General features: G+C 32.5%; 46 protein-coding genes and 2 pseudogenes (2 of these 48 cut by a window edge). 14 read left to right on the top strand and 34 right to left on the bottom strand.

The features are described 5' to 3' along the window. The 5 genes from polA to EL082_RS05370 all read right to left on the bottom strand — a co-directional run. A protein-coding gene (gene polA, locus EL082_RS05390) for a DNA polymerase I (protein ID WP_049415047.1) crosses the window boundary here: on the bottom strand, positions 1–1,923 show its 5' portion. The gene continues 708 nt to the left of window position 1, outside the view; only the first 1,923 of its 2,631 coding nucleotides appear in the window; it begins with the start codon at positions 1,921–1,923; its stop codon lies off the left edge, out of view. Positions 1,924–2,076: 153 nt separating this feature from the next. Further along, positions 2,077–3,771, bottom strand: a complete 1,695-nt coding sequence (gene pnpS / locus EL082_RS05385) for a two-component system histidine kinase PnpS (protein ID WP_015364916.1) — start codon at positions 3,769–3,771, stop codon at positions 2,077–2,079. After that, positions 3,771–4,481, bottom strand: coding sequence for a response regulator transcription factor (locus EL082_RS05380; protein WP_002467392.1), 711 nt, complete (start codon positions 4,479–4,481; stop codon positions 3,771–3,773). Before EL082_RS05380 ends, pnpS begins: the two co-directional genes overlap by 1 nt. A gap of 261 nt (positions 4,482–4,742) precedes the next feature. Further along, the gene (gene icd / locus EL082_RS05375) at positions 4,743–6,011 is read right to left on the bottom strand and encodes an NADP-dependent isocitrate dehydrogenase (RefSeq protein ID WP_126474884.1); all 1,269 of its coding nucleotides are present in this window, start codon (positions 6,009–6,011) and stop codon (positions 4,743–4,745) included. A gap of 56 nt (positions 6,012–6,067) precedes the next feature. Next, positions 6,068–7,186 carry a citrate synthase gene (locus EL082_RS05370; RefSeq protein WP_002467394.1) on the bottom strand — a complete coding sequence of 373 codons (1,119 nt, stop codon included), beginning with the start codon at positions 7,184–7,186 and terminating at the stop codon, positions 6,068–6,070. Between the two features lie 348 nt (positions 7,187–7,534). Between EL082_RS05370 and EL082_RS05365 the strand changes: the two genes are divergently transcribed. Then, a complete protein-coding gene (locus EL082_RS05365; protein ID WP_015364915.1) occupies positions 7,535–8,893 on the top strand; it encodes an amino acid permease in 1,359 nt (452 codons plus the stop codon). Positions 8,894–9,165: 272 nt separating this feature from the next. Here EL082_RS05365 and pyk read toward each other — a convergent pair whose 3' ends face one another. The 8 genes and pseudogenes from pyk to EL082_RS05325 all read right to left on the bottom strand — a co-directional run bounded on the left by pyk (position 9,166) and on the right by EL082_RS05325 (position 21,113). Then, a complete protein-coding gene (gene pyk, locus EL082_RS05360; RefSeq protein WP_002465449.1) occupies positions 9,166–10,923 on the bottom strand; it encodes a pyruvate kinase in 1,758 nt (585 codons plus the stop codon). A gap of 19 nt (positions 10,924–10,942) precedes the next feature. After that, entirely contained in the window at positions 10,943–11,911 is a 969-nt protein-coding gene (gene pfkA, locus EL082_RS05355; protein WP_002465451.1) for a 6-phosphofructokinase, read from the bottom strand. Between the two features lie 177 nt (positions 11,912–12,088). After that, complete coding sequence (locus EL082_RS05350; RefSeq protein WP_002465450.1) at positions 12,089–13,033, bottom strand: acetyl-CoA carboxylase carboxyltransferase subunit alpha; 945 nt, start codon at positions 13,031–13,033, stop codon at positions 12,089–12,091. Further along, the gene (gene accD / locus EL082_RS05345) at positions 13,033–13,890 is read right to left on the bottom strand and encodes an acetyl-CoA carboxylase, carboxyltransferase subunit beta (RefSeq protein WP_002465452.1); all 858 of its coding nucleotides are present in this window, start codon (positions 13,888–13,890) and stop codon (positions 13,033–13,035) included. The genes EL082_RS05350 and accD overlap by 1 nt, the downstream gene beginning before the upstream one ends. Before the next feature lie 177 nt (positions 13,891–14,067). After that, a complete protein-coding gene (gene ystJ / locus EL082_RS05340) occupies positions 14,068–15,297 on the bottom strand; it encodes an NADP-dependent malic enzyme (RefSeq protein ID WP_015364914.1) in 1,230 nt (409 codons plus the stop codon). 326 nt (positions 15,298–15,623) lie between these two features. Beyond that, complete coding sequence (locus EL082_RS05335; protein WP_103286284.1) at positions 15,624–18,818, bottom strand: DNA polymerase III subunit alpha; 3,195 nt, start codon at positions 18,816–18,818, stop codon at positions 15,624–15,626. Between the two features lie 27 nt (positions 18,819–18,845). After that, positions 18,846–19,787 (bottom strand): DHH family phosphoesterase, encoded by a 942-nt coding sequence (locus EL082_RS05330; RefSeq protein ID WP_015364912.1) that lies wholly within the window; start codon positions 19,785–19,787, stop codon positions 18,846–18,848. Positions 19,788–19,815: 28 nt separating this feature from the next. Beyond that, a pseudogene (locus EL082_RS05325) lies at positions 19,816–21,113 on the bottom strand (DRTGG domain-containing protein). Positions 21,114–21,316: 203 nt separating this feature from the next. Between EL082_RS05325 and EL082_RS05320 the strand changes: the two are divergent. Beyond that, the gene (locus EL082_RS05320) at positions 21,317–21,730 is read left to right on the top strand and encodes a universal stress protein (RefSeq protein WP_002452208.1); all 414 of its coding nucleotides are present in this window, start codon (positions 21,317–21,319) and stop codon (positions 21,728–21,730) included. Positions 21,731–21,879: 149 nt separating this feature from the next. Here the strand turns inward: EL082_RS05320 and EL082_RS05315 are convergent, their stop codons facing one another. Continuing rightward, on the bottom strand, positions 21,880–22,569 hold the full coding sequence (locus EL082_RS05315) for a metal-dependent hydrolase (protein ID WP_002465955.1): 690 nt from the start codon (positions 22,567–22,569) through the stop codon (positions 21,880–21,882). 146 nt (positions 22,570–22,715) lie between these two features. On the opposite strand from EL082_RS05315, the gene EL082_RS05310 reads away from it, so the two are divergent. Further along, the gene (locus tag EL082_RS05310) at positions 22,716–23,771 is read left to right on the top strand and encodes a M24 family metallopeptidase (protein WP_015364911.1); all 1,056 of its coding nucleotides are present in this window, start codon (positions 22,716–22,718) and stop codon (positions 23,769–23,771) included. A 79-nt stretch (positions 23,772–23,850) separates the two neighbouring features. Here EL082_RS05310 and ald read toward each other — a convergent pair whose 3' ends face one another. Continuing rightward, positions 23,851–24,966: an alanine dehydrogenase gene (ald, locus tag EL082_RS05305; protein WP_103286283.1), complete on the bottom strand. Its 1,116-nt coding sequence runs from the start codon at positions 24,964–24,966 to the stop codon at positions 23,851–23,853. Between the two features lie 153 nt (positions 24,967–25,119). On the opposite strand from ald, the gene EL082_RS05300 reads away from it, so the two are divergent. Further along, positions 25,120–25,620, top strand: a complete 501-nt coding sequence (locus EL082_RS05300) for a universal stress protein (protein WP_002452204.1) — start codon at positions 25,120–25,122, stop codon at positions 25,618–25,620. 202 nt (positions 25,621–25,822) lie between these two features. On the opposite strand, the gene EL082_RS05295 is transcribed toward EL082_RS05300, so the two are convergent. From EL082_RS05295 to ezrA, 7 genes and pseudogenes are all read right to left on the bottom strand, one after another. Then, positions 25,823–27,061: an acetate kinase gene (locus EL082_RS05295; protein ID WP_002466572.1), complete on the bottom strand. Its 1,239-nt coding sequence runs from the start codon at positions 27,059–27,061 to the stop codon at positions 25,823–25,825. An 87-nt stretch (positions 27,062–27,148) separates the two neighbouring features. Then, positions 27,149–28,096, bottom strand: a complete 948-nt coding sequence (locus EL082_RS05290; RefSeq protein WP_015364910.1) for a class I SAM-dependent methyltransferase — start codon at positions 28,094–28,096, stop codon at positions 27,149–27,151. Positions 28,097–28,242: 146 nt separating this feature from the next. Further along, the gene (gene tpx / locus EL082_RS05285; protein ID WP_002466570.1) at positions 28,243–28,737 is read right to left on the bottom strand and encodes a thiol peroxidase; all 495 of its coding nucleotides are present in this window, start codon (positions 28,735–28,737) and stop codon (positions 28,243–28,245) included. Positions 28,738–28,968: 231 nt separating this feature from the next. After that, positions 28,969–29,745, bottom strand: coding sequence for a sulfite exporter TauE/SafE family protein (locus EL082_RS05280; RefSeq protein WP_002466568.1), 777 nt, complete (start codon positions 29,743–29,745; stop codon positions 28,969–28,971). A 25-nt stretch (positions 29,746–29,770) separates the two neighbouring features. Then, positions 29,771–30,993 (bottom strand): annotated as a pseudogene (gene thiI / locus EL082_RS05275) (tRNA uracil 4-sulfurtransferase ThiI). Next, a complete protein-coding gene (locus EL082_RS05270; RefSeq protein ID WP_019235951.1) occupies positions 30,993–32,132 on the bottom strand; it encodes a cysteine desulfurase family protein in 1,140 nt (379 codons plus the stop codon). The pseudogene thiI and the gene EL082_RS05270 overlap by 1 nt, the downstream one beginning before the upstream one ends. Before the next feature lie 258 nt (positions 32,133–32,390). Beyond that, positions 32,391–34,085: a septation ring formation regulator EzrA gene (ezrA, locus tag EL082_RS05265; protein ID WP_002467127.1), complete on the bottom strand. Its 1,695-nt coding sequence runs from the start codon at positions 34,083–34,085 to the stop codon at positions 32,391–32,393. A 135-nt stretch (positions 34,086–34,220) separates the two neighbouring features. Here ezrA and EL082_RS05260 point away from each other — a divergent pair, with 135 nt between their 5' ends. Together EL082_RS05260 and rpsD are read left to right on the top strand one after the other, a co-directional pair. Then, the gene (locus EL082_RS05260) at positions 34,221–34,685 is read left to right on the top strand and encodes a GAF domain-containing protein (RefSeq protein ID WP_002467125.1); all 465 of its coding nucleotides are present in this window, start codon (positions 34,221–34,223) and stop codon (positions 34,683–34,685) included. 228 nt (positions 34,686–34,913) lie between these two features. Further along, positions 34,914–35,516, top strand: coding sequence for a 30S ribosomal protein S4 (gene rpsD, locus EL082_RS05250; protein ID WP_002467124.1), 603 nt, complete (start codon positions 34,914–34,916; stop codon positions 35,514–35,516). 515 nt (positions 35,517–36,031) lie between these two features. Here rpsD and EL082_RS05245 read toward each other — a convergent pair. Next, positions 36,032–36,769 carry a glycerophosphodiester phosphodiesterase gene (locus tag EL082_RS05245; RefSeq protein WP_019235952.1) on the bottom strand — a complete coding sequence of 246 codons (738 nt, stop codon included), beginning with the start codon at positions 36,767–36,769 and terminating at the stop codon, positions 36,032–36,034. A gap of 77 nt (positions 36,770–36,846) precedes the next feature. Here EL082_RS05245 and EL082_RS05240 point away from each other — a divergent pair, with 77 nt between their 5' ends. The 3 genes from EL082_RS05240 to serA all read left to right on the top strand — a co-directional run bounded on the left by EL082_RS05240 (position 36,847) and on the right by serA (position 40,152). Next, complete coding sequence (locus tag EL082_RS05240) at positions 36,847–37,287, top strand: OsmC family protein (RefSeq protein WP_015364905.1); 441 nt, start codon at positions 36,847–36,849, stop codon at positions 37,285–37,287. 119 nt (positions 37,288–37,406) lie between these two features. Continuing rightward, positions 37,407–38,567: a pyridoxal-phosphate-dependent aminotransferase family protein gene (locus tag EL082_RS05235; RefSeq protein WP_002467166.1), complete on the top strand. Its 1,161-nt coding sequence runs from the start codon at positions 37,407–37,409 to the stop codon at positions 38,565–38,567. Next, entirely contained in the window at positions 38,557–40,152 is a 1,596-nt protein-coding gene (gene serA / locus EL082_RS05230) for a phosphoglycerate dehydrogenase (RefSeq protein WP_002467161.1), read from the top strand. Before EL082_RS05235 ends, serA begins: the two co-directional genes overlap by 11 nt. A 70-nt stretch (positions 40,153–40,222) precedes the next feature. Here the strand turns inward: serA and EL082_RS05225 are convergent, their stop codons facing one another. Both EL082_RS05225 and nagE read right to left on the bottom strand, forming a co-directional pair. Beyond that, a complete protein-coding gene (locus EL082_RS05225) occupies positions 40,223–41,347 on the bottom strand; it encodes an HAD family hydrolase (protein WP_002467167.1) in 1,125 nt (374 codons plus the stop codon). Positions 41,348–41,450: 103 nt separating this feature from the next. Continuing rightward, complete coding sequence (gene nagE, locus EL082_RS05220) at positions 41,451–42,929, bottom strand: N-acetylglucosamine-specific PTS transporter subunit IIBC (protein WP_002467165.1); 1,479 nt, start codon at positions 42,927–42,929, stop codon at positions 41,451–41,453. Between the two features lie 371 nt (positions 42,930–43,300). On the opposite strand from nagE, the gene EL082_RS05215 reads away from it, so the two are divergent. Then, a complete protein-coding gene (locus EL082_RS05215) occupies positions 43,301–43,627 on the top strand; it encodes a DUF2147 domain-containing protein (protein WP_103286282.1) in 327 nt (108 codons plus the stop codon). Positions 43,628–43,681: 54 nt separating this feature from the next. Here the strand turns inward: EL082_RS05215 and EL082_RS05210 are convergent, their stop codons facing one another. The 3 genes from EL082_RS05210 to EL082_RS05200 form a co-directional block, all read right to left on the bottom strand. Continuing rightward, on the bottom strand, positions 43,682–43,996 hold the full coding sequence (locus EL082_RS05210; RefSeq protein ID WP_015364903.1) for a hypothetical protein: 315 nt from the start codon (positions 43,994–43,996) through the stop codon (positions 43,682–43,684). 59 nt (positions 43,997–44,055) lie between these two features. Further along, a complete protein-coding gene (locus EL082_RS05205) occupies positions 44,056–44,397 on the bottom strand; it encodes a hypothetical protein (protein ID WP_015364902.1) in 342 nt (113 codons plus the stop codon). Between the two features lie 154 nt (positions 44,398–44,551). Further along, complete coding sequence (locus EL082_RS05200) at positions 44,552–45,169, bottom strand: lysophospholipid acyltransferase family protein (protein WP_049415777.1); 618 nt, start codon at positions 45,167–45,169, stop codon at positions 44,552–44,554. 188 nt (positions 45,170–45,357) lie between these two features. On the opposite strand from EL082_RS05200, the gene EL082_RS05195 reads away from it, so the two are divergent. Next, complete coding sequence (locus tag EL082_RS05195; RefSeq protein WP_373364740.1) at positions 45,358–46,584, top strand: S1C family serine protease; 1,227 nt, start codon at positions 45,358–45,360, stop codon at positions 46,582–46,584. Positions 46,585–46,607: 23 nt separating this feature from the next. Here the strand turns inward: EL082_RS05195 and EL082_RS05190 are convergent, their stop codons facing one another. The 3 genes from EL082_RS05190 to tyrS form a co-directional block, all read right to left on the bottom strand. Beyond that, positions 46,608–48,026, bottom strand: coding sequence for a DHA2 family efflux MFS transporter permease subunit (locus tag EL082_RS05190; protein ID WP_015364900.1), 1,419 nt, complete (start codon positions 48,024–48,026; stop codon positions 46,608–46,610). 128 nt (positions 48,027–48,154) lie between these two features. After that, positions 48,155–48,619: a MarR family winged helix-turn-helix transcriptional regulator gene (locus tag EL082_RS05185; RefSeq protein ID WP_002467411.1), complete on the bottom strand. Its 465-nt coding sequence runs from the start codon at positions 48,617–48,619 to the stop codon at positions 48,155–48,157. 33 nt (positions 48,620–48,652) lie between these two features. Then, entirely contained in the window at positions 48,653–49,915 is a 1,263-nt protein-coding gene (tyrS, locus tag EL082_RS05180; RefSeq protein ID WP_002467407.1) for a tyrosine--tRNA ligase, read from the bottom strand. 461 nt (positions 49,916–50,376) lie between these two features. Between tyrS and EL082_RS05175 the strand changes: the two genes are divergently transcribed. After that, positions 50,377–51,285, top strand: a complete 909-nt coding sequence (locus tag EL082_RS05175) for a transglycosylase domain-containing protein (RefSeq protein WP_002467399.1) — start codon at positions 50,377–50,379, stop codon at positions 51,283–51,285. Positions 51,286–51,330: 45 nt separating this feature from the next. On the opposite strand, the gene EL082_RS05170 is transcribed toward EL082_RS05175, so the two are convergent. Together EL082_RS05170 and acsA are read right to left on the bottom strand one after the other, a co-directional pair. Continuing rightward, positions 51,331–52,998 carry a formate--tetrahydrofolate ligase gene (locus EL082_RS05170; protein WP_015364899.1) on the bottom strand — a complete coding sequence of 556 codons (1,668 nt, stop codon included), beginning with the start codon at positions 52,996–52,998 and terminating at the stop codon, positions 51,331–51,333. Positions 52,999–53,257: 259 nt separating this feature from the next. Beyond that, complete coding sequence (acsA, locus tag EL082_RS05165; RefSeq protein WP_015364898.1) at positions 53,258–54,967, bottom strand: acetate--CoA ligase; 1,710 nt, start codon at positions 54,965–54,967, stop codon at positions 53,258–53,260. 172 nt (positions 54,968–55,139) lie between these two features. Between acsA and EL082_RS05160 the strand changes: the two genes are divergently transcribed. Further along, positions 55,140–55,772, top strand: a complete 633-nt coding sequence (locus EL082_RS05160; protein ID WP_002467408.1) for a GNAT family N-acetyltransferase — start codon at positions 55,140–55,142, stop codon at positions 55,770–55,772. A 21-nt stretch (positions 55,773–55,793) separates the two neighbouring features. Next, entirely contained in the window at positions 55,794–56,954 is a 1,161-nt protein-coding gene (locus tag EL082_RS05155; protein WP_049415768.1) for an acetoin utilization protein AcuC, read from the top strand. 35 nt (positions 56,955–56,989) lie between these two features. On the opposite strand, the gene ccpA is transcribed toward EL082_RS05155, so the two are convergent. Next, on the bottom strand, positions 56,990–57,671 hold the 3' portion of the coding sequence (ccpA, locus tag EL082_RS05150) for a catabolite control protein A (RefSeq protein WP_015364896.1). Its footprint extends 308 nt past the window's final position; the window shows 682 of its 990 coding nt (coding positions 309–990); its start codon lies beyond the right edge, outside the window; its stop codon occupies positions 56,990–56,992.

The raw sequence follows: 57,671 nt of genomic DNA, 5'->3' as shown, positions 1-57,671 counted from the left end.
CTTAAATGCTTTTCTAATTTTCCTACCTTCTTCTAGACGAATAGGTATATTTTGTAAATTTGGATCAACACTTGATAAGCGACCAGTTTGCGCTAATGTTTGGTTAAAACGTGTGTGAATACGATGATCATCACTAATCACTTTTTGTAATCCTTCTACATAAGTAGATTGTAATTTTGATAATTGGCGATATTCTAGAATATAATCAATAATTGGGTGTTGGCCTTGTAACTGTTCCAATACATCGACAGCAGTAGAATAGCCCGTTTTTGTTTTTTTAATCACAGGTAATTCTAGTGTTTCAAACAACACTACGCCAAGTTGTTTTGGAGAATTGATGTTAAATTCTTCACCGGCAGCTTCGTGAATATTTTTAATTAAAACATCTAGCTTTTCTTGTATCTCTTTCTCCATTTGTTGTAAATCTTTAACATCAGTAAAGATTCCAATCTCTTCCATCTCACTTAATATTTCAGCTAACGGTAGTTCTAAATCTGCTAATAATGATTCTTGGTTATATTCTTTCAACTGTTTTTGCATTTCAGCTTTTGATTCACTTACCGCTTCAATTATTGATGCAACATGCTTATTTAAGATCTCATCTTCTGGTACATGATGCTTTTTACCCTTACCATAAATAGTCACGTTATCTTGCACATAATGTTGTCCATATAAAGAAACAACTGAATTCACATCGTCAATCGTTCTTGATGGATCGATGATATAACTAGACAACATCACATCAAACTGGATGTTTTGAATATCGATATCTAGTCTATGTGAAACAACATAAGTTTTCTTAGCATCATAAACAGTTTTGGCTGTATTGGGGTTTTCTAACCAATTGACTAAATCTGAAAATTGCTTAATCTCATCTGCATTAATTACAACATGATGTTCCCCAGTATAAAGTCCAAATTTTAATATATTGTCTTTTAAATAATTACTATCTTCTAGTTCAAAATGAATGGTTGCCTCATCTAAATCTGAAAAATTAATGTGATCAAAATTCGACTCAACTTCAAAAGTTTTATCTTTTTGTTCTTGTGTTGCCTCTACTGAATCTATTTCTGCTAATATCTGATTAAACTCTAATTTTTTAAAGAGCTCAATTTTTTCAGTTTCATCTAAGTGCTCATCCATTTTAGTATCTTCTAATTTAACTTCGATTGGACTTTCAACATTAATAGTAGCTAAATCTTTACTCATTAAAGCATCATCTTTACTATTTTCAAGCTTTTCTTTAAGCTTTTTACCTGAAACACTTTCTATATTGTCATAGACACCTTCTACAGTATTGAATTGATTTAGTAATTTAATCGCTGTTTTTTCACCTACGCCAGCTACACCTGGTATATTATCAGAAGTATCACCCATTAACCCTTTCATATCAATAATTTGATTTGGTGTTAATCCATTATATTTTTCTGCGATAAATTCAGGTGTATAATGATCAACATCTGTTACACCTTTTTTAGTATAGTAAATTGTGACATGATCCGTAGCGAGTTGCGTTAAATCTCTATCACCTGTAATAATGATAGTTTCAAACCCAGCTTTGTCCGCTTCTCTACTCAAAGTACCAATTATATCATCTGCTTCATAATTCTCTAATTCATATCTTTTTATGTGATATGCATCTAATAATTGACGAATATATGGAAATTGTTCACTTAATTCAGGTGGTGTCTTTTGTCTGCCACCTTTATATTCACTATATTTAGAATGTCTGAAAGTTGTTTTACCTGCATCAAACGCCACTAAAAAGTGATTAGGTTGTTCTTCTTTAAGAATTTTTTCTAGTAACATCGCAAAGCCATATACTGCATTTGTATGTATGCCTGCCTTATTTGAAAGTAATGGCAAAGCATAGAATGCTCTAAAACTTAAACTATTACCATCAATTAATACTAATTTATTCACGTTATAAACCTCCAGCACATATTTAAATATATTTTAGCATAAACAATGTATGGTCATTAAACATAAAGTACCATTGCCTCACAATTCATATAACTAAAATAAGAACCACATACCTATATGAATTCAATCAATAGGGTGTGGTTCTTAATATTTTTAATCTTCATCAATAAACGTCACTTTAAAGGTCGAACCTTCATTTAAGCGACTAACTACACTAATTCTTCCATTATGTGCTTCAACAATGTGCTTAGTGATTGATAATCCTAACCCAGTACCTCCAGAATCTCTACTTCGTGCTTTATCAACTCGATAAAATCTTTCGAAAATATGTTTCTGTTCCTCAGCACTAATCCCTATACCGAAGTCTTGAATTTCTAAGTTTACTTTTTTACCTTCACGATACACACTTACTATGACTTTATTATCATTGGTTGAATAATTGATAGCATTTGACAATAAATTCGTAATAACTTGAGCAATTTTATTTTCATTTGCTTTGAAAATAACGTCCTGTTCAATATTAGATTCAATTGTTATATTTTTATTCTGAGCTTGATTTTGTAAATTATCTATCGTTGTATAAGCTAATTCTGATAAATTCATATAACTCGTTGTAATTTCATTTTGTTGTTCAATATGGGATAAATCTAGTAAATCCATCACAAGTGATTCAATTCTGTTTGATTCTTTCAAGATGATATTCAAGAACATATTAAGCGAATCTTCATCATTTTTCGCACCTTCAATTAACGTTTCAGCGAATCCTTTAATTGAAGTAATTGGTGTTTTAAGTTCATGAGATACATTTGCTACAAATTCTCGACGTAGATTTTCTAACTTTTGCAAATTAGTAATATCATGTAATACAACAACCATACCTTGTAGCTTTTTCTTTGATTTAGAAAGAATTGGTACACATGATACATCAAAATATTTTGTGTGAACATTATTAATATCTACTTCAATCTGTTCATAAATCACTTTCTCAGTTCTAAAACTTTCCATGATTAATTTTTCGATTTTATCATTTATAAAACCAATATAACTTTTATTTTCCACACTTTGATCCGGACTAAATACTTCATAGTATGCCGAGTTTGCCACGACAATTTCACCATGCTTATCAATCATTAGCACTGAACTAGGTATATTTTCCAATGTCGTTTTCAATCTATTAGATTGAATTTTTTGTCTGTTATTTAATTTTTGTAGACGTCTAGCAAGCTCATTGGTTGTTACAAACAAAGCCTTAGTCTCTTTGACATTACTTTCAGGTACACGAACATGATAATAACCATCTGCTAGTAATGACGTAGCATATGTCACTTCATTTATAGGTCGAATATATGTACGGTTGATACTTCTACTAGCTAGATAAACTGTGATTAATACAATCACACCTACAATTGATAGATACTTCCACATTTCTTTTTGCAGGTCTAATATTTCATCATTAATACCACTTATGTAAACAGTTTTATCATCAATTTGACTTTTGAAAGTATACTTCAAACCAAGTTTTGTATTTTTATGAATTAACTGTGAAGGATTAGCTTCGTTATCTATGCGTTTATCTATTTTTTCTTTTTTATTTGTCGTAAATATCACTTTATCATTTTTTTTGATAACGATGATATTTTCTTGATTATTTGCAATATTTTTAATTTCACTTTTTTTATTATCATTATATAAACTAACATAGTTACGTGCTTCTTTTTCGAGTTCTTTAGTTTGATTTTGAGTTAATGTTTGATAAATCATGTTGTGGACAATAGCACCTAAACCTATAAAACTAATAATCGTAATGGTACTAATTAATATTAAAAGACGATGGTGAAATTTCAACATTAACTTTTAGGACGCTCCAATTTATAGCCTAATCCTCTTACAGTTTTAATCAATTTAGGTTGTTTAGGGTTTTCTTCTAATTTGTCTCTCAAATGACTAATATGGACATCAACGATACGAGAATCACCAGCGAACTCATAATTCCATACAGAATTCAACATATGTTCTCTTGTAATGACACGACCTTGTCGTTCAATAAGATAAAGTAATAATTCAAATTCCTTTGGTGTGAGTTCTAATAACTCATCATCTTTATATACTTCGAAAAATTCAGGACGAATGCGAATTGAATCAATAATAATATCCTCATCATCCGTCTCATTATGCTCGACTTCATTTACAAATTGTGAACGTCTTAATATTGCTTTAACTCTTGCCACGACTTCTCTAGGTGAGAAAGGTTTAGTCATATAGTCATCAGCACCCAGTTCCAAACCTAATACTCTATCAAATTCATCATCTTTAGCAGTTAGCATAAGAATAGGTACTAAATTTTTATCAGATCTAATTGTTTTACAAACTTCAATACCATCTTTTTTCGGTAACATGACGTCTAATACAATTAAATCTGGTTGAGACGATTCAACCTTTTGTAGTGCTTCTTCACCGTCATAGGCTACTTCTACTATGTATCCAGCTGTTTCTAAATTATATTTAAGTAACGTAACGATCGATTGTTCATCGTCAACGACTAATACTTTTTGTGACATGATGTGCCTCCCCCATTTAAATTACATGTTTATTATAACTGATGTTTAAATACAAATAACATACCTACACATCAAATTTACATAAACTTAACAATCCATTTAATATGCTACTTATATTAAGGTAACATTGGATTAATATTGTCATTTCATTAATTAAACTATCATTTTTTTATAAAAAATGATATTAAAACACTAGGAATTTACAAAAACTTAATAAAAAAACGGATTGGTTTCCCAATCCGTTTACTTTAATAACATCTATTATTTTAAGTTTTTGATTAATTCGTCAGCAAACTCAGAAGTTGATACTTCAGTCGCACCATCCATTAGACGAGCGAAGTCATAAGTAACAATTTTAGAAGCAATTGTTGCTTCAATAGAGTCTGTAATTTTATCAGCAGCTTCTTGCCATCCTAAATGTTCTAACATTAATACTGAACTTAATAGTTCAGAAGATGGATTTACTTTGTTTAAACCAGCATATTTAGGCGCTGTTCCGTGAGTAGCTTCAAAGATAGCATGACCTGTTTCGTAGTTGATATTTGCACCTGGTGCAATACCAATTCCTCCAACTTGGGCAGCTAACGCATCTGAAATATAGTCACCATTTAAATTCATTGTAGCAACAATTTCATGTTCAGATGGACGAGTTAAGATTTGTTGTAAGAAGATATCAGCGATTGAGTCTTTAACAATAATTTTACCTTCTTGTTCAGCTTTTGATTGAGCTTCATTCGCAGCATCTTTACCTTCTTTTTCTACAATTTCATCATATTGTTGCCAAGTGAATACTTGATCAGCAAATTCATTATGAGCTAAATCGTAACCCCATTGTTTAAATGAACCTTCAGTAAATTTCATAATGTTACCTTTGTGAACTAAAGTTACTGCTTTACGATTGTTATCGATTGCGTATTGGATAGCAGCTCTAACCAATCTTTCAGTACCTTCTTTAGAAACTGGTTTAATACCAATACCTGAAGTTTCAGGGAATCGAATATTAGTTGCTCCCATTTCATCTTGTAAGAAATCTATCACTTTTTTAACTTCAGGCGTACCTTCTTTGAATTCAATACCTGCATAGATATCTTCAGTATTTTCACGGAAAATAACCATATCTACGTCTTGAGGACGTTTAACTGGTGACGGTACACCTTGGAACCAACGTACAGGACGTAAGCAAGTGAATAAATCTAATTCTTGTCTTAATGCTACATTTAATGAACGAATACCGCCACCAATTGGTGTAGTTAATGGCCCTTTAACAGCAATTAGATATTCTTTAATTGTGTCTAAAGTTTCTTGTGGTAACCATTCACCAGTATTGTCATATGCTTTTTGTCCAGCTAAAACTTCTTTCCATTCGATACGTTTTTCACCATTATAAGCTTTTTCAACTGCAGCATCGATAACACGACTTGCTGCTTTCCAAATATCTGGTCCAATTCCGTCACCGATAATGAAAGGAATGATTGGTTCGTTTGGTACATTTAATCCATCTTTAGTTTGAGTAATTTTTTCTGCTGTCATAAAATTTGACCTCCAAGTAATTTGTTTAAATTCACCTAATACTATAGATGATTTGATTATCTTTCTTCAATAGGAACATATTTACGATTCGTTTCACCAATGTAGTTTGCTCTTGGACGCATGATTCTATTATCTCTGTATTGTTCAAGAATGTGTGCAATCCAACCAGATGTACGACTTACTGCGAAGATTGGTGTAAATAAATCATGTGGAATATCCATACTGTGATAAACAGTCGCACTAAAGAAATCAACGTTAGGAATTAATCCTTTTTCTTCTTTCATACGTTTTTCAATAGCTAATGACATCTCATATAATTCACTTTGTCCAGTTTCTTCAGTAATTTTTCTACTCATCTCTCGTAAATATTTAGCACGAGGGTCGCCTTCTTTATATACACGGTGACCGAAGCCCATAATTTTCTCTTTATTTGCTATTTTTTCGTCTAAATAGTTATCTACATTATCTAATGAACCTACTTCAGATAACATAGCCATAACGCGTTCATTAGCACCACCATGTAAAGGCCCTTTTAATGAACCAACAGCAGCTACAATACCTGAATACATATCAGATAAAGAAGATACTGCACAACGAGCTGTGAATGCTGATGCATTTAATTCGTGATCAGCATGTAAGATTAATGCTTTGTTAAATGCTTCTTCTTCAATATCAGTAGGTAATTCACCTTTTAACATGTATAAGAAGTTTCCAGCATAGCTTAAATCTGAATTTGGTTTTAATGGTTCTTTACCTTCACGTACACGTGAAAATGCTGTTACTAATGATGCGATTTTTGCTTGAATACGAATTGCTCTTTCATATTTCTTTTCATCTGCTTCATCTTCAGCGTCTGGATCAAAATGAGCAATGTATGATACTGAAGTACGTAATGCAGTCATTGGATGTACTTTGTCAGTTACATACTCTTCAAAATGTTTATACACTCTAGGATTAAGTGTCATATACTCATATAATTTTGATTTAAGTTCTTGTAATTCGTCTTTAGTTGGCAATCTATAGTTCCATAATAAAAAGATGATTTCTTCAAATTGGGCATTTTCTGCAAGATCGTCAATATCATATCCTGCGTATGTTAATTGACTATCGATGATTGAGCTGATTTTAGTTTCAGCTGCAATTACCCCTTCCAAACCTCTTTGTAATTCTGCCATGATAAATTTCCCCTTTACTATTTCTTTATGAAATGGCTTTCAACTAGTATTATAGCTAATTATTAAGTTTTTGTGAAACAAAATAAATTACTATATATATGTAAGTTTGGTTTTGATTCATATATAACTTAAATGTTAAAAATGTTCTAAGTACCATGAAACCAACATTTTGGCCTTTTAAATTATTTTGAAAATTAAATTGAATACAAAGTTTTTATTTGGTTATCATGCTTGATTATAAATTGCTAATTATCTCGAAGTGTATTTTAACACTTTTTTAATAAATAAATTGTATAAAAAGCGATTTAAGTGCATAATATAATTATCTAAAAGTAAGGGAGAGGTCTTATGGCTGATAATCTACAAAGAGAATTGAGCAATCGCCATGTGCAATTAATTGCCATTGGAGGCGCTATTGGGACAGGATTATTCCTGGGCGCTGGACAAACGATTGCCATGACGGGTCCCTCAATACTACTCACGTACATTTTTATTGGATTCATGCTATTCATGTTTATGCGTGGATTAGGCGAAATTATTATTCAAAACACAAATTTCAAATCTTTTGCGGACGTAACTAATACATATATAGGTCCATTTGCAGGATTTGTTACTGGGTGGACATATTGGTTATGTTGGATAATAACTGGTATGGCAGAGGTTACCGCAGTAGCTAAATATGTTAGTTTCTGGTTCCCACATATACCTAACTGGATTAGCGCATTATTCTGTGTACTTATTTTAATGTCATTTAACTTGTTAAGTGCTAAGTTATTTGGAGAATTAGAGTTTTGGTTCTCGATTGTTAAAATTGTAACCATTATAGGGTTAATAATCGTTGGTGCTATTATGATTTTATTTGCATACAAAACACAATTTGGACATGCAAGTTTAACTAATCTATATAACCACGGTATATTCCCTAAAGGTGCATCAGGTTTCTTCATGTCATTCCAAATGGCAGTGTTCTCGTTCGTTGGTATCGAAATGATTGGTGTAACTGCCGGTGAAACAAAGGATCCTGAGTCAACTATTCCTAAGGCAATTAACAGCGTACCAATTCGAATTTTAATTTTTTACGTCGGTGCCCTAGCAGTGATCATGTCAATCATTCCTTGGGATAAAGTCGACCCAGATAATAGTCCATTTGTTAAATTATTTACACTTATTGGTATTCCATTTGCAGCTGGTTTAATCAACTTTGTTGTATTAACTGCTGCAGCATCATCATGTAATAGTGGTATTTTCTCAAACAGTAGAATGTTGTTCGGATTATCTGATAATAAACAGGCACCACCTGCATTTAGCAAGACAAACAAAAACGGTGTGCCACATGTAGCAATTATTGGATCTTCTGCATTACTATTAATTGCAGCATTATTGAATTACATTTTCCCAGATGCAACATTGGTGTTCACATATGTAACAACATTATCTACAGTATTGTTCCTAATCGTATGGGCGTTAATTATCATTGCTTATATTAATTACAGTAGTAAAAATCCAGAATTACACAAGGCGTCTACATATAAATTACCTGGTGGTAAATATATGGGCTACGTCATCTTATTATTCTTTATCTTAGTATTCGGTTTACTATTTGTTAATGAAACAACTAGACGCGCAATTTATTTAACACCTTTATGGTTTGTATTATTAGGATTAATGTATTGGAGATATAAAAAAGCAAGTACAGAATCTAAATAACGTTAAACTTTAAACAAGTAAATAATTAGCCAGTAAATGATTTATCATCAAATCATTTACTGGCTTTTTTTATTTAATATCACACACTTACATACAATCTAAATTTTTCTTCCATAGCCCCACCATACATATTTATCTCATTTAGATATTAGAAAAGTGAACTGATTTTATGACAAACTGGTTAAATAGCAAAATCACCACTTCCAAACAATTATATTTGGAAGTGGTGATTCTAATTTCATCATCAATCTATTTAATTAATGTGTTAATGATTAAAGTACGTTAGCATATCCTTCGAATACTTTACCATTTGCTGCATCTACAGTAACTAACATATCGTCTTTAATTTCTTTAGTAGCATTTTCAACACCCACTACTGTTGGTATACCTTTTTCTAAACCAACAATAGCACTTGGAGATGTAATACCATTTTCTTCAGTAATTAAACCAATAGCTTGATCTACGTATGGTACTAATGTTTCATCTACTGAGTTAGTAACGATAATTTTATCACTTAGATCAACGCCTTTTAAATCACTTGCAGAATCAGCGACAACAGCAGTACCTACTACTGAACCACGACCTACACCTTGACCTTTAGCAATTTCGTCTCCAACTAAGTGGATTTTCATCATATTTGTTGTACCTTTTTCACCTGTTGGTACACCTGCAGTAATGATGATTAAATCACCATTTTGAACTCTTTCAGTTTCAACAGCAGTTGCTACTGCATTATTTAATAATGCATCAGTATTTTTACGTCCTTCTTTAACTACTGGATAAACACCCCATACAATAGCACATTGACGTGCAGTTTTTTCACTTGGTGTTACAGCAATAATATCTGAATGTGGACGGTATTTAGAAATTGTACGCGCTGTTGAACCACTTTCTGTTGCTGCTACAATCGCTTTAACATTTAAGTTTAAAGCTGTATGTGCCACTGAGATACCAATTGCATTCACTAATGATGTTTCAACTAATTTAGTTCTGTCAGATAGTAATTTTTTATAATCTTGAGCAGCTTCAGCAGATACTGCAATGTTTCTCATTGTTTTAACTGCTTCTTCTGGATATAAACCAGCAGCTGTTTCACCAGATAACATTACTGCATCTGTACCATCATAGATTGCGTTAGCCACGTCACTCGCTTCTGCACGAGTTGCACGTGGATTACGTTGCATGGAATCAAGCATTTGTGTAGCTGTGATAACTGGTTTACCTAATTTATTACATTTTCTAATTAAGTCTTTTTGAACCATTGGTACTTTTTCAGGTGGAATTTCAACACCCATATCACCACGAGCTACCATTAAACCATCAGAAACTTCAAGAATTTCTTCGATATTATCGATACCTTCTTGGTTTTCAATTTTAGGGAAAATAGTAATATTTGCTTTTTCTTGTTCTAAGATTTCACGAATATCTAAAACGTCACTTGGACGACGAACGAAGCTTGCTGCGATGAAATCTACATCTTCTTTGATACCAAATCTAATGTCGTCTGCATCTTTGTCAGTAATACCTGGTAAGTTTACTTTTACACCTGGTAAGTTAACACCTTTTTTATTTTTTAATTCACCACTATTTAAGATGTCACATTTAACTTCACCTTTATCATGGTCAATGTCTTTAACTTGTAATTCAACTAAACCATCATCTAATAAAATATATGAACCTACTTGAACATCGTTAATTAAGTTGTCGTAAGTTACAGAGAATTTCTCTGGAGTACCTTCAACTTCTGTCATGCTTACAATAACTTCTTTACCTTTTTCTAATTCGATGATGCCATCTTTCATGTTATGTGTACGAATTTCTGGTCCTTTTGTATCTAAAAGGATAGCTACTGTTTTATTTAAACGTTTAGCAACTTTACGAATTGTATCAATTCTACCTTTATGTTCTTCATGGCTTCCGTGTGAAAAGTTCAAACGTGCCACGTTCATACCAGCATTCATTAATTTTTCAAGCATTTCTTCTGATTCTGAAGCTGGCCCAATAGTACATACAATTTTAGTCTTTCTCATTTTAAAATCCTCCTGAAATTTATATAGATAACTCTTTAGCTAGTTGATAAATTTGTTGATCAAACTTATGAGTTGAATGACCAAATATTTCATCGAATGGTGTCGCTGTTAATTGGTTATGTTTAATACCAACACCTTTGGCAGTTTCACCTTTCTTTAATAATTCAACGGCATGACCACCTAATCTAGATGCTAAAACACGGTCAGCTCCTGAAGGGCTACCTCCACGTTGAATGTGTCCTAATACTGATACTCTTGTATCAATATTAATATATTTACTTAATTCATCAGCACATTCTTGACCGCTCATACATCCTTCAGCAACCATAACGATTGAATGTTTTTTACCACGTTTGATACCTTGCTCAATTTTTTCAGCTACTTCTTTAATATCTGTATCAACTTCTGGTACGACAATCGTTTCAGCTCCTACAGATAAGCCTGCCCATAGTGCTAAGTCACCACAATCACGACCCATTACTTCAACGATAAATGTTCTAGCATGACTTGATGCTGTATCACGAATTTTATCGACTGAATCAATGATCGTATTAAGTGCTGTATCGAATCCAATCGTAAAATCAGTACCGTTAATATCATTATCAATTGTACCAGGAATACCAATGGTTTGTATTTCTTTACACTCTTCACTTATACGTTGAGCGCCACGGTAACTGCCATCCCCGCCAATGACTACTAAGCCTTCAATTTCTCTTTTACGTAGATTGTTAATAGCAACTTTACGTACTTCTTCTTCTTTAAATTCAGGACATCTTGCTGAGAATAAGAATGTCCCACCACGTTGGATAGTATCTCCAACTGATCCTAATTCAAGTTTATGAATATCATCTTCTACTAATCCTTGATAACCGTGATATACACCATAAACTTCAATATTATTGTAAATTGCTGTACGTACAACTGCTCTAACGGCAGCATTCATCCCCGGTGAATCTCCACCGCTAGTCAAAACTGCAATTTTCTTCATGACGACATACCTTTCTATAACTAGATTTATCTTCAACTCTAAATTACCACAAATTTTTTACTACTTCCATCAAAAGAAAGGACTTATATTGATGTAAACGTTTTTAATTATGACTTTTATTTTAACGATAATAAAAATAGAGCAATAGTCTATAAAATGACTACTACTCTATTCCTCTTATTCTATAAAAGAACCAATATTTCTAAATTTATTAAAGCGATCTTCAGCTAATTGTTCTTTATCAAGTTGTTCTAATTCATTTAAATGAGCAACAAACGCATCTTTAATAGATTGTGCTTGAACTTCTATTTCTTTATGTGCACCGCCAAGTGGCTCATTAATCACATCATCTATTACATTTAATTCATGTAAGTCATGTGCTGTGATTTTCATTGTTTCTGCAGCAATTTTAGCTAAATTACTATCTTTCCATAGTAATGCTGCTGCACCTTCTGGAGAAATTACAGAGTATGTACTGTTTTCAAGCATTAATACTCTGTTAGCAATACCAATACCAAGGGCACCACCACTTCCACCTTCACCAATAACGACTGCAATGACAGGTACTTTTAAAGAAGCCATTTCTATTAAATTAGTGGCAATCGATTCACTTTGACCTCTTTCTTCAGCTGCTTTACCAGGGTATGCACCTTTCGTGTCAATAAATGTGAATATTGGTCGATTAAACTTTTCAGCCTGTTTCATAAGTCTTAATGCTTTTCGGTATCCCTCTGGATGAGCCATACCAAAATTGCGATATATATTGTCTTTAGTATCTTTACCACGTTGTTGGCCAACAACAGTAACTGCTTTACCGTTTAAATAACCAATACCGCCAATCATAGCTGGATCATCTCTAAAGTTACGATCTCCATGTAATTCTATAAAAGAATCAAATATCATAGGAATATAGTCTAAGGATGTTGGTCTTTCTTGTAATCTAGCTATTTGTACCCTATCCCATGGTTTTAAATTTGTATAAACCTTTTTTGTTTCACGTTCTAAAGAAGCTTCAAGCATATCGATTTCTTCTTGTAAATCAACATCATTCTTTTCTTGAGATTCTTTCAACGAATCAATTTTCTTTCTAATTTCAAAAAGTGGCTTTTCAAAATCAAGCATTAGCTTTTCACCTCTTGATGTAGATTTAATATATTTGCAAGTGTTGTTCTCATATCTTTACGATGTATCACTTTATCGAGTTGACCATGTTCTAATAAAAATTCTGAAGTTTGGAAATCCTCAGGTAATTTTTCATTAATGGTTTGTTCAATAACACGTCGTCCAGCAAAACCAATTAATGCTTTGGGTTCACTTAAATTAATATCGCCAACTGATGCAAAACTTGCAGACACGCCACCAGTTGTAGGATTCGTGATATATGAAATATATAATAATCCTGCGTCAGAATGTTTTTTTAATGACACACTCGTTTTACCCATTTGCATTAATGAAATAATACCTTCTTGCATACGAGCGCCACCACTAGCAGAGAATAAAATAAACGGCAAACGATGTTCAGTACAATAATCAATAATTCGACAAATTTTTTCACCTACAACTGATCCCATACTACCCATTCTAAATCGTGCATCCATTACTGCTACACCGTATTCAATTCCTTCTAATTTAGCAGTTCCAGTAACAACTGCTTCATTTAGATCTGTCTTTTTCTGATCCTTTTCAATCTTTTCAATGTATCCAGGAAAATCTAAAGGATTAGCAGATGTCATGCCTTTATCAAATTCATTAAATGTACCTTCATCCGAAATCGCTTCGATTCTTTTGTACGCAGATAATGAAATATGATGGTCACAATTAAAGCATACATTTAGGTTCTCATCTAATTCTTTAGTATACATGATCTTTTTGCATTTAGGACATTTAGTCATGATTCCTGCTGGCACATCATTTTGTTTAGAATCTTGAACTGTTAGATATTTCTTTTTCTTTGTTCGATTAAAAAAATCTTTAAACATAGGAAAACCTCCAAAAACCTCTGACCTTTATAAGGATTAAATTTATACTCATGAAGCATTTATAATTATGTATAGTGATAAAGTACTATAACGACATTTGTAACCTACACGTTATAAATGTCGTTATATTTAAACTTCATCCAAATATAATATTCTATATGAATATATTTATCAATATTATTTTAAGTCTGTTAATTTCATTGTTTTATCATACACATCTTGTGGATTAACTTCAATTCGAGCTACTCCTGATTCCATCGCCGCTTTGGCAACTTCGCGAGCTACAGATGGTGCAACACGTTTGTCAAATGGTCCAGGAATGCAATAATTCGGTTCTAATTCTTTACTGTCGATTAAGTCTGCAATTGCTTCTACTGCAGCTTTTTTCATTTCTTCATTAATATGGGTTGCTTCAGTATCCAATGCACCTCTAAATATACCTGGGAAAGCTAATACATTATTAATTTGGTTTGGATAATCTGAACGTCCAGTTCCAACAACTTTGGCACCAGCGTCTTTAGCATCGTTCGGATTGATTTCAGGATTAGGATTTGCCATTGCAAATATAATTGGATCTTTGGCCATACTCTCTACCATTTCTTTAGAAAGTAAATCTGCTATAGATACACCTATAAATACGTCAGCATCTTTAATGACTTCGCTAAGCTCGCCTTCAGTTTTATCTTTGTTTGTCCATTTAGCGACATATTCTTTCGTATCATTCATGCCATAGCTTCTGCCTTCAAATATAGCACCTCTTGAATCACACATAACCATATTTCTAACACCATAAGAATATAATAGCTTCACAATAGCTATTCCTGCTGCACCTGCTCCATTTAGAACTACTTTGATATCTGATAAATCTTTATCAACGATTCTAAGAGCATTGATTAATCCTGCCATTGTGACTATTGCTGTTCCATGTTGATCGTCATGGAAAACCGGAATATTTGTTTCTTTTTTCAATCGTTCTTCAATTTCAAAGCAACGTGGTGCTGAGATATCCTCTAAGTTTATACCACCGTAATTGGGTTGGATTAATTTAACTGTATTAATAATTTCCTCAGTATCTGTTGTATCAAGTGCATTAGGCACACCATTCACACCAGCAAAACTTTTAAATAATACAGCTTTACCTTCCATAACAGGAATACTAGCTTCCGGGCCAATGTTCCCTAAACCTAATACTGCTGTTCCATCAGTAACTACCGCTACTGTATTACCTTTAATTGTATAGTCATATACTTTTCTTTCATCTTCATGAATTTCTTTACATGGTTCAGCAACACCTGGTGAATAGGCTAAACTTAATTCTTCTTTATTAGTAACTTTAACATTAGGTGTTACTTCTAATTTACCTTGGTTTTCTTTATGCATTTCTAGTGCTTCGTCTCTTAAAGACATCAAAAATCAACCCCTATTTATTTAGTTATAAGAATTAGATGATGCTAGTTATCATTCGTTTATTATTATAATACGTTTTCACATTCTAATAATAATGAATTGCTTACCTACAGGTTCTAGAGTGAATTAAAACTAGCAATGATTTAATTATCAGTCACTACTTTTATAATTATTTTTTCTGCTGATCATTCATATTTTATCATTAATCAATGAATAAGATAATGACATTTACAAACAAATAGAACAAAAAACAATTATAAAAATAAACTGATGATTAAAATATAAATCATCAGTTTACTATATCACAATTCAATTCTAGATAAAAGTTATACAAAACGGATATCACTTGGTTTAAATAACTTAACTAAATCAGTTAAAAAAGCTGAATTTTTCTTAATATAACCTAATCTTGACATTTCATTTGTTTGATCATTGAATGATAAAACCTCAATGGATTGATCTATATTTTCCTGATCTAAATATTGATAGAACCCTTCAACTTGATCAACTTTTCTAACAATAATTTGTTTGGTTTGGTTCAATTTCAATGATTCAAATGCTTCCTCTGTATAAATATCATTGATAATCAACTGCGTTTTTCCATTTCGTTTATCGAATTTTCCTTGAACGACATAAATTTGTTCCTCAGATATATCAAGTTCATATTTTTTAAATTGATTTGGAAATATGACGCCATCCAGTAAATGAATACCATCATTCAAGGTTACGAATGCCATATTTTGACCATTCTTTGTTCTAATTCGTTTAATTTGATCAAACTGCACTAAAATAGGCTGATGGTTTTTGGCATTACTTAATTTGTATATCGTTAAATATTGTTTCTTGTTAAATTCTTTCTCTACAGGGTGCTTAGAGATATAAAATCCTAAGTATTCTTTTTCATATTCACTTATTAATTGATCTGGTAATTCTTCTTTTTCTTCATAAGATTGTTTTGGTGTGAAGAAATCGAATAACATATCATCTTGTTCTATATCGGTTACTTGATCAATGACTTGGTCAATTGAATGTAATAAAGTAGCTCGATTTTTACCGAATATATCAAAGGCACCCACTAAAATTAAAGATTCTAATAATTTTCGGGTTTTTACTCTTTTAGGTAATCGTCTTGCAAAATCAAAGAAATCTTTAAAGTCACCATTTTGATATCTTTCGTCTACGATCAGTTTCACACTTTGATATCCCGCACCTTTAATAGCACCTAGTGATAAATAGATACCATCGCTTGTTGCTTTATAGAACCAATGACTTTCGTTTATATTGGGTGGTAGTATCGTAATACTCTGATGTTTAGCCTCATCAATCATAGCAGCTGTTTTTTTCTCACTGCCAATTACATTACTTAATATATTGGCATAGAAATAATTAGGATAATGCACTTTTAAATAACTCATTATATAAGCGATTTTCGAATAACTAACTGCATGTGCTCTAGGAAAACCATAATCAGCAAATTTTAATATTAAATCAAAAATTTGTTTACTCATATATTCGTCGTAGCCATTTTGTTTAGCACCATCAACAAAGTGCTGTCTTTCACTTTCAAGTACGGCTCTATTCTTTTTACTCATTGCACGTCTTAAAATATCTGCTTCACCATAACTAAAGTTGGCAAATTGACTAGCGATTTGCATAATTTGCTCTTGATAAATAATAACGCCATAGGTATTTTTCAAAATAGGTGCTAAGTCTTTGTGTAAATATTCAACTTTTGATGGGTCATGTCTTCGTGTAATATAAGTTGGAATTTCTTCCATAGGTCCAGGTCTATATAACGAAGTAACAGCAACGATATCTTCGAAATGTTCAGGTTTTAACTTTTTCAATGCTCGGCGTACGCCATCTGACTCTAATTGGAAAATACCAGTCGTATCTCCTTGAGACAATAATTCAAAAACTTTTGGATCGTCAAAAGGTATACGTTCTATTTCAATGTTGATATTCAAATCCTTTTTAACTTGATTGATAATTTGATGAATGATGGATAGATTTCTTAAACCTAAAAAGTCAATTTTTAATAAACCAATGCGTTCAGCTTCAGTCATTGTCCATTGTGTTAGTAATCCTGTATCTCCTAAGGTCAAAGGTGCATACTCATACAAAGCATGATCATTAATAATAATCCCTGCTGCGTGAGTTGACGTATGTCTTGGTAGACCTTCTAACTTTTTACATATTTCAAACCATCGTTCATGACGATAATTACGATGAACAAATTGTTTGAATTCATCATTTTGATAAGCTTCTTCTAAAGTGATTCCTAATTTATGTGGGATTAATTTAGAAATTTCATTTAGCGTTATTTCATCAAACCCCATAATACGTCCCACGTCTCGTGCAACAGCTCTTGCAAGTAAATGACCAAATGTTACAATTCCGGAAACATGTAATTGACCATATTTTTCTTGAACATATTGAATGACTTTTTCACGTCGTGTATCTTCAAAATCAATATCAATATCAGGCATCGTTACTCGTTCGGGATTTAAAAAACGTTCAAAAAGTAAATTAAATCTTATAGGATCTATTGTTGTAATACCAAGTAGATAACTTACCAATGAGCCTGCTGAAGATCCACGCCCTGGTCCAACCATCACATCATGTGTTTTAGCATAATGAATTAAATCACTTACGATTAAGAAATAATCTTCAAAGCCCATATTTGTGATAATGTCATACTCATGTTTTAATCTTTTGCAATATTCTGGTTGTTTCAAATTTAAATGATTTAACTGATCTTCAAGTTTCTGCCATAAGTATATTTTAGAAGTTTCACCATTAGGCGTTTGGAACTGAGGTAATAAAGATTGATGATAATTTAACTCTGCGGTACACATTTGTGCAATTTTGTCAGTATTAACAATTAATTCGTCACTACATTCCAAATTTCGAAGTTCATTTTTATTAAATACATGTTCATGGTAATCTTCTTGTTCAGCTACTAAATCTAATTTACTATTTTCTTTAATGGCTTGAAGTGCTGAAATCGTATCGGCATCTTCATTATTTAAATAACGCATGGTATTCAACCAAACAAACGATCTATGATTAATCGCAATACAATCTTGGTTAAGATAGACATGTTCTTTATCATTAAAAGCATCAATAAATTGTAAATGATGTTCTTCGGCACTTTTAAATATGATGACGAGATGATTTGCATAACGTTTCAACCACTCAATAGGAATATCTTCTTTTTCTTTCATTTTAATCGCTGATGATAATTGATATAAATCTTTTAAGCCATCATTATTTTGTGCCAATAGTACAGTCTCCAATTGATACAACCCATCAGTTAAATAGACGGTCATACCAAAAACGGGGTGTATCCCCGCTTCTAAACACGCATCATAAAATTTAGGATAGCCATACAAAACATTAGTATCTGTGATTGCAAGGTGTTCAATGCCTTCGTTCTTAGCTTTTTTAACGACATCCGATATTCTTAAGCTAGAATTTAATAAATCGTATGACGTATGAATATTTAAATATGCAACCATGTTTGTATGACTCCTTTCTTTTTTTATTTAATTAAGCTTTTGACGTAAAGCGTGTGCTAATGCATCAAATTCTTCCCAACTATATACTGAGACACCTGAGGCATTAGGATGACCGCCACCACCAAAATCATTTGCTATATCATTAATAACATATTGCCCTTTAGAGCGTAAACGACATCGAATTTGATCTCCTTCGTCTACACCAAACATCCAGATTTTAAGTCCTTGAATATCTGCTACTGTATTTACAAATTGAGATGCTTCATTTGCTTTAATTTTATATTGCTCTAATACATCTTTAGTAATTTTGACTTGGCAGTAGCCATCACTATGCAATTCGAAATTTTGTAGTACATAACCTTGAAATGGCATTAAGCGAGGGTCCTTTTCAGACATTTTATTGAGCTCAGCATTATGATCAAATGGGAAACCAAGTAGTTTTCCTGCAACTTCCATTGTATGTTGTGTTGTATTACCGAATAAGAAGCGGCCAGTATCTCCTACAATACCTAGATATAGTACACGTGCGACATCTTCATTAATGATACTTTCATCATTGAAATGAGAAATCATATCGTAAATGATCTCACTTGTAGAAGAAGCATCTGTATTAACTAAATTAATATCACCGTATTGATCTACTGCTGGGTGATGGTCAATCTTCAATACTTTCTTTCCTAATTTAAACCTTTGGTCATCCACACGTGGCGCATTCGCAGTATCACATACGATTACAAGCGCTTCTTTATAAGTGTTGTCCTCTACGTGATCAAATGTCCCTATAAAATTAAGTGACGCTTCTTCCTCACCCACTGCAAATATATGTTTATCAGGAAATTTAAGTTGTAAATAATATTTCAAACCTAATTGTGAACCATATGCATCTGGGTCGGGTCTTACATGTCGATGAATAATTATTGTTTCATTTGATTCAATTTCTTTCATTATATCGTTCATTAGTGTTTCCATTTTATTAACTCCTCTAGTTTATCTTTGATTAGTATCCCTCAAACATTTGACATATAACTGATGCAATCGCTACTTTTTCATTCTGACAGTACATCGTCACTTCTAATTTAGCAAAGTATCTCCCTACATCAAGCATTTCATATTTAACATCAATACCCGTTTCAATCGGCACTGTTTTCAAGTAAATGATATTTAAGCTTTCTATCATCACATTACCCTTTTTATATTTTCTCATCTCATGACGTAAAGTTTCTTCAATGATTCCTACAAATACTGCTTTACTTAAAGTACCATAATGATTAGTTAATAATGGGGATACATCAGTTTGAATACCATCATGATTAATAGTTATATGTTTGGCAATTTGATCATTAATCGTTTCACCAATTTGTGGTTGTCTCCCTAATAATTGCATAGATTTCAATACATCTTGTCTATTGATAACGCCGACTGCTTTTTTATTATTATCAGTAACTGGTAGTAATTCAATACCTTCCCAGATTAATAAATGTGCACAACTCGCGACTGTGTTTGACAATTTAACACTAATTGGATGTTTCGTCATAACATCTTCAATCATATCATTGTCGCTCATATTAATAATTTCTCTACTGGTTACTATACCTACTAACTTGTAATCTTTATTCACAACAGGAAAACGTGTATGACCTGTTTCATTCGCGATTTGTTTATAATCATCCAAAGTCATCGTGTTTAATAATACAGAAAGTTCGTTTATTGGTTTCACAATATCTTCTACCACTAAAATTTCTTTCCGGATTTTTTGATTGAACATAGCGCGGTTAATAATATTTGCAACTAAGAACGTATCATAGCTAGATGATAATACTGGTAAGTCATGCTCATCAGCATACTGAATGACTTCTTTTGTTGGCTGAAATCCACCTGTAATTAAAATGGCTGTACCACGTTTCAATACTTCGAGTTGTACATTTCTTCTATTTCCTATAATTAATAAAGTTTGTGGTCCAATATATCTTAAGATATCACTTAATTCCATAGCACCAATGGCAAAGTTTGAGACTGTTTTATTGACGCCATTCTTACCGGCAATAATTTGGCCTTCAACAATATTGGCAATTTCATTAAATGTTAAATTATCTATTTCATCTCGATTTCGTTTTTCAATCCTAACGGTCCCCACTCTATCAATAGTTGTAACTAATCCTATCTGCCCGCATCCTTAATTGCTCTATAGGCTGTACCTTCAGAAACAGCTAAATCTTTGGCGATTTTTCTAACTGAAATTTTTGAACCAATTGCTAATGATTCAATATGTTTTAAAATTTGTTCATGTTTAGTCATTACGTTACCTCTTCTTAGAACAATGTTATGCCTATTATAACTTTTTAATCAAAAAAAATCATTGACGCACACTCCTAAATATTCAAAACCCTAATATTAAATTTACAACTTTTGTAAAATGGTAATTTTATTAAAAAACCTTTTAATTTAAATGGAAATATCCATCTTTTTTTATTAGAATGGAATTGAGGAGGGGTGGACTTATGTATAAAAAGATTTTACTAGGTGTAGACACTCAATTAAAAAATGAAAAAGCTTTAGAAGAAGTATCTAAACTTGCTGCAGATGACGCGGTAGTCACTATTTTAAATGCTATTAATGAACAAGATGCTCAAGCATCTATCAAAGCTGGTGTTCATTTAGACAAAATTACCGAAGAACGTAGTAAACGTTTAGAAAAAACACGTAACATATTAGAAAGCTATGGTATTGATTACGATCAAATTATTGTTCGTGGTAATGCTAAAGAAGAACTGCTCAAACATGCAAATAGCGGTAAATATGAAATCGTGGTTTTAAGTAACCGCAAAGCTGAAGAAAAGAAAAAATTCGTTCTTGGTAGCGTAAGTCACAAAGTTGCTAAACGAGCAACTATCCCTGTGCTTATCGTAAAATAATATCTTACTTAACTCATTTACACTAGTTATCTATAAAGACTTACTCGTCTTTACTAGATAATTAGTGTTTTTTATTTACTGAAAAATAAGAGCGGGACGGAAATAACATTTTAATAAAATTTATTTCCGTCCTGCTCCGACAAAATTGACTAGAATTGAACCTCTTGTCCTGGCTCTAATATTTGAACTTCCCCTACTTTAACTGCATCTTTAAATTGCTCTGGATCTTGTTCAATTAATGGGAAAGTATTGTAATGAACTGGTACTGAAATGCTAGGCTTAATGAATTCATTTATAGCATAAGCTGCATCATCTATGCCCATTGTGAAATTATCACCAATTGGGATAAAGCATACATCTACAGGATGTCGTTTAGCTATTAATTCCATATCACTAAATAGACCTGTATCTCCTGTATGGTAAATAGTTTTACCTTCTGCTTCAATTACAACACCCATTGGCATACCTAAATATACAGGAATACCATTTTCATGTGTATAACTTGAACTATGGAAAGCTTGTACGTATTTAACGCTACCGAAATCTAATTCAGCTTTACCACCAATGTTCATACCTCTTACATTTTCTACACCATGATAAGTGCTTAAATATCCAGCAATTTCTGCGCAACCGATAACTGTAGCGTGATTTCTATTAGCTAATTCTACTACATCGCCAAAGTGGTCTTCATGACCATGAGTTAAAATAATATAATCTACATCTAATCTTTGTTCATCTAAATCACATTTATCATTTCCTGAAATAAAAGGATCTACAATGACTTTTTTACCGTTTCCTTCAAAATAAATTGTTGATTGACCATGAAATGAAAGTTTCATTATCTTAGCCCTCCTAATCGTTTATATGCTTATTATACCCTAGCAACTATGTTTTATAACACGAAAGTAAAGGAATGATTCAAACTTTGAAATATGTTGTTTTTTAGCATAAAATTAAGTTAATCATTTTAAGGAGGAAAAACTTCATGACAAAAATCAATGAAATTATTAATTATCTACAAAAAGAAAATGCTGATGCTGCTTGGATTACTACACCACTAAACATCTATTACTTTACTGGCTATCGTAGCGAACCACACGAAAGATTATTTGCATTATTAATTCAAGCTAGTGGTGAAACAGTGTTATTCTGTCCTAAAATGGAAGTTGAAGAAGTTAAAGCATCTCCTTTTGACGGTCAAATTATAGGTTATTTAGACACTGAAAATCCTTTCGATTTATACCAACAATCATTTCAACATATGCTTATCGAAAGTGAGCATTTAACAGTTAAACGCCAACGTGAAATAACACAAGCATTTCATGTTGAACAATATGGTGATATCGACCAAACAATTAAAAATTTAAGAAATATCAAGTCAATTGATGAAATTGAAAAAATTAAGCATGCTGCTCATTTAGCAGATAAATGTATTGAAATCGGTGTGAACTATTTAAAAGAAGGAATCAGTGAACGTGAAGTTGTAAATCATATTGAAAATGAAATTAAGAAATATGGTGTGAATGAAATGAGCTTTGACACTATGGTATTATTTGGCGATCACGCTGCTTCACCACATGGTGTTCCAGGTAATCGTCAATTACAAAATAATGAGCTAGTTCTCTTCGATTTAGGTGTCATCTATAATCACTATTGTAGTGACATGACTAGAACAGTACAATATGGTACACCTAGCAAAGAAGCATTAGATATATATAATATTGTTCTTGATGCTGAAAAATCAGCAATTGATGCTATTCGTCCAGGTGTTAAATTAAAAGAAATAGATAAAATCGCGAGAGATATTATTGATCAATCGGGCTATGGCGACTACTTCCCTCATCGTCTTGGTCATGGTTTAGGCTTAGAAGAACATGAATACCAAGATGTTTCTAGCACTAACGATAATGTTTTAGAAGCGGGAATGGTCATTACCATTGAACCTGGTATTTACGTTCCTGGTGTTGCTGGTGTTCGTATTGAAGATGATATCTTAGTTACAGATAGCGGTTGTGAAATCTTAACGCATTACGAAAAATAATTCTGTCTTAAATATTATTAACGCCCTCAAATGAGTTGGATACATTTGAGGGCGTTATTTATATTTTGAAGATTTTGGATTATTTTAATGCATCTTCAACAGTTGTGTATTTCATATTGAATGCTTCTGCAACACCTTGATGTGTTACATGACCTTTATACGTATTTAAACCTAAAGATAAAGCATGGTTAGATTTAAATGCCTCTCTATAGCCTTTGTTTGCTAATATCTGAGCAAAAGGTAATGTAGCATTATTCAATGCTAATGTAGATGTACGTGGTACTGCACCAGGCATATTAGCAACTGCATAATGAACAACGCCATGTTTGATATATGTTGGATCATCATGTGTTGAAATTTTATCTGTTGTTTCAAAAATACCACCTTGGTCAATTGCGATATCTACAATTACAGAACCATTTTTCATTTGTTTAATCATATCTTCTGTTACAAGATTTGGTGCTTTAGCGCCAGGAATTAATACTGCCCCTATTACTAAATCACTATCTTTAACATACATTTCAATATTTAATGGGTTAGACATAATGGTATGCACTCTACCATTAAATAGATCATCTAACTCTCGTAAACGTTTAGGATTGACGTCTAATACAGTTACATCAGCACCTAAACCTAATGCAATTTTAGCTGCATTTGTACCTGCTTGGCCTCCACCAATAATTGTTACTTTACCTTTAGGTACACCTGGTACACCACCAAGTAAGATACCCATTCCACCATTAAATTTTTGTAAAAATTCAGCACCGATTTGTGTTGCCATTCTACCTGCAACCTCGCTCATCGGACTTAACAATGGTAATGATCGATCTGGCAATTGTACTGTTTCATAAGCAATACCAATCACTTTATTATCTACAAGTGCTTGTGTAAGTTTTTCTTCATTTGCTAAATGTAAATAAGTGAATAAAATTAGCCCCTCTTTGAAATATTGATATTCTTCTTCTAATGGTTCTTTAACTTTAACGACCATATCAACATCCCAGACTTGTGACGCTTCTGAAACAATGTCAGCTCCTGCTTCTTTATAATCTATATCTTCAAAGTATGAGCCCATTCCAGCATTAGTTTCAACTAAAACAGTGTGTCCTTGTTCAACCAAGGCATGTACACCGCTTGGTGATAGACTTACTCTGTTTTCATTGTTTTTTATCTCTTTAGGAATACCTATTTTCATTCCACACACCTCCTCCATTATAGTAACGCGAAAGCCTACTAAAACACAAATGAAAGCGCCTACAAAAATACACAAAAATGTTAATTTTTAGAGTAATATTTTCTGAAAAATGTGGTAATATATAAGTAAGAAAAGACGAAAGGGGTACTGACGATGATTACTTACAAAAATATTTTAATCGCAGTCGACGGTTCACACGAAGCAGAATGGGCATTTAATAAAGCAGTTGGCGTAGCAAAACGTAACGATGCTAAACTAACAATTGTGAATGTCATTGATTCAAGAACTTATTCTTCTTATGAGGTATATGATGCTCAATTTACTGAAAAATCAAAACACTTCTCTGAAGAGTTATTAAATGGTTATAAAGAAGTTGCTACAAATGCTGGTGTTACAAACGTTGAAACACGTTTAGAATTTGGTTCACCAAAAGCAATTATCCCTAAAAAAATCGCACCTGAAGTTGGTGCAGACTTAATTATGAGTGGTACGTCAGGTCTTAATGCCGTTGAGCGTTTTATCGTAGGCTCTGTTTCTGAAGCCATCGTTAGACACGCACCATGTGACGTACTAGTAGTAAGAACTGAAGAAATGCCAAATGATTTCCAACCTCAAGTTGCTACACCACAATTACGTGAAAGATATTCAAATTAATTAATAATAAAAATAGTGATTGAAATAATCATTTTTGTGCCAGTAAATGAGATCATTTACTGGCCTTTTAATATGTTGTTTAAGTTTGCTTCTATTTTTCGTAATATTTAATTTAAATTATCTGTTCTTTCACTATACGAAATCTGATTATCTCTTCAAACTAAAAAAAGGAACGACAATGTCGCTCCTTTTTATGCAATTTCTATTTTGATTCAACGTTTTCATCTGAAGATGTTTCTTCAGTTTCTAAACCACCATATTTAATAACATCTCTAGATATCATTACTTCTTCATCTGTAGGTACTACAAGTACTTTAACAGGTGAATGTGGATAGTTAATATCTCCTTCTTCACCATGGAGGTTTTCATTTTTCTTAGGATCCCAATAAACGCCCATAAATTCTAAGCCTTCTAATACTTTACCACGAATAATATGAGAGTTTTCACCTATTCCTGCTGTAAATACAATGACATCTACACCGTGCATTCTTGCGGCATATGAACCGATGTATTTATGAATTTTAGAAGCAAATAAATCAAGTGCTACACGCGCTCTATGACGACCATGTTTAGCTTCTTCCGTTAAATCACGTAAGTCACTTGAAGTACCAGTAATACCTAATAAACCAGATTCTTTATTTAAGATATTAAGTACTTCATCAGCATTTTTACCAGTTTTTTCCATAATATATGGAATTAAAGCTGGATCTAAGTTACCTGAACGTGTACCCATAGTAACACCTGCTAATGGTGTGAATCCCATTGACGTATCAATTGACTCTCCGCCATCAATAGCAGCGATTGAAGCACCGTTACCAATATGACATGAAATAATACGTAAATCTTCAATTGGTTTACCTAATATTTCTGCAGCACGTCGTGATACATATTTATGACTAGTGCCATGGAAACCATATTTACGGATACCATAATCTTCATAATAACGATATGGCAAGCTATATAAATATGCTTGTTCAGGCATAGTTTGGTGGAAAGATGTATCAAAAACAGCAACGTGTGGGATATCAGGTAATAACTTTCTAAATGCTCTAATACCCATTAAATTGGCAGGGTTATGCAATGGTGCTAGTTCACTTAATGCCTCAATTTGCTGTTCAACTTCATCAGTCACAACTACTGATTTAGGGAATGTTTCACCACCGTGCACTACTCGGTGACCTGTACCTTGAATCTCATTGATATCTTCGATAATGTGATGTTCTTTAAATTTCTCTAACATCAAGTTAACTGCTTCTTCATGATCTTTAATATCTCTGACTTCAGTTAATTTTTCCCCTTCAACAAGAATTGTAAAAATAGAATCGTCCATACCAATTCTTTCTACTACGCCTTTTGTTACTGTTTTTTCTTCAGGCATTCTAATAAGCTGGAATTTCAAAGATGAACTACCAGCATTAATCGCCAAAATTAATTTTGACATAAGATTTTGTCCTCCATCATTTGTTTAGTTATATTTTTCACATTTTATTTTATCATTAATACAGTTTGAATTCTATACTGTTACAGATTATTTTTTTGTATGATTTGTGTCCATCCATTGATTTAATTCAGTAATAAAACCTTGGAATTGTTGTGGATTTTTAAAATCAGGTATATTCGCTAAGAACACTTCAACTGGTTTTGTTACTTCTGCTTTTTTCTTCTGTAATATAAGTATAGATTTTCGTGCTTTTTCATTTTTAAATAACGTAGGTGGTAGATTTAAAAATGCTTGCATTTCTGTTTCTGTAGTAATGAATTTTTCTAACTGTTTCACATGTTCTCCTGAGAACAACTCACTAGGAACAACTAAAAATGCATATCCTGCCCCTTTTAATGCATTAACAGCTTGTTCAATTAGTAAGTAATGGGAGTAACTATGCCCCTCTTCGAAACCTAATTTCATTTCTTTACTACGTTCGTCTACTGGATAATAGCCAATCGGTAAATCACCAATGACAATATCAGATTCTTCTAATGGTAGTGGCATAATTGCATCTTGTGGATATACATCAAAAGGTATTTCCAAATAATTTGCAAGATGGACGCTCACTCTAGAAAGCACTGGATCTACTTCAATAAGATGATGCATAATAGTCGTCTCAGTTAATACTTCCTTAACAGCAGCACTTAAATGGCCTGCACCACTTGCAATATCAACAACATGCAACTCTTCTTTATCTTGTGTAAATCGTTGTACTAAAAATCCTAAAATCAAACCGATTGAATCTGGTGTAATTTGATGATTAGCCTGTATATTTTCCTCTTGCATTAAACTTAAATATGCAAATTGGAATGCCTTTCTTCTATCTTGAAGTGTAGCTTGTTCTAACATTTCTCGTTGATTAGTATAGATATCTTCCATCGCTAGTCCTAGATTTTCTATAAAACTTTGCCCATTTTCTTGGTTTAAAGTCTTCGCTTTTTCATCTAAATGATGGAATAATCTTTCCATAATCGTATTTTCTTCTGCCATTTAAATCCCTCTCTATAAAAAGCATCCATCGCTTCATAGTGAAATCAGTTGCTGTCATATTATCACTTGTTAAAACAATGGATGCTTATTTCTCACACTATATTCTAAAAGTTGCCACCTTTAGACAAATAGTTGTAAATCTCAATTTATAAATTTTGATATGCTTCTAAAGCTTTTTCGAAATCTGGGAAGTTTGTACCTTCACTTACAATTTCTTTATATACCACTTTGTTGTCTTGATCTAGTACGAAAACGGAGCGCGCTAATAATCGCATTCCTTCCATAACTACACCAAAGTTTTCACCAAATGATAAATCTCTATGGTCGCTTAATGTCACTACATTATCTAAGCCATTAGATGCACACCATCTTTTTTGTGCAAATGGTAGGTCAACTGAAATTGTTAATACAACACCATCTTCTTGTGATGCTTCTTCATTAAATTTACGTGTTTGTTGATCACATACACCAGTATCGATTGATGGAACAACACTAATCAATTTTTTCTTATTAGCATAGTCATCTAAAGATTTTTGATTTAAATCGTTATCTAGTACTGTGAAATTTGGGGCAACATCTCCTTCATTCACTTGTTGTCCTGATAATGTTACCGGGTTATTTTTAAATGTAATTTCAGTCATAAATATGACCTCCTATTTATATTTTTCATCCATTAATATCATACGACATCAATATGACCAAATTCAATTTTAAACTTTTATATCTTAAAAATTCATTATATATATTGATAAATGATTTTTGACTTAATAACTTACAATTTGTTAATAAAAAAGCAAACCTTTGTATGAATTGATTGTTCTAGTGTCTAAGTACATCAACTTCATTAAAGATTTGCTTTTATTTTAATTATATTAATTTATGAAAATAGGTAATAAGTAGTCATATGCATTTTTCAATATCAATACTGCAGTGACTGTTATAAATAGCAATTTAACATACCCTACACCTTTGCTTATAGCAAATTGTGCACCAACGTATGAACCAATAATCATGCTGACTGCCATAATTAGTCCATAAAAATAATCAACTTGTCCTAATATCATAAATAGTATTAAAGCCCCTACATTGGATGCAAAATTAAGCACTTTAGCATTGCCTGCTGCACTTAAAAAATCAAAACCAAACATGAGTAATACAAATAACATAAATGATCCTGTACCACCGCCTATAAACCCATCATAGAAACCGATAATAAGATATGCTGTGAAAAACATCACGGCTTTCATTGGTGTGAAGGTGGTGAATGTTCTTATTGAACCCCAATCTTTTTTAACTAACGTATAAATAAATACTAATGACAACGCAACTATAATTAATGGTTTTAAAAGGTGTGCAGGTAGGATTGTTGCTAAATAAGCACCACCTGAAGATGCTATTAGGACAAATGGAAACAATTTTGACACTATTTTTAAATCAACATTACCTGATCTAATAAACTTGATAGTACTTGTCAGCGTCCCAAATGAACTTGCTAATTTATTTGTTCCCAATGCAACAGCAGGTGGGAGACCTATTGCTAGTAGTGCTGGAGTAGAAATTAATCCTCCACCACCAACGACTGAATCTATAAATGATGCTAAAAATCCAAACAAAACAATAATCAATATGACATATATATCCCAATCCATGTCATGACCCCTTTGCGATTATTTATTAGAATAAATCTTCCATTAAAGCATCTGTTGATTTATCTTTTTCAGATTTATAATTTTTATCTACTACAATTGTTTCTATATTTTCAACTGCATCATCTACCATACTATCAAAGTTAAACACACTTTCGTATTCCATCACTTTATTAAAGTCTGGTTCAGTTACTGGGTTTTTAGGTGTAAAAATAGTACAACAATCTTCATAAGGTTGAATAGAAACTTCAAATGTACCAATTTCTTTAGCTTTCTTTACAATATCTTCCTTATCAAGTGTTAATAAAGGTCGTAACACTGGTGTTGATGTAACATGATTAATCGCATACATACTATTTAGTGTTTGACTTGCTACTTGCCCAAGGTTTTCACCGTTAACGATACCTAAAGCGCCAATTTTATGGACTAATTGATCTGCTACTCTCATCATTAATCGACGAGTTGATGTCATCGTATATCTTGGATGAACTGACTTATTGATTTGTTTTTGTAAATCTGTAAAAGGTACAATGTGCAATTTAATTGGACCAACACGTTCAGACATAATACGTGTTAATTCTATTACCTTCTCTTTAGCTTTTTCACTCGTAAATGGAGGACTATGGAAATGTATCGCTTCAATTGTCACGCCGCGTTTCATTACTTCCATACCTGCAACTGGTGAATCTATACCGCCAGATAACATTAATAAGGTCTTACCGCCTGTACCTACTGGTAGACCTCCAGATCCTTGAATGACTTCCACATATATATAGATTGCATCTAGACGTACTTCTACACGAATTTCATGTTGTGGTTGTCTCACATCTACAGTTAATCCTTCCACATTTTTAATACCGCTCCACCGATTTCTCGTTGTAGCTCATAAGTATCTTTAGGATAGGACTTATCTGATCGCTTAACATCAATCTTAAATGTTGAACCCTTATCAAATGATTGTGCTAATTGTACAGCGACATCAGCCATGGCTTGATCATTCTTTTCTGTTTTCAATACTGGACTTATTGATTTGATACCATAGACTTTGGATAATCGATGAATGATTTCATCAATGTCCGCTTCTTCGAATAACTCAATGTACATACGATCTCTTTTACCTTTAATATGGAATCCATCTAAGGGCTTTAAAGCTCGTGTCACATTGGTTTTTAATTGGTTCACAAATTTTTTACGGTTAGAACCTTTAAGTGTTAACTCACCATATCTAACTATTAAATGGTCATATTTCATTACTTCAACAACTCCTTCACTTCTTCATATATCATTTCAAATTTTTCTTTAAAGCTATCGATATCTTTTTGTGTAGTCATTTGCCCCATTGATATCCTAATACTTCCTTCAATTTGTTTTTCTGAAATACCCATTGCAAGTAATACTTCATTGAGCTTACCTCTTTTTGAAGAGCACGCGCTCGTAGTTGATACCATAATATCTTGTTTAGAGAATGCATTGACTAACACTTCACCTTTGACGCCAGGAAATCCTATATTGATGATTTGTGGAGCAGCATCTTTAGGTGAGTTTATTTTAACACCAGGATAAGATTGAACCATCTCTCTAATTTGTTGTTGGTAAGACGTCAACTTCTGATGCAATTCATCCGTCTGTTTCACTGCATTATTAATAGCTTTTACCATAGATACTGCCATAGGTAAATTAACTGTACCACTGCGCACACCAAATTCTTGTCCTCCACCATGTATAATGGGTTCGATATTATGTGCTGTTCTTGTGATTAAAAGTCCTTGTCCTTTTAAACCGTTAAATTTATGACCACTTAAACTTAAACTATCAATACCTTCTAAATCTAATGGTATTTTACCTAAAGCTTGAACTGCATCTACGTGAAAATGCACTTTAGGGTAATCTTTTAGCACATTGACAATTTGTTGTATTGGTTGAATTTGCCCCATAATATTATTGACATACATACATGTCACAAGTCCTACCCGTTCATTCATGATGGATTTCAAATGTTCAATATCTATCTGACCATTTGATTTAACATTGACGTATTTTAATACGAAACCTTCTTTTTCAGCTAAATATCTTACTACTTCTAATACCGAAGGATGTTCTAATACTGATGTAATGATTTCATTGGCTGTATCTTTTTTGCGATAAGCTATTCCTTTTAGCGCTATATTATTAGATTCTGTAGCACCACTTGTAAAAATAATATCATAAGCGTTTTTTAATCTAAGTGCTTGATTAATTTGTTCTTTCGCTTGTTGCAATAATCTTTCTGCTTGTAAGCCTGCTTGATGAGGACTATTAGGATTATAATAAAGTGTTTCATTTACCTTTACAAATGAATTCAAGACACTTGGATCTACTTTGGTTGTCGCTGCATTATCTAAATAAATCACTGATAACACTTCACTTTCTACATTTTTTACTTTGCTAATTCTATATACTACTTTCCAAATATTCTTAATATCGTTTATTTACATTTTGAGAATGCAATGCGGAATTATTTGTTCAGTTCAACTATAATTATATCGTTATTTAACTAATAAAAAGCTTTTCTAAATAAGCATACTCATGCATTATACTATTTTTTTGTAAAAATAAAAGACATGACTTCCAATAAAATGGAAACCATGTCTTGATATCAATTCAAATCGTTATGATTTAATTACTTGCTCTTCAATATGTTTCGTAATTCCGGGTTCTACACTTTCAAGTGCTTGTTCTGAAATTTCAATAGAACGCTTATAACGATTGTTTTTAAATAAACGTTCTGCTTCATTTAAGCTTTTATCAACACTTTGGTGATCTTTACGATATCTGTTACCATATTGAATTAATTTTTCAGCATAAACTGCATTAATTAATACATCGTTCGCCTCATCTTCAAATGTATTCATTTGAATGACGATTTTAGCAACTTTATCTTTTAATTGTTTGACGTGAATTGGTCTTTGACTAAATTGTTCATCAACTTCACGCACCTCATAATCGATTTCATTCTTCATAATAATGAAGCGTTCTGGCACACTTGTTAAGTTTGAAGCCAATAAGCGTCGATAAACCTCTTCTTTTTTAGATTGTACGCGTAGTAAGTTATCTTCAGCTTCCGCTTCATCTTCACGTAATTGGATTAAATGGTTTTGTAATTTATCTTGCTTTTCATTAATCACACTTACATGATCTTCTAAATATTGTAAATTATCTTGTACTTCACTGTATCTAACAGCGGATTTAGACATTTCTTTAAGAATTTCATCGTATACTGAGATTAGATTTTGAATTTCATTTTCAAATTGTCTGACGCTTTGAACATCTGATTCATTAATATAGTAATTCTCACGAACATATTCAATTTCTGTTTTTAATGTATAATTCATATCTTTGGCTTTGAATAAGTCATCGGTGATAACATCTTTAGTTTCTTCAACTTCATTCTTTGCCTTAACTTCATGCTCGATTAAGTCATACATTTCATCTAACTTATCATTGATATATTCAAGTTTGTCGTTCGCTTCATTTAATTCCAATCTACTAATCATTGGTTCTACGAAACTCAATTCTGTTTTAAGGCTTTGAACAGTGCCATCCACTTTAACATGATCTAAATCATAGCCTTCAACTTTTAAATCTCTACAACCATATTTTAAATCTTGGAATTGACCAGGAAGTTCTTTTTGAGCTTCACGAATTAATTCTGGAATTTCTTCCATATATTCTTTTAATTGTTGCATTTCTTCATGTAACGCTGAAATATGGTTATGCGCCTGAACATAATTGCCGTCTGCTTTTAAAACTTCATATTGAGATAACTTTGGTTCAAAGTTTTCAATTTCTGATTCTAATGGACCAGCAGCTTCACCGTATTGGTGACGATTAGCTAAAATATCTCGCTTCATTTCGCGGTGATCTACTTTGCATTTTTCATATAATGATTCGTTATCTTTATGTAATGCAACTATTTCATCAACTTGTGAAACTTGATTATTATAACTTGCTTCATATTGATCCATTAATTCATGTGCATCATCAATTTCCGCTTGAGCACCTGAAAAGTTAAACTTATCTAAAAGTTCTTCGGCATTGTGAATTTTTTCCTCAACAGGAGCTAAGTATTGATTAGTATTTTCTAAGTTGTCTTTCTTCATTGCATCGTACTTCGTTTTAGTTTCACCTTTTAGGTTTAAACTAGATAATTTTTTAATATTTTGATCAAAAGGTAATTTTTCAATATCTAATTTACGTTCTTCAGCTTTTTCAACGAGCTGTCGTTTATTCGATCGCAAATAGAACATGATACCCACAGCAATCAATATTATAACTATTATTGCTAAAATGATATATAACACCATATATACTTCTCCTCCTATGTTATCACTCTATATTATAACGTAATTTGTCTTCTCATTAAATCAGAAAATGTATTTATTGATAGAATATTTTAAACACCTTATACTTATATAAAATAACGGTTAAGGGGAGACATTATGTCAGACATCAAAAACACAAATTATGACTTACTACAAAAACAACTCATTAGCTTAATAGAGGATGAATCAAATTTAATAGCGATATTGAGTAATACATCTGCACTTCTCAATGATCACTTAGACCAAGTTAATTGGGTTGGTTTTTACTTAATTGAAAATAACGAACTGATTTTAGGTCCTTTCCAAGGTCATCCTGCTTGTGTACATATCCAAATTGGTAAGGGAGTTTGTGGTACAGCAGTCTCTAATAATGAAACACAAGTTGTTAAAGATGTCCACCAATTTCCTGGACACATTGCCTGCGATGCAAATAGTAATTCTGAAATTGTCATTCCAATACATAAGGACAATAAAATTATTGGTGTTTTAGATATTGATGCGCCAATAAAAAGCAGATTTAATGATGAAGACCGCAAAGAATTAGAAAAAGTGGTTTCAATCATAGAAAACCAAATTAAATAGTTTAATTAAAAGTATTGACTCTTACGCATAAACTGTTACAATGAAGTTTGTGTGAATTAACGAAAATAGCAGTTGTATATTATTGAGCTCTATGTTGTTCCCAATGCGGACGTGCCGTGTAACTGTCGCTATAAGGTGAAGACACATAAAACAACATATCTTAATAAGCATATAACACTCTTTTTTGTTTATTCATAACAACAAAAAAGAAAAAGGAGGAGTCTTATTATGGCTCGATTCAGAGGTTCAAACTGGAAAAAATCTCGTCGCTTAGGTATTTCTTTAAGCGGTACAGGTAAAGAATTAGAAAAACGTCCTTACGCACCAGGACAACATGGTCCAAACCAACGTAAAAAATTATCAGAATATGGTTTACAATTACGTGAAAAACAAAAATTACGTTACTTATATGGAATGACAGAACGTCAATTCCGTAACACATTTGACATCGCTGCTAAACAATACGGTGTACATGGTGAAAACTTCATGATTTTACTTGCTAGTCGTTTAGACGCAGTAGTTTACTCATTAGGTTTAGCACGTACTCGTCGTCAAGCACGTCAATTAGTTAACCATGGTCATATCGAAGTTGATGGCCGTCGTGTAGACATTCCATCATATTCATTAAAACCTGGTCAAGAAATCGCTGTTCGTGAAAAATCTCAAAAATTAAATATCATTACTGAGTCTGTTGAAATCAACAACTTTGTTCCTGAATATTTAAACTTTGATGCAGACAGCTTAAAAGGAACTTTCGTTCGTTTCCCTGAACGTAGCGAGTTACCAGCTGAAATCAATGAACAATTAATCGTTGAGTACTACTCAAGATAATATGTTTATATTCTTCACCCTTTCTCTTTGGAGATTGGGTGTTTTTTTATTTCCATAAATAATTACAGGCTGGGACATAGATATATACGTCAAGTTACATTCATATATAGGCGTAGATGACTTACACATGCGTATTGACTCATGTGTTCAAATTAAGCTTTAGCGGTATACATGAACTAAAGTTCATGCATAAAACCGTCTAAGTAATAAATTACAAAGACGGTCTAATGTACCAAGCTTTTTCATTTCTAATCACCCTTACCGGGGGGGACGGGCCCCAAACATAGAGAATTTCGAAAAGAAAATCTACAGACAATGCAAGTTGGGGATGGACAACGATAAAGAAATACTTTTTCTTTAGAAATTAGTATTTCTTATGCATAAGTTTCACTCATGTATTCCTATTTTAAAGTACATATTAGCTGTGGCTAATGCGTAAGAACCACTTCATATTCAATGGTTAGTGGTTCTTTATGATTTCTGTCCCACTCCCCTTTCTGCATATTGATTTTTCCTTATAACCTATCAGGTATATCCGTAATAATGCCATCAACATGTAAATCTATGAGTTTCCTTGCTTCTTTAGAATCATTGACAGTATATGGCATCACTTTTAAATGTTCAACATGTGCTTTTTCCATAAAATGTTTATTAACAATGCTGTAATTAGGATTAATATAGTTAGCAATTTCTGCAATTGCTTTAAAATCAGGTGATTTATACCAATATTTTTTCTTACTAATTAATACACCTAGTTCATATGGAACATTCATTTGTGCTAATTTATTTATACTTTCAAAATCAAAAGATTGTAATATAACTTTAGACGATGGAACATGATAATCTTTAAGTTTATCTACAATCATTTTTTCAATTCCAGGGTATTGGCTAGGCTTTTTAATTTCAATTAGCAACTTTTTAGAACTTTTAGAATGTATGTCTAATACTTCATCGAATGTTGGGATTTGTTCATCTTTAAAACGCTTATCATGATAAGAACCAAAATCAAATTTTTTTAATTCTTCTAATGTATAATCTTTAACTTTACCCTTTCCATTAGATGTACGATCAATCGTATCATCATGAATGACAACTAGTTGTTTGTCCTTTGTAAAATGTAAGTCAATTTCTAACATATCAATGGGTAATGCTAACGCGTGTTGGTACCCTATTAATGTATTTTCAGGATAGTCTTGTGGTAATCCACGATGAGCTATTAACTGATATGATTGATTTGAACGTTCATTCGACATGAAAGTCACCTTTCTTTTCATCTGATTAATAATGTTCTAAACTTAAATTACCATAATGACACAGGAGGTCAATCTAAATGGTTCAACATGACTTTAAAGTTCAAACCACTTGGCAAGGTGGTAGAAATGAAGTAGGAGAAGTTATTGGTGATGTGATTAATGAACAAATTTCTATTCCTTCGTCTTTGGAAGGTACTGGTATAGGTACTAATCCTGATGAACTGTTAGTTAGTGCAGCATCATCTTGCTATATTATTTCCTTGGCAGCAACACTTGAAAGAGCTGGTTATAAAGACATTTCAATTACACAGCAATCCATCGGCAATGCTGTATTTGAAAATGCAAAATTCAAAATGACATCCATCACACATTATCCAGAAATCAAAGTGGCAGACAATGATAAAGACAATTTAGAAAAACGATTACCAAAATTATTGAAAATTGCTGATAATAATTGCATGATTTCTAACTCAATTAAAAACAATGTTATCGTCAAGATAGAACCAACTGTAAAATAACTTTCAAGCTATCAGATATAGGGCAATAATTTCTAAACTCTGATAGCTATTAATTTCACCTTTTAAATTTTCAGAATATTTGTTAAAATAGTTGAATATTACACTTGGAGGAATGACTTATGCATTATTATCAACCCCTTTTACTTACACCTGGACCAACCCCAGTGCCAGATGAAATTATGTCTCAAATTCAATTACCTATGGTAGGTCATCGTTCATCTGATTTTGAAACAATCGCCGAAAATGCCTACAGTGGCTTAAAACCAATATTCGGTGCCCAAAATGATGTCTTGATATTAACATCGAGTGGCACGAGTGTATTAGAAGCAAGTATGTTAAATATCGCTAATCTTGAAGATCATATTGTCATTATTGTATCCGGCGCCTTTGGTAATCGTTTCAAACAAATAGCTGAAACATATTATAAAAATGTCCATATTTATGATGTTACTTGGGGCGAATCCGTTGATATCAATTCTTTCTTAGATTATCTCAAAAGTTTAAATGTCAAAGTCACTGCTATTTTCACACAATTTTGTGAAACCTCAACTGGTGTATTACACCCGATTCATGAACTTGGACAAACAATTAAATCATATGATTCAGATATCTATTTTGTAGTCGATGGCGTAAGTTGTATTGGTGCTGTTGATGTCGACTTGGTCAAAGACCATATCGACGTTTTAGTGTCAGGTAGTCAAAAAGCAATAATGTTACCACCAGGTTTAGCTTTTGTCGCTTATAATAACAGAGCAAAGTCAAGATTTAATGAAGTGACTACACCAAGATTTTATCTTGATTTAAACAAATACGTAGATGCATCTACGAAACACTCTACACCTTTCACACCTAATGTATCGTTATTTAGAGGTGTAAATGCTTACGTCGATTTAGTAAAACATGAAGGTTTGAACCATGTTATTCAACGTCATTATATGATTCGTGACGCACTACGTGTTGCACTTAAAGCACTTGACCTAAAATTATTAGTTAAAGATGATGTAGCTTCCCCCACTGTTACAGCATTTATTCCAAATTCCAAAGATGAATTGGCATTGATTAAAAATCAACTTAAATCTAGATTTAATATTACTATTGCTGGTGGTCAAGGACATCTTAAAGGTGAAATACTTAGAATTGGTCATATGGGGAAAGTCTCACCATTCGATATTCTATCCGTTGTTTCTGCCTTAGAACTTATTCTTACTGAATATAGAAACGCAAATTATATTGGTAAAGGTGTAACAAAATTTATGGAGGTAATTCAGCATGAGTCATAAAATTTTAGTTTCTGATCCAATTTCAGATGAAGGTATTAAAAGTTTATTAGAACATCCTGATTTTGACGTCGATATTTATACTGATTTAACTGATGAGGCTTTAGTAAAGATAATTCCACAATATGATGGATTAATAGTGAGAAGCCAAACGCAAGTCACAGATCAAATCATTACAGCTGCATCAAATTTAAAAGTAATTGCTAGAGCAGGTGTCGGTGTCGATAATATTAATATAGAGGCTGCAACATTAAAAGGCATTCTAGTCATCAATGCACCTGATGGCAATACTATCTCAGCAACTGAACACTCCATTGCAATGATTTTAGCTATGGCTCGTAATATACCACAAGCCCATCAATCTCTTAAATCTGGAAAATGGGATAGAAAAGCGTTTCGCGGAACAGAATTATATAAGAAAACATTAGGTGTTATAGGTGCAGGTCGTATTGGGTTAGGCGTAGCCAAGCGTGCACAAAGTTTTGGAATGCAAATATTGGCATTCGATCCTTATTTAACAGAAGATAAAGCTAAATCATTAGATATTCAACTAGCTACTGTAGAAGAGATTGCCTCAAAGTCAGATTTTGTAACCGTTCATACGCCATTAACACCTAAAACAAAAGGTATTGTTGGCGAGAACTTCTTTAATCTTGCTAAACCTAATTTACAAATTATTAATGTTGCCCGAGGAGGCATAATTGATGAAGATGCACTTATCAAGGCCTTAGACCAATCTCAAATTTCAAGAGCTGCCATAGATGTATTTGAGCATGAACCGCCTTTAGATTCACCATTAATTAAACATGATAAAATTATAGTGACACCTCACTTAGGTGCATCTACTGTTGAAGCGCAAGAAAAAGTAGCTGTCTCTGTTTCAAATGAAATCATTGATATTTTAACAAAAGGTACCGTAGAACATGCGGTTAACGCACCTAAAATGGACATGAATGAGGTTGACCAAAATGTTAAAGATTACTTATCATTAGCCACTACTATTGGGGAATTCGGTATTCAACTCTTAGAAGGTGCACCAAGTGAAGTTACGATTACTTACGGTGGAGATGTAGCAAAAATAGATACAAGCCTCATCTCAAGAACCGTAGTGACGCATATTTTAAAAGATGACTTTGCAGATGAGGTCAATATTATCAATGCTTTAGCTTTATTAAATCAGCAAGATGTGACCTATCATATTGAAAAAAATAAAAATGAATCAGGTTTTAGTAACTATATAGAATTGTCATTATCTAATGATAAAGACACAATTAAAATCGGCGGTACGGTTTTATCAGGCTTTGGACCAAGAATTGTTAGAATCAATAATTTCTCATTAGATTTCAAACCAAGTCAATATCAAATCGTAACATGTCACAATGATCAACCAGGTATAGTTGGTAAAACAGGCAATTTATTAGGAAATAAAGGTATCAATATTGGTTCAATGACATTAGGCAGAACGAATGAAGGTGGTCAAGCACTCATGATATTATCTATTGACCAACCAGCATCACATGCACTTGTTGCTGAACTTAACAATGCGATACCATTTAATAAGATTATAAGCACTAAATTAACTCTGTAACACAATAAAAGCTACAGAATATATGAGTGAAGACTTTCCATCATCTCTTTTATATTCTGTAGCTTTATTATTATAATAATATGTCTCTTATATTCCCTACGTGATTAACAATATAATCGGCACCGTTATTTTCTAATTCTTTCTTAGCATTTTCACCTTTTAATCCAGTTAAAGTTCCTATAAATGTAGCGCCAATTTTCTTCGCACTTAATAAATCTGCTAGTGAATCACCTACAATAAATACTTCCTCTTTTTTAACTATATTATTTTGATGAGTTATATATTTGAAGTATTCCTCTTCCTTATTTCCATTTAATGTTGCAATATAACTAAATGGATTCGGCTTCCCTAAAGGTTTGTATTCAGGAAACATCGTTTCAGATTTTAATACTTCACTTGCTGTCACAATATTCATTTCGTCAAAATATGATAGTAGATTCAGTGATTCGAATGGCACGAGTGTTTCCGTTCTTGGTCTACCTGTAGCAATTGCAATTTGATAGCCACTATCTTGCAAATCATTTAATAGATGTTGAATCTCTTTAATAGGACGTAATAAAATTTCATGATGAATAAAACCACTTTTATTATCTTTGTATGGTTCATAACCTTCAACATCTTTAAACAATGCTGACCCTAAATACCATTCTTGATATATTGATTGTGTTAATTGCCAAAGTGGACTTTTAAATTCAAAGAATGAAACTTGATTTGTATTTAATTCATTTCTTGCATAATCTTGTAAACGAGTGAAGATATTAGACTTCCCGCTTTCCACATGTTCTAAAAATTTAAGTGGCAATGGGTAATCAATCTGATCATCGAACTTTATCAATTGGCCTATTTCTTGTAATAGATTACCACTAATCTGTTGATACTGAAGTATCTTTTCAACTTCATTAGATGATAGTTCTTTTAATATTTGAATAAAATGTAAACTAAATACAATATATAGCATATCCCAATTAGAGTTTAAACCAAGTGATTTCAACTTTTTTAAAACTTCATCATTGACGAATATATCCGATCTAATTCGAGCAATGTCTTCATTTTTAAGTAGACTTAGATCTATGTCAGGTTTTAAACCTAAATACATTTGATCCATAAGTAACTCATAGACTGTTAAAGCTGACACATCAAAGCAACGTTCTTCACTTAAAAATACACCATCCACATCAAACAATACTGATTTCATCTACAAACTCCCTTTCAGAAAATTCTGATACTATATAATATACATGTTGAAAATAAATAGAGCAAATTCATCATTTGAATTTGCCCTACAGTATTAAAAAATATTATGCTTCCATTTGCTTCTCTATCTCGTCTGCAACTTGCTGCACATGAGTACCAATGATGACTTGAGTAGAATGTTTACCACTCTTAGTCACACCTACAGCACCTGCGTTTTTAATTTTTTGTTCATCAATGATAGCATTGTCTTCAAGCTCTAATCTGAGTCTTGTCGCACAATTTGTCAATGTTGTAATATTTTGAGCGCCACCCAAACCATCAAGAATTTGTGCAGCTGATTTACTATATTTACTTCCACTACTTTGTTTAGTATCAGCATTTTCTTTTTCAATAGCATCCTCATCAGTTGGATCAACTAATTCATTGTCACCTCGTCCAATTGTATTTAAATTAAAGACCTGTATTACAAATCTAAAGATGACATAATATAAAATGAAGAATACCACACCCTGAACTAATAGCATTAAAGGATGATTGGCTACAGGATTAATTAGAGATAACACATAATCAATGAGTCCTGCACTAAATGAAAATCCTGCTGTCCAGTGGAAAGTAGCAGCAATAAATAATGATAATCCAGTTAACAATGCATGAATAACATATAATATAGGTGCAACAAACATAAATGCAAATTCAATTGGCTCTGTAACACCTACGAAAAAGGCAGCAATCGCACTTCCTAGGAACCAACCATATACTTGTTTTTGTTGAGATGTTTTAGCTGTATGATACATTGCTAGTGCTGCAGCAGGCATACCGAACATCATAATTGGGAAGAACCCTGCTTGGTAACGACCAGTAATACCATGTACAGCATCTTTACCTGTTTGGAACTTACCAATATCATTGATTCCAATTGTATCAAACCAAAATACTGTATTTAATGCATGATGTAAACCCGTTGGAATTAATAAACGGTTGGCTACACCATAAATAAATGCGCCAAATGGCCCCATACCTACAATCCAAGTACCAAACGTCACAATAGCATTATATACAACTGGCCATACAAATAATAGAATAACAGCTATAAATGTACAGAAAAATGCGGTTAGTATAGGTACCAGACGTTTACCACTGAAAAATGATAATGCGAGTGGTAACTCTGTCTCACTAAATCGATTATAGGTATAAGCCGCAATAAGACCAATAATGATACCAACAAATACGTTGCCGTTATCCATCTTGTCAAATGCTTCACCTAATGAAGATGGCTTAACATGCAATATTGGTGCTAATTTATCTGGTGATAATACTTTGGTTACTACAAAAAAGCCTAATGCTGCAGCTAATGCGACTGCACCATCATTCTTCTTTGCCATACCTATTGCAACACCTATAGCAAATAATATACCTAGTTGCTCAAGAATAGTAGTTCCTACTGCAACAAAGAATTGAGCCACTTGAGGTAAGGCATGCAAAGCGTTAAGCGCGTTACCTATACCAACAATAATAGCAGCAGCTGGTAATACAGCAACTGGTAACATAAGTGAACGACCTAAATTCTGAAAAAATTTAAACATGTAACAATCCCCCTTTATTTTTGTTGAATGATTAAATGACAATTTTTAACTGCTCATCTTTATCATCCAATTAGTAAATTTATATGTATGAAAAAATGATGTAAATCACTGTCATATCAACTTATATCCTTACATATTGTATCAGAATCAATAGATAATTAAAATTGCATTTTCATGCTAATTATGAACTTTTCAAGTTTTTTATTTTTTCAAATTTGACAGAATAACACATCTATTAAAACTCACATTGAAATAAAAGTAATTATGATATTTTATACTAATCTATTTATAACAAATTAAGCAAAATATGTTATACACAACTTTTTGATTTTTTGATAAAATGAGGCCAATCAATAAGGAGGTTGAGCTATATGAAAAAGATTTTAGTATTAATTTCAATTTTAAGTGTATTATTAGTAGCATGTTCAAGTAGCCTTACTAAAAAGGCTGAAGGTAAATGGCAAAATGAGAATGGTGATATTATCACTATTAAAGGTGAATCGCTTAAAGTCACAACTGACGGTGAAACTGCAGAAGGATCAATAAAAGATGATAAAGACCATAAAGACCTTGCAAAAATTAATTTGGGCGGTTCAACTGGTTATTTAAAAGTTGGTAAAAAGGCGATTTACGCGTTAGAAAAACCGGATGAAAAACCCGATGATAGTGAGAGAAAATTCGAGAAAATCAAACAATAAAATTAATGCCCGTTAATATCGAATCTTGATTTTAACGGGCATGATATATACTCATTATTTTACTTTTTTTGCTTTGACAACTTCTTCGTCAGAACCTGCCTTTAACTTTAATTCTAATGTATCATCTTCTAGCTTATAGTCTATTTTCATTGGATGATTTTCATAATATATTGTTATGATTTTATCATCTTTATTAATTTTACCATTCAAGACGCCTTTTTCATTTTCATTAGAAATCTCAAACTTATCGTTTTTCTTAATTTCTATTGTCCCTCCGTTGTCTTTCACCTTATATTTACCATAGATTTGATTACCACAAGCTGTTAATAAAAATACCATTGTAAGTGTAACCACTATTATTTTCTTCATACTGTTAACACCTTTCAATATACAATTGAGTGAAATTCTTTTTCTACCACAAAATTAAATTACTCTTTTTTCAATTCAATTTTTTCATCATCTTTATCTGGATTAATTAATATGAGTTTATCCCCTTTAACTTTATAATCAAATTTCATGGTTTCACCCTGCACATCAAATGACATTGTTTTTTTATCTTTGTCAATTCGCCCTTCAACATTTCCATCATTTTTTTCTACTCCGAAAATACCACCATCATTTTCTAGTGATTTTAGATGTAAAGTTGCACGATCACTATCTTTACTTGCTTTAATGCTCATTTCATCATTTTTATATGTACCATCTACTTTACTACCGCATGCTGCTAACAAAATAAGCATGCCTAAACATAATACAATTATTCTTTTCATTTAAAATGTCCCCCTAAAATTTAAAATGTTTTGTACATCATAAGAATGATGGAGGACACATATTGTCTATTTACTTATACATTAAAAAACATATTAAAAAGGTTGGATATGATTCAAATATTTCATTGAATCCCTATCCAACCTTAATGTTTAATTATAAATTTTTAGCTAATTCATTTAATTCTTTTTGCAATGCTGTTGTTTGGCGTTCGATTTCTTTTGTTAAGTAATCTACTTTTTCATTTCTTTTTAAGTCTTTTGGTAAATTACTTGTATCAATAGGTTCACCAAACTTTATTAATGCTTGCCCAGTAACGAGCCCATGTAATTTTTTTGGACCTACATATGCTGCAGGTAATATAGGTGCTTTACCTAACATGGCTATTGTTGCCGCACCTCGTTTTAATGGTGCACCTTCTGCAGATGTTCTATGACCAGTTGGGAATATGCCAACTGTTTTGTTTTCTTTTAATAATTTAATCGGTCTTTTTAATGTACTTGGCCCTGGATTTTCTCTATCAACCGGAAATGCATTTAATGCAGTTAAAAATTTACCGCCCCATTTATTACTAAATAGTTCTTTTTTAGCCATATAATGAATTTGCTTTGGATAAATAGCCATACCTAACATAATCACTTCGTTATAACTTTCATGTGTACAAGTCACAACATATTGATTGTCTTTTGGTATATTTTCTGTACCTATAACAAATAAAGATTTACCTAACTTTACTAAAATAAAATACAAGATACTACTAATCACTTTATACATAGTTACACCTACTCTTATTGTTTTCTATTTAACATTTAGATTTTATCATTTACATACTTGTTGAACAAGATAAGCATGAAATAAGTCTAAAGTCTGATTGCAGAAAACTAGCGTTTTTGTGAAAAAAATTACATAATTATATTGTGAGAAAAATTAATTGGAGGTCAAATATGTCAGATTATACACAAATGAATCAATCCTTTGATTCTAACAATCAGCCATCTCGATATAATAAACCTAAGTTTCCTTGGTTTAAAACTATACTCGTTGCATTAATAGCAGGTATCATAGGTGCATTACTTGTATTGGGTATTGGTAAACTACTAGATCATACCATTTTCAATCAAAATGGTGCCACTGTTAATGAAGCTTCTAATAGTAAAGGTGGTAACCAATTGGATGGTAAAAGTGATAAATATAGTTCAGTTCATGAGATGATTAAAGATGTATCACCAGCAATTGTAGGTGTTATTAATATGCAAAAGTCAACGAACTTGGACGATTTACTGAATGGAAAGACATCTAAGCCTGAAGAAGCTGGTATTGGATCAGGAGTTATCTATCAAATAAGTGATGGTTCAGCATATATCGTTACCAATAATCACGTTATCGATGGTGCTTCTGAGATTAAGGTTCAGTTACACAATTCTAAACAAGTTAAAGCAAAATTAGTTGGTAAAGACGCAGTCACTGATATTGCCGTATTAAAAATTAATAATACGAAAGGTATCAAAGCTATAGACTTTGCTAATTCATCTAAAGTACAAACAGGTGATAGTGTATTTGCTATGGGTAACCCTCTAGGCCTAGAATTTGCTAATTCAGTTACTTCAGGTATTATTTCAGCAAATGAACGTACTATTGATGCAAATACCACTGGTGGAAATACAAAAGTAAATGTACTTCAAACTGATGCAGCAATTAACCCTGGTAACTCTGGAGGTGCCTTGGTAGATATCAACGGTAATTTAGTTGGCATAAACTCTATGAAAATAGCCTCAGAACAAGTTGAGGGAATTGGATTCGCTATACCAAGTAACGAAGTCAAAGTTACCATTGAACAATTAGTTAAACACGGTAAAATAGAACGCCCTTCTATAGGTATCGGATTAATTAATTTAAACGATATTCCAGATTCATATAAGAAGGAATTAAATACGGATAGTCAATCTGGCGTATATGTAGCTAAAGTTGATCATGATAGTGACTTGAAAAAAGGAGATATTATCACTAAGGTAGACGGAAAATCAGTAAAAGAAGACACAGATTTACGAACATACCTATATGAGAATAAGAAACCAGGTGAACACGTTAAATTGACGATTATTCGAGATGGTAAAACTGAAACAATCGATGTGAAACTGAAGAAACAAGTTCAGACTTCTTCAGAAAAACAAAGTCAATTTGCAGAATAAATAAATAACAGGTATGGATGAAATTAGTTTTCATCCATACCTGTTTTATTTTCACCTAAGTAATAAGTTGGAATTAAAATGAGTATAATCGCAATCATTGAAACTAGAAAACCTTCATGAAAGCCCACAATTGAATGACTCATTTCATGATGACTATGTCTCATGGATAAATTAGAAGCTACAACAGTTGCTATGATTGCTGTACCAAAACTTGCACCGATATTTTCAATCATGTTAATTCCTACGCCAGCTTCAGATAACTGATTCTGAGAAACACCTTTGTAGGCATCGGCCATTAAACCTAAATTGATACCACCAACACTACATCCACGAATAAATAAAATGAACGACAACCATGCAATAGATGATTCATCATCAACAAATATCAATGGAATTGTGCCTAGAATAGCAATCACGATACTAATATATATAACTTTTTTGGCCCCTATCCGGTCAATAGATGTTCCGATATATGGTCGTGTGATTAACATACCTATGCCTTGAGGAATTAGCGCTAGTGCTGCACCAATAGCGGAGTAACCTTTAAATTCTTGAAAGTATAAAGGTAGAATAACCATCGGCCCCATAATGCCTACATTAGCTAATAATAATCCTGTCATAGAGGCTGAATACGTTTTACTTTTAAACAAATTTAAAGGTAGTACCGTATTAAAATGGCATAGTTTGTTATAAAAAATATAAACAACAATAGCTGCCACTCCAATGCATATAAATGTCATAACTTTACTATCCATAAATGAACCTATCGTCCCAGCTAGACTGATACCATAAATCAATGTTGCACTCGTAATGCCTAATAAGAGAATTCCACATATATCTAATTTTTTATGCTTATCAAATGGTTTGAATGATGGTACATATTTCATCATGAGTAGTACAGAAATGAGTGAAACTACTATGTTAATAAAAAACATCCACCGCCATGAGGCTAAATGAATAATAAATCCACCTAATGTAGGGCCGAGAATTGGTCCAAAGATCATAGGTGTACTGACGATTGCCATAACCTTCCCTATATGATCTTGTCCAGCAGTCTTTACCAGTAAGGTAAACATAAGTGATGTAATAACTCCCGCACTAAATCCTTGAAAGATTCTAAATAGAATAAATATACTCACTGACGAACTGATTCCTACAAATAATGAAGTAATACCAAAAACTAGCATAGCTATAATAAAAGTATATTTACTATTAAAATGATTCATTAACCACCCTGAAAAAGGAATAGCTATAGCAAGTGCTAAAATATATCCAGTAATTCCCCATTGAACGATATCTATATTAGTATGAAATGTTTGATTAAGTTGTTGTATACCAATATTAATCATAGTTGAATCTAACATAGGTGCAATGGCTCCAATCGCTATTGCCCATGCCGCATTCATTGTTTCTTTTGGTATCTGATGTTGTGTCTCTTTCATTGACCAAAACGTCTCCTTTTTTGTTTCTTCGTCAACAAATTTACACCCTTTTAGTTTCCTTGTCAACAAAATGCCAATAAAAAAAGTACTCTAAAATTAATTAGAGCACTTTTTTCGAAATATCATACTTAATGTTGTAGTCTTTTATTTTTAATTTCTTTATCCAAATGTTGATTATACTTTTCTATAAAATGTTGAATGCTTTCGAACTCTTGTTGTGTTAAACTTTCAAAAACGTCTTGATCTCGTGCATCAAATTTTGCATGAAGTTGTTGATGTGTGTGATATACTTGTTGTCCTTTAGGCGTAAGTCGAAAATAAATTTCTTTTTTGTTATGCTCATTTTGATAACTTTCAACTAACTTTTTAGATTGTAATCGTTTCGTTAATTTACTAATTGCACCTCTAGTCATAAATAGCTGTTCCGTTAAACTTCTAACGTTAGGATTATCTAATTCGTGTATCGCTTCAATGCAATGCACTTCACTAGACTTATAATCTTTTAATGCCTCTTGCATTTCACTTTTATTTAACCACGCTATTTTATTAAACATATTGCGTAACCCTGTCATGATGACTTCTTCTTTATTCACACTTTACCTCCTACACACAACATATTACAACTATTATTTGTAGTTAACCATGAAGTATTTCTTTTTACCTCTACGAATAATCGTAAACGCACCTTCGATTTTATCTTCATCAGTTAATTCGTAGTTAACATCTTGTTGGCGTTCACCATTAATATATATCGCACCATTATTAACATCTTCACGGGCTTGACGTTTAGATGATCCAATCCCTGTTTCAATCAATGCATCAATAATATTAGTTGTATTCTTAGATAATTCAACTTGAGGTACGTCTTTAAAACCTTCTTTTAATTCTTTCGCTGATAAAGATTTTAAATCCCCGCTAAATAATGCTTGTGAAATTCTAATCGCATCATTCAGGGCATCCTCACCATGGATAAAACGTGTCACATTTTCAGCTAAAGCTTTTTGAGCTTCACGTTTGTGAGGTGCTTCTTCTTTAGATTGTTCTAACTGATTGATTTCTTCTTTACTCAAGAATGTAAAGTATTTTAAGAACTTGATCACATCTTCATCTGATTGATTAATCCAAAATTGATAAAATTCATATGGGCTTGTTTTATCAGCATCTAGCCAAACAGCACCTGATTCTGACTTTCCGAATTTCTTGCCATCAGATTTTGTTACTAAAGGAATTGTTAATCCATAAGCTTCAGTTTGGCCATACATACGTCTCATCAATTCGATACCACTTGTAATGTTACCCCATTGGTCTGAACCACCGACTTGAATTTTACAATTTAATTCACGATTCAAGTGACCGAAATCGATAGCCTGTAAAATAGTGTACGTAAATTCAGTATATGAAATACCATGTTCTAAACGAGTTTGAATAGAATCTTTACCTAACATGTAATTGACACCGACATGCTTACCATAATCACGTAAAAAACTAATTAATGAAATTTGACCTAACCAGTCTTTATTATTTACTAATACTGCTCCTTTATCGGTACCAAATTCAAATAATTTATGCATTTGATTACTAATACCCTGCACATTGGCTTCTACTTGTTCTTCTGTTTGTAACACACGTTCTTCTGATTTACCTGATGGATCTCCAATCATACCTGTACCGCCACCGATTAAAACAATTGGACGATGGCCGTGTTCTTGGAAACGTCTTAATGTTAAGAATGGAAGTAAATGACCAATATGTAAACTATCAGCAGTTGGGTCTGCACCGCAATAAAGCGTTACTTGTTCTTTATTTAATAATTCCTCTATTCCCGCTTCATCTGTTTGTTGATAAATCAAGCCACGCCACTTTAAATCTTCTATTAATGCATTTGTCATATTTCTCTTCCTCCTATATATTATGTATTTTCATAAGTTAAGATGAACGTAAAACTTAGAATTAAAGACCAATTCTAGAAATTTGTATAAGTATGATTGATAGATTTATTTAATCAACAAAAAAGCACCCTTACATCATATTTACATGTAAGGGCGCAATTGCACGGTACCACCATACTTGAATTAAAGGTATATATAGATTAAATAATGAAATCCATAAACACTCTCTTATCTCTTTACTAATGATACGTTCATTAATCAAACGTCAGACTGTTATATAAGGTGTATTCACTAGTTAGATCATGTTAGTTCTCAGCAACCACTAACTCTCTAAAAAATCTCTAAAAAGCTACTTGTCCTTCATCTGAAACTTATGTATTTGCCATTAATTATAGTTAACATTATTTTAAAAGTCAACTTTACGACTATGGTATAATAGGTCTAAATAAAGGAGGTTTGCTATGGATAATATGAAGAAACAACAACATGATAAAATGTTTCGATTTGAAAAGTATTATAAGCAACTCAAACATATCATCGTTTCCATTTTTCTAATTGGTTTAATGTTTACGATTATTATCTTGTTAGCAGCCATCATATATTTTCATCAATTGACTAAAGAAGCTTCATCTATAAGTGACGACGCACTTAAACATAAAGTAATTCACTTTGCTGGTGATGACCTAATTAATTATAAAAATAATGATATTTTAGACGAATATGATCATTCTTTAAACTCATTAATTGTTGGTCCAAAACATGTTAGTCCAGAGGTCATTAAAGCATTAACCTCTTCAGAAGATACTTTATTCTTCCAACATAATGGGATTTTACCTAAGGCCATTATACGAGCAATGTTTCAAGACATATTGCAAAATGACCAAAGTTCCGGTGGCAGCACGATAACACAGCAATTAATTAAAAACCAAGTACTTTCTAATGAAAAAACTTATAGTCGAAAGGCTAATGAAATTATATTAGCACAAAGACTTGAACGTATAATGTCTAAAAAAGAAATTATTTATACGTATTTAAATATTGTACCTTTTGGTAGAGATTATAACGGTGCCAATATAACAGGTATCTCTTCAGCGTCTTATAGTTTATTTGGGATTCCACCTAAAGATTTAAATATTGCTCAATCAGCATATTTAATCGGCTTATTACAAAGCCCTTATGGTTATACACCCTACGAAGAAAATGGTAATTTAAAACCAGATAATCAAATAGATTATAGTATTCAAAGACAACATTATGTACTTAAACGAATGTTAGTAGAAGAAAAAATATCTAAAAGTGAGTATAGAGAAGCATTAAAATATCGTATTAAATCACATTTACTTACAAAACCCAATAAAAATGCAAGTTAAACAGCAAAACCCGGTAATAATCATTACCGGGTTTGTTAATTAAATTTAGAATAAGCCTACTGCATGTCCATCATCTGTAACATCCATATTTAATGCTGCTGGCTTTTTAGGTAAACCAGGCATTGTCATAATTGCACCTGTTAATGCAACAATAAATCCTGCACCTGTTTTCGCTTCTAATTCACGAATTGTAATTTCAAAATCACTTGGTGCACCTAAAGCTGTTTGATCATCGCTAAATGAGTATTGCGTTTTAGCCATACAAATTGGATAATGGTCCCAACCATTGTCTTTAAATTGTTTTAATTGTTTTTGAGCCTTACTTGAGAATGTTACTTTTGAACCACCGTAGATTTCTTTAACGATTGTTTCAATTTTATCTTCTAAAGGTTGATTCAATTCGTAAAGTGGTTTGAAGTTTTGAGGTTGATCAATAACTTCTAATACTTCGTTAGCAAGATCAACGCCACCTTTACCACCTTTTTCCCAAACTTCAGTCAATGCAATTCTTACGCCATTTTCTTTAGCCCAAGATTTAACAAATTCAATTTCTGCGTCTGTATCATGAATAAATGCATTGATAGCTACAACTGGTTCTACACCAAACTTCTTAATATTATTTACATGACGTTCTAAGTTAACAATACCTGCTTTAACAGCATCTACATTTTCTTCTTTTAAATTATCTTTCGCAACGCCACCATGCATTTTTAAGGCACGCACAGTAGCTACTACAACTACAGCTGATGGCTCGAAACCTGCTTCACGCGCTTTGATATCCATGAATTTCTCAGCACCTAAATCAGAGCCAAATCCAGCTTCAGTAACTACAATATCAGCTAATTCACGTGCAGTTTCTGTCGCTAAAATAGAGTTACATCCATGTGCGATATTAGCGAATGGTCCACCGTGTACAAGTGCTGGTGTTCCCTCAATTGATTGTACTAAGTTAGGTTTAATTGCATCTTTTAAAATCATTGCTAAAGCACCTTCAACTTTTAAATCAGCAACAGTCACAGGCTTACGATCACGTGTATAACCAATTGTGATTTTACTAATTTTTTCTCTTAAGTCTTTAATGCTGCGGCTAAGACATAAGATAGCCATAATTTCGGATGCAACTGTAATATTAAAGCCGTCTTCACGTGGTACTCCATTTGTCGGACCACCCAGACCAACATTAACATGACGTAAAGCACGATCATTCATATCTAATACTCGTTTCCATTCAATACGACGTTGATCGATGCCCAATTCATTACCTTGATGTAAGTGGTTATCGATAAATGCTGATAATGCATTATTCGCTGTAGTAATCGCATGGAAGTCACCGTTAAAGTGTAAATTGATATCTTCCATAGGTAATACTTGTGCATATCCACCACCAGTAGCACCACCTTTAATACCAAATGTTGGTCCTAATGCTGGTTCACGTAATGCTACCATGACATTCTTTTTTAATTCATGAAATGCATCTGATAGACCAACTGTAACTGTCGATTTACCTTCCCCTGCTGGTGTTGGACTCATTGCTGTTACTAATACAACTTTACCCTTATTATCTCTAGGTTTTATTTGGTTAATATCAATTTTAGCTTTGTAATGTCCATATTGCTCTAAGGCTTCTGCTGGAATCCCTGCCTCTTTAGCTATTTCACTAATAGGTCTAATTTTTGATTGATTCGCAATTTCTAAATCTGATAAATGTGCCAACTTATTTCAACCCCTTGTAAATAATATAAATAGAAAAATAAGTGTAAGAATGTTTGATATGTAATGACTCTCATTCTCTTACAACTTTAATAATAACCGACTCAATCAATGATGTCGAATATTTGATAACGTTTACATTACTATTATCAGAAATATTCAAAAAATATGATTGAGTCTAGAAATACTAAACTCAATCATATTTATCTTAATCGTTAATGTATGGAAATAGTTATTTTGCTAACACTACTTAATCAATCATCTAATCTTCCATTGTACTTAAATCACCTGCATCTAAATCTAACTCCCAAGCTTTTAATACACGGCGCATAATTTTACCAGAACGTGTTTTAGGTAATTTGTCTTTAAATTCAATTTCTCGAGGTGCTGAATGTGCTGATAATCCTTCTTTAACAAATTGTTTAATACTTTGTTTTAATTCATCTGATGGTTCATAACCTTCTCTTAAAGCTACAAACGCTTTAATGATTTCACCTCGTACTGGATCAGGTTTACCGATAACACCTGCTTCGGCTACTGCCTCATGTTCTACTAATTTTGATTCTACTTCGAATGGGCCGACACGTTCACCGGCAGTCATAATGACATCATCAACTCTACCTTGGAACCAGTAGTAACCATCTTCATCTTTATAAGCAGAGTCTCCTGAAACATACCAATCACCAATAAAATATGAATCATATTTTTCTGGATTTTTCCAGATAGCATGCATCATTGAAGGCCATCCTTTTTTAATGGCTAGGTTACCCATACGATTTGGAGGTAACTCATTACCTTCATCATCAACAATTGCCGCTTCAATACCAGGTAGCGGTTTACCCATTGAACCTAATTTAATATCCATAGCTGGATAGTTCACAATCATATGTCCACCTGTTTCCGTCATCCACCAAGTATCTAACACACGTTTATGGAATACATCTTTAGACCATTTAATTACTTCAGGATTTAACGGTTCACCAACAGATAAAATTGAACGTAGTGATGATAAATCATATTTATCTACAACATCATCACCAGCACTCATTAACATTCTTAAAGCAGTTGGCGCAGTATACCACACTGTCACTTTAAAGTCTTGAATCATTTTATACCATTGTTCTGGAGAGAAGCGTCCGCCAACAATACAATTTGTCACACCATTTAACCAAGGTGCAAAAACTCCGTATGACGTACCAGTTACCCAACCCGGGTCTGCTGTACACCAATACACATCATCATCTTGTAAGTCTAAAACATATTTACCTGAAATGTAATGTACTAACATGGCTTTTTGGACATGTAATACACCTTTAGGTTGTCCTGTAGACCCAGATGTATAATGTAAGATGAGGCCATCATCTTCATTTAACCATTCAATTTCAAAATCTTCACTTGCTTCTTTAAAGGAACGATTAAAATCTACATAGCCTTCTTCAACATCATCATCGACAACAACAATTTTTTCTAAATGTGGTAATTTATCTTTTGGGATTCTAGGTAACAATGCTTTATTTGTAATGATTACTTTTGCTTCACTATTTTCTAAGCGATCTGCAACAGCTTTTTCCATAAATGCTTCGAATAAAGGTCCAACGATTGCACCAATTTTCAAAATTCCTAAGAAAGCGAAATACAATTCTGGCGTTCTTGACATAAAGATAAATACTCTATCCCCTTTTTTAACATCAGCTTCATTTTTTAATACATTAGCTGCCTTATTTGAGTATTTTTTCATATCTTCGAACGTATATGACTCATGACGTCGCTCATCCTTATAATTGAGCGCCACTTTGTCTCCCTTACCCTCATCAACATGTCTATCGATACATTCATATGCCATATTGATTTTTCCTGTTTTACTCCAAGAAAAGGCTTGTTCAACATTCTTCCAATCAAAATCTTTGTAAGTTTGCTCATAATCTTGCATGTTATAATTTCCAGGTTCGCTTTGATAAACTTCAACTTTCATAAGAAAATCCCCCTTCAACTTTATGTAATCGCTTTCTTTAAAATGAATTATACATATAATTGTCACATTATTCAAAACATTTATTTATTAATCACAACATTTTTGTTATATTACAAGAAAATAAGTATAATAATAGTAAGGATTTGAGGCAATTTGATGAGGATGTGAAAAAATGAAACACATTAAAACTTATGTTACTGATAATATTGAAATTGATAATGTCAAATACAAAATTGAAGGCCCTGTTTCACACTCTTTTTTGAAAACGCTTACTTTTGATGAAGGACTTAATGCATTTCGTTCTTCTAAAGAACAATTTGAAGCATTGTTAGAAATTACTACATTGCCTGAAGGAAGAGTATATATTATACGACTAGAGCAACATATAATCGGTTACGTTACCTATCATTATCCTGATGAACTTGAAAGATGGTCTACTAGTCATCTCCCTTATTTATTAGAACTCGGTGCAATTGAATTAAGTAAATCGTATCGCCATCTGCATCTAGGTGGTCGATTAATTCAACTTAGTCTTTCTGGAGATGAGTTTGAAGACTTTATTGTACTTACTACTGAATATTATTGGCATTGGGATTTGAAGTATGCACAGTTAGACGTATTCGAATATAAACGGCTCATGCAGAAGTTAATGCAAAAAGGTGGTCTAGAAGTATTTGCAACAGATGACCCTGAAATTACCAGTCACCCGGCTAATTGTTTAATGGCAAGAATTGGTAAACGTATCACATTAGATCAACAACATGCATTTGATGATATTAGATTTCAAAATCGCTTCTTTTATTAGTTGTTTGAAAGGGATGATCTTATGAGTACTAAAAATAGAACAGGTTATGTTTATTCAGATGATATATTAAAATATAGATTTAATAACGAGCATCCTTTCAATCAAATGCGTTTAAAATTAACGACTGAGTTGTTGTTAGATGCACAATTTTTAACAAAAGAAAACATATTAGAACCAAGAATTGCAACTGATGATGAAATTGGTTTGATTCATAAATATGATTATATACAAGCCATCAAACATGCATCTCACGGTATATTAAGTGCCGAAGAGGCTAAAAAATATGGCTTTAATGAAGATACAGTTCCTTTTAGACACATGCATCAACATTGTGCACGAATTGTAGGTGGCGCGCTTAATTTAGCTGATAAAATTATGGATGGCACTTATACAAATGGTTGTCATTTGGGTGGAGGCTTACATCATGCCTTAGCCGGTCGAGCAAATGGTTTTTGTATTTATAACGATGTTGCTATTACAGCCCAATATTTAGTTAATCGCTATAATCAACGCGTTATGATTATAGATACAGATGCACACCATGGAGATGGAACGCAATGGAGTTTTTACACTAGTAATGAAGTTTTAACTTACTCTATCCATGAAACAGGTAAATTTTTATTCCCAGGATCTGGTCATTATACAGAACGTGGTGAAGATATAGGATATGGTTATACTGTCAATGTGCCTTTAGAACCCTATACGGAAGATGAATCATTTTTAGAATCTTTCAAATCAACAGTTGAACCTGTCATAGCTGCATTCAAACCTGATATTATCTTGAGTGTTAATGGTGTCGACATCCATTATAGAGACCCATTAACACATATGAGTTGTACTTTAAGTTCACTTTATCACCTACCATATATGCTTAAGGATTTAGCTGAAAAATATACAGAAAATAAAATAATTATGTTTGGTGGTGGAGGTTATAATTTGTGGCGTGTTGTTCCACGTGCATGGAGTCATCTATATTTAAGTTTAATTAATGAACCAATTCAACAAGGCTACTTACCTCTAAATTGGATTAATAAATGGAAGCATTATAGTTCAGTAACACTACCTAAAAGATGGGAAGACCGTTTGAATGACTATACTTATGTTCCACGCACTGCTGAAATTTCAGAAAAAAATGCACGTATATCGAATTTAGTTGCCAGTTGGTATGACCTTTCAAATTAAAAGCACACCGCATAAACGGTGTGCTTTATTTTTAACTATTTAGTTGTTCCTCTATATTCAATTCTATGTGGTAAAATCACGTTGGGTTCATCAATTTCTTCTTCGTTCATATATTTCGTTAGTAATCTCATACCAACAGCACCGATGTCATATAATGGTTGAATCACACTAGATAATTGTGGTCGAACCATTTCAACTAAACGCGTATTATTAAAACTTACAATTTGTAATTCTTCAGGTACTTTAATACCTGCATCTAATGCACCATGTAAAATACCGATAGCTTGTTCATCACTAATAGATAAAACTGCATCTGGTAAATTATCTTTAATTTTATCGAAGACTTTCATACCTTCTTTGTAGCTTTCAGCTCCTGATAAATGAAGTGACTCATCTAATTTTAATTGATTTTCAGATAATACTTTATTTAAACCTGAAAGTACATCTTCTTGTGCTTTTTTAGAATAATCGCCACCAACTAATGCAAATGATTTAGCACCTTGCTTTATAAGTTGTTGTGTTACCTCTTCAGCTGCTTTTTCAAAATCAATATTTACTGACGCAACATGGTCATCCTTACCGTTTGTACCTGATACAACAACCGGAACTGAAGATTGATTAATAAGTTCTTTGATTTCTTCTGAAATGGTACCCCCTAAGAAAATAATGCCATCAACTTGTTTGCTTAAAAGATTATTAAAAATCTCTTTTTCTTTT

It is taken from the genome of Staphylococcus warneri (assembly GCF_900636385.1).
GTDB lineage: Bacteria > Bacillota > Bacilli > Staphylococcales > Staphylococcaceae > Staphylococcus > Staphylococcus warneri.
Note: the sequence above shows the minus strand (reverse complement) of the source record. Positions and strands in the feature narration are given on the sequence as shown.

Coding starts and splice junctions, on each gene's coding strand:
- pnpS (WP_015364916.1), bottom strand. CDS start 3,771: ATGTTGAAATTTCACCATCGTCTTTTAATATTAATTAGTACCATTACG.
- EL082_RS05380 (WP_002467392.1), bottom strand. CDS start 4,481: ATGTCACAAAAAGTATTAGTCGTTGACGATGAACAATCGATCGTTACG.
- icd (WP_126474884.1), bottom strand. CDS start 6,011: ATGACAGCAGAAAAAATTACTCAAACTAAAGATGGATTAAATGTACCA.
- EL082_RS05370 (WP_002467394.1), bottom strand. CDS start 7,186: ATGGCAGAATTACAAAGAGGTTTGGAAGGGGTAATTGCAGCTGAAACT.
- EL082_RS05365 (WP_015364915.1), top strand. CDS start 7,535: ATGGCTGATAATCTACAAAGAGAATTGAGCAATCGCCATGTGCAATTA.
- pyk (WP_002465449.1), bottom strand. CDS start 10,923: ATGAGAAAGACTAAAATTGTATGTACTATTGGGCCAGCTTCAGAATCA.
- pfkA (WP_002465451.1), bottom strand. CDS start 11,911: ATGAAGAAAATTGCAGTTTTGACTAGCGGTGGAGATTCACCGGGGATG.
- EL082_RS05350 (WP_002465450.1), bottom strand. CDS start 13,033: ATGCTTGATTTTGAAAAGCCACTTTTTGAAATTAGAAAGAAAATTGAT.
- accD (WP_002465452.1), bottom strand. CDS start 13,890: ATGTTTAAAGATTTTTTTAATCGAACAAAGAAAAAGAAATATCTAACA.
- ystJ (WP_015364914.1), bottom strand. CDS start 15,297: ATGTCTTTAAGAGACGAAGCACTAGAAATGCATAAAGAAAACCAAGGT.
- EL082_RS05335 (WP_103286284.1), bottom strand. CDS start 18,818: ATGGTTGCATATTTAAATATTCATACGTCATACGATTTATTAAATTCT.
- EL082_RS05330 (WP_015364912.1), bottom strand. CDS start 19,787: ATGGAAACACTAATGAACGATATAATGAAAGAAATTGAATCAAATGAA.
- EL082_RS05320 (WP_002452208.1), top strand. CDS start 21,317: ATGTATAAAAAGATTTTACTAGGTGTAGACACTCAATTAAAAAATGAA.
- EL082_RS05315 (WP_002465955.1), bottom strand. CDS start 22,569: ATGAAACTTTCATTTCATGGTCAATCAACAATTTATTTTGAAGGAAAC.
- EL082_RS05310 (WP_015364911.1), top strand. CDS start 22,716: ATGACAAAAATCAATGAAATTATTAATTATCTACAAAAAGAAAATGCT.
- ald (WP_103286283.1), bottom strand. CDS start 24,966: ATGAAAATAGGTATTCCTAAAGAGATAAAAAACAATGAAAACAGAGTA.
- EL082_RS05300 (WP_002452204.1), top strand. CDS start 25,120: ATGATTACTTACAAAAATATTTTAATCGCAGTCGACGGTTCACACGAA.
- EL082_RS05295 (WP_002466572.1), bottom strand. CDS start 27,061: ATGTCAAAATTAATTTTGGCGATTAATGCTGGTAGTTCATCTTTGAAA.
- EL082_RS05290 (WP_015364910.1), bottom strand. CDS start 28,096: ATGGCAGAAGAAAATACGATTATGGAAAGATTATTCCATCATTTAGAT.
- tpx (WP_002466570.1), bottom strand. CDS start 28,737: ATGACTGAAATTACATTTAAAAATAACCCGGTAACATTATCAGGACAA.
- EL082_RS05280 (WP_002466568.1), bottom strand. CDS start 29,745: ATGGATTGGGATATATATGTCATATTGATTATTGTTTTGTTTGGATTT.
- ezrA (WP_002467127.1), bottom strand. CDS start 34,085: ATGGTGTTATATATCATTTTAGCAATAATAGTTATAATATTGATTGCT.
- EL082_RS05260 (WP_002467125.1), top strand. CDS start 34,221: ATGTCAGACATCAAAAACACAAATTATGACTTACTACAAAAACAACTC.
- rpsD (WP_002467124.1), top strand. CDS start 34,914: ATGGCTCGATTCAGAGGTTCAAACTGGAAAAAATCTCGTCGCTTAGGT.
- EL082_RS05245 (WP_019235952.1), bottom strand. CDS start 36,769: ATGTCGAATGAACGTTCAAATCAATCATATCAGTTAATAGCTCATCGT.
- EL082_RS05240 (WP_015364905.1), top strand. CDS start 36,847: ATGGTTCAACATGACTTTAAAGTTCAAACCACTTGGCAAGGTGGTAGA.
- EL082_RS05235 (WP_002467166.1), top strand. CDS start 37,407: ATGCATTATTATCAACCCCTTTTACTTACACCTGGACCAACCCCAGTG.
- serA (WP_002467161.1), top strand. CDS start 38,557: ATGAGTCATAAAATTTTAGTTTCTGATCCAATTTCAGATGAAGGTATT.
- EL082_RS05225 (WP_002467167.1), bottom strand. CDS start 41,347: ATGAAATCAGTATTGTTTGATGTGGATGGTGTATTTTTAAGTGAAGAA.
- nagE (WP_002467165.1), bottom strand. CDS start 42,929: ATGTTTAAATTTTTTCAGAATTTAGGTCGTTCACTTATGTTACCAGTT.
- EL082_RS05215 (WP_103286282.1), top strand. CDS start 43,301: ATGAAAAAGATTTTAGTATTAATTTCAATTTTAAGTGTATTATTAGTA.
- EL082_RS05210 (WP_015364903.1), bottom strand. CDS start 43,996: ATGAAGAAAATAATAGTGGTTACACTTACAATGGTATTTTTATTAACA.
- EL082_RS05205 (WP_015364902.1), bottom strand. CDS start 44,397: ATGAAAAGAATAATTGTATTATGTTTAGGCATGCTTATTTTGTTAGCA.
- EL082_RS05200 (WP_049415777.1), bottom strand. CDS start 45,169: ATGTATAAAGTGATTAGTAGTATCTTGTATTTTATTTTAGTAAAGTTA.
- EL082_RS05195 (WP_373364740.1), top strand. CDS start 45,358: ATGAATCAATCCTTTGATTCTAACAATCAGCCATCTCGATATAATAAA.
- EL082_RS05190 (WP_015364900.1), bottom strand. CDS start 48,026: ATGAAAGAGACACAACATCAGATACCAAAAGAAACAATGAATGCGGCA.
- tyrS (WP_002467407.1), bottom strand. CDS start 49,915: ATGACAAATGCATTAATAGAAGATTTAAAGTGGCGTGGCTTGATTTAT.
- EL082_RS05175 (WP_002467399.1), top strand. CDS start 50,377: ATGGATAATATGAAGAAACAACAACATGATAAAATGTTTCGATTTGAA.
- acsA (WP_015364898.1), bottom strand. CDS start 54,967: ATGAAAGTTGAAGTTTATCAAAGCGAACCTGGAAATTATAACATGCAA.
- EL082_RS05160 (WP_002467408.1), top strand. CDS start 55,140: ATGAAACACATTAAAACTTATGTTACTGATAATATTGAAATTGATAAT.
- EL082_RS05155 (WP_049415768.1), top strand. CDS start 55,794: ATGAGTACTAAAAATAGAACAGGTTATGTTTATTCAGATGATATATTA.